Consider the following 57,671-nt stretch of genomic DNA (forward strand, 5'->3'; position numbering starts at 1 on the left):
CCATACTTATCTGTACCTAACAAAAATGTACGTGAGGAGATATTCGCTTTCGCGAAAGCGTTATAATCCTCAACACCATCTATCTCCAGCGTTTTAGGCATTCCCTCTACACCGTCGCCTACATACTGGATGTAAGAAATACTACTTTCTGAAATAGTATACGAAGCAACAGGAATCTCTGTACTCGCATTCTTACTGCCAGAAAACCATTTTGAAAAGAAACTTTGACTTGCATCAACCTGAGCGGGTATGGTGAGTATATCTACCGTAAACCCTGGGCCTTGAGAGTGAATAGAGAGGTGCATTTGATTTGCGTTCTCACTACTATCTGGTGCAATTACATAGGCAAACAATGCTGCAAGACCACACAATACAATATATAGTAAACTCAAAACGCCCCAAAAATTCTTTTTGAATTTTTGGAGCGCTAAGCCTGTTAAAGAATTTGCTCGTTGCGACATTAATTAATCTTTTATCGCAGCAAGTTTATCTTTTCTTATATTATTTATTTTGAGATCCTTAAGAACATTTAATGCCTCTTCTACATAAGCATCTTTGGCTAAATTCTTGTGCCAGCGATCACGCTTTTCCTTTAAAATAGTATCACTTTCAAAAAGCTTCTGCTCATAAGAAAGTGACTTGTATGATAGCTTCGTATCATAATCATCTATCGCATCAAATTTCTTTGCAAACTCCTCACTTTGCGCGAGACGCTCCTTGTATTTTGAATAATTAAGTGACCATTGTTGATCATCTCTACGATCTTTAATCCACTTAGCATAATCATCTACTAATTGCAAATGCTCGCTCTTAGACATACGTTGTACACTATTTTCTATAGTTTCATCAAAATCTACATAACCGTCCCACACATCATAACTTGCAGCTTTAATTTTATCCCAAGGAAGTGGATTTTCTTGATCACGCTCTCCTATGTCGATATATTTAAAACGATCCGGAACTACCACATCACTCTTCACTCCTTCTAGCTGAGTAGACCCACCATTTACACGGTAGAATTTCTGCGTAGTCAACTTAAGCGCTCCAAGATCTCCATAAGGGTTTTTACGTAAGTACTGGTTAAGGTCTGCAACATTCTGCACAGTTCCCTTACCGTATGTTTGTTTACCTCCTATGATGATTGCTCGTTTATAATCTTGCATTGCTGCTGCGAGAATCTCACTTGCAGAAGCAGATATTTCATTTACAAGAATCACAAGTGGTCCATCCCATAAAATAGAAGAATCTGCATCTTCAAGTACTTCTGGCTCATCGCCACTAGAAGCTACTTGCACAATAGGTCCATCTTTAATAAATAATCCAGCAATGTCTACTACTGTTTTTAGAGATCCTCCTCCGTTATTTCTAAGGTCGATAACTAGACCTTCCATTCCTTCTTCTTTAAGACGCTCTATTTCTTTCTTTACATCACTTGCAGCGTTCTTCTCTTTGTAATCATCCATCGTAAAGTAAAACTTAGGAAGATTTACAATACCATACTTTTTACCATCTTTTTCAACCTCGGCAGATTTTGCATAGGTTTCTTCAAGCTCAACAATGTCTCTTTCTATAGTAATATTCTGAGTGCTTCCGTCTAGTTTTGTTTTTACCGTAAGAATCACCTTAGTACCTTTTGGGCCCTTGATATATTCTATTGCATCTTGTAAACGCATCCCCACAATGCTAATGGCATCTTTCTCGTCTTCTTGGCGCACTTTCATAATAACATCACCTTCGCGCAGCTCATCACCTCTCCATGCTGGACCTCCAGAAATAACATCTGTAATTTTAATCTCTCCGTTTTTCTTTTGAAGTCTCGCACCTATTCCTTGAAACTGACCACTCATTTGAGTATCAAAACGATCTTTTGCTACAGGAGCAAAGTAGTATGTGTGAGGATCAAATTCCTCAACTACTGCGTTCAAGAATATTGCAAAATAATCTTGACGCTCTAGTTCATCTGTAAATTCAAAAAACTCCTTTGTATTATCCTTTACTTCATTTCTAGCTTTCTCTTCGAGCTCCTTGTCTGAAAGAACCTCCTTAGGTTCATCTGCAGCAACCTCTTCTTCACCTTCTTCTGGTGTTTTTTCTTGCTCTTCCTTTTTATCAAAATAAGAACTCAATGCGTTGAGTTTTAATTGCTGTCTCCAGCGATTTTTAAGCTCTTTCTTATTTTTTGCAAAGGGTTGCTTTTCATAATCTGTATCTAAGATTTCATCTTCGGTAAAGTCAAATGGCTTTTCTAGCAAGTCTGCTTGAATCTCATTTGCTTCCTTTGTACGCTCCATAAGACGTGAGTATGTAAGATCAAAGAACGTCAAGTCCTTATCTCTAATAGCATCATCTATCTTGTTCTTATACTTCTCAAATTCCTCAATATCTTTTTTGTAAAAGAAACGGCGATATGGATCTAATGCATCGATATAATCATCAAATACCGCTGCAGAGAATTCGTCATTAATATCTTTTGCATCATAATGACCTCTCTCAAGTAAATAAGAAATAAGATCAAGTAATGTCTTATCCTTATCTGGATCATCAAATGACTTTGTAGTAAAACTGCAACTCGCTACCGAGAAGAGGAGTACTACTGCGATTAATTTTAAATTCCTTTTCATAAAATCTTTTATTTGCATGTAACTAGCAATGTACATTAAAAATTGTGCCACGATAAGATTAACCTTCGTAATCTTTTGTTAAACCCGACTGTCGCTCGAATTGAAGTACAATTTACGTATTTTCGTGCTTAGTTTACAACTCCTCTTATGAACAATAAACCATTAATACTTGTTACCAACGATGACGGTATTACCGCTCCCGGAATACGCAACCTTATAGATGTAATGCTTACCATAGGTGATGTTATTGTTGTAGCGCCAGATAGCCCGCAGAGTGGCATGGGACACGCCATTACCATAAACGATACACTTTACTGCGACCCTGTAAAACTCGATCCTGCGGCGACACATAAAGAATATACATGCTCTGGAACTCCAGCAGATTGTGTAAAACTTGCAAACCAGCAGATTGTTCCTCGCAGGCCAGACATCTGTGTGAGCGGCATAAATCACGGCAGCAACTCTAGCATCAATGTAATTTATAGTGGTACGATGAGCGCAGCAGTAGAAGCTGGTGTAGAAGGCATCCCAGCAATAGGATTCTCGCTACTAGACTACAGTCACGATGCCGATTTTGAGCCTGCAAAAAAATATGTGGAGCGTATCACTCGCCAAGTATTAAAAAACGGACTTCCTAAGGGAATTGTTTTAAATGTAAATATCCCAAAACTACCAGCAGCCGAAATTAAAGGAACTAAGGTATGCCGTCAAGCAAAAGCGCAATGGGTAGAAGATTTTGACAAGCGCACAAACCCTATGGGCAGAGATTACTACTGGCTCACTGGCGAGTTTGTAAATCAAGACAAGGGAGAAGATACAGATGAGTGGGCACTATCTCAAGGATATGTATCTGTTGTGCCAGTGCAATTTGACCTCACGGCGCATCACTTTTTACAAGAATTAAATGAGTGGGAAGACTAGTCTAAAGTTTACAAAGCAATCGTAACTTTGACACACATCAATATCTTTCTATAGCTTAAGGTTGAGAATTCCGCTTTCGCGAAAATTTTAAAACGATAAGCATATTTGTAAAGAATTCAAATTTTGGCGAAAGCCGAAACATTACATATGAAAAAAGACATCATTATAGGAATCATAGTAGGACTCATTGCAAATGCAGTAGGTGTACTGCTGTTTTCTCTATACATAGGCAGCACACAAGACCGAACTATCACAAACGTACTTCAAACAGCAGTGTCTGAAGGTCGTCTAGGCAAAATTATGGCAATAGGTGCCGTCCTTAATCTGCTTGCGTTTTTTATGATGCTTAGACAAGGACAAGATGCGAGAGCGAGGGGCGTTCTTCTTGCCACGATTACTATTGCATTTGTAACTATGATATTAATGTTTACCTAATGAAATATTACATTCTTGCAGGCGAGGCCAGTGGTGATTTACATGGTGCAAACCTTATGAAATCATTGTATAAAGAGGATCCAGAGGCAGATATACGCTTTTGGGGCGGTGATCTCATGCAGGAAGTAGGCGGTACTCTTGTGACACATTACAAAGAACGTGCTTTTATGGGCTTTATGGAGGTTGTCACAAACTTGCGTAAGATCACAGGTCTTATTAAAGATTGTAAGAGAGATATTGCCCGTTTTGAACCAGATGCACTCATACTTATAGATAACTCTGGTTTTAACTTGCGCATTGCAGAGTGGGCAAAACCATTAGGTGTTACTACGCACTATTATATCAGTCCGCAGGTGTGGGCATCACGCGCTAGTCGTGTTAAAAAGATCAAAGCCTATGTAGACCACATGTATGTGATATTACCTTTTGTAAAGGATTTTTATGACGAGCATGACTACAAAGTATATTTTGTAGGTCATCCACTTCTGGATGCCGTTGCTGGTCGTGAGCAAGCAGATGCCGCTACGTTTACAAAAGAACACAAGCTCGATGAGCGACCTATGATTGCCCTACTTCCAGGAAGTCGTAAACAAGAAATAAGCGCTATGCTAGACGTCATGCTAAGTGTAGTAAATGATTATCCAGACTATCAATTTGTAATCGCTGGAGCGCCGAGCCAAGAGGTATCTTTTTACCAACCTTTCCTTAAAGATTACCCAGTAAAACTAGTGATGAATAAAACCTACGACATCTTAAGTTTTGCAAATGCAGCTTTAATTACTTCTGGTACGGCAACGCTAGAAGCGGCAATTTTTAAAGTACCACAGGTAGTTTGTTACAAAGCAAATGCCGTCTCATACAGTATTGCAAAACGCATTATCAAAACAAAATATATCTCCCTTGTAAACCTTATTATGGATCGTGAGGTGGTAAAAGAATTAATTCAAGGAGATCTCAATACTGCACAATTAAAAAAGGAACTTGATAAGATTACTAATGATGATTATCGTGCCACTCTTTTTGAAGACTATTTTGCGCTTGAGAAAAAATTAGGTGGAGCTGGAGCAAGTCAAAAAACTGCATCTCTCATTGTTGCAACTACCAAAGCACAGCTTAGCAATTAGAACACACTAGCCCGTTTATATGAAATACATAGTCACAGTAGTTTCTTTATTTTTTTTACTGACTTCTTGCGGAAGTTCAAAAACAACAACATCTAGAACAAAAACTAGAACTACTGCTAGGGTTAAAGATATAAGCTCATCAAAAACAGACCGCATTATCCAGCAAGCACAAGCCTTTAGTGGTACTCGTTATAAATTTGGCGGTACTACAAGAAAGGGAATGGACTGCTCTGGATTGATTTACATTGCCTTTCAAAAAGAAAATATAGTCCTACCTCGTATCTCTAGACAGATGGCAGAAAGAGGACAGCCTATAAAAGACAAAGAAATCTCTAAGGGTGATTTATTATTTTTTAGGACGAACAAAAGTAGCAAACGCATAAATCATGTGGGACTTGTCACTAAAGTTACGGGCGATGACATTTACTTTATACACGCCACAACCTCAAAAGGCGTTCTTACTTCTAACCTCAATGAGCGTTACTGGAATGACGCATATATCATGGCCAGACGCGTCTTGTAAATTATAATTTGCTATATTACTGACAGTTACACCTTGCAAAAGGTTAATTAGTAATATATTGAATAGGATTAACACGCCCATTTTAGTAATACTCCTCGCCCTCATTGCTGGGATTATTTGTTATGACGCCTACCGCGCCCCCATGCTTTGGATAGCTACTATTTTATTACTAGCTATTGCGTTACTTTTTCTACTCCACAGACTTGCTTTTAAAAGACCTTTGAACGCCATAGCGTTTACCGTAGGTATTTCCATTGTATTTATAACCATAGGCTACTTAACCTCTGAAAGAGCAAACGCGCTAAACAACGAGACGCATTTTACTCACACAAACACTAGCAACCCTAGCACCTTTTTATTCTCTATAGATGAAGTGCTAAAGCCCTCAATGTATCAAGACAAGTATGTTGTTGCATTAAAGAAAATAGATAAAGAAGCTACTTCAGGTAAGGTAATTCTCAATATCGATAGAGATAGCACATCGCATCGTCTTCAGATAGGAGATTGGTATTACACAAGAGCTTTACTCTTACCTGTCCCCAAACCCAAAAACCCATATCAATTTGATTACGGGAGCTATTTAATAAGAAAACAAATACACGGACAGCTGTCAATCAACAAAAACGAGTTACTCATATCTCAATACACCTCTAGCGGATTGAGGGTATGGTCATCACGCTTTCGCGATAGCGTACTAAAAGCAATTCACTCTCATTCATTTACCCGCAACCAACTTGCAGTTATAGATGCGCTCGTCCTTGGGCAGAAAAATGGTATAGATAAGCAAATGAGCACTAATTATGCATCTGCTGGAATGATGCATATACTCGCCGTATCGGGCCTACATGTAGGAATTATACTTTTATTGCTACGCTTTATCACCAAACCAATAGCAGACTATAAACTACGATGGCTTCGGTCTATAATTATTATCGCTATGATTTGGGCTTTTGCTTTTATCACTGGATTATCACCCTCAGTATTGAGAGCCGCTACTATGTTTAGCTTCCTTGAGGTAGGACAACAGCTAGGCGGAAAAAGAAAAACTACAGATGCCGTTATGGCCTCTGCTGTACTATTACTTTTATACAATCCATTTCTCATACATCAAGTAGGCTTTCAACTTAGTTATCTCGCTGTTATTGGAATTTTATGGATTCAACCATGGCTATCTTCTTTTTATACTCCGCGGTATTATATAGACAGGCTTCTCTGGGGTATTGCTACGGTTTCTGTTGCTGCCCAGTTAGGCGTACTACCCTTGAGTTTATTTTACTTCCACCAGTTTCCAGGATTATTTTTTCTGTCTAATGTTATCATTATTCCATTTCTAGGAATCATATTAGGCGGCGGTATTCTAGTTGCATTACTTGCTGTATTAGATGTCTTACCAGAGACTTTAGTAACGACGTATGGCTACGCCATAGACCTAATGAATGGATTTATTTTTTGGGTTGCCAGTAAAGAGGCCTTTATTACAAATCACATCACGATAAGTTTTGCATTTCTTATAGGCTTATACCTCTGCATTATTTTTAGTATTTCTTTATTCAAGAAATACAATAACCCCAGACTTGTAGCGGCATCTCTATCAATGGTATTGTTGACCTCTATTATTATTTATGAGAAAAGCAATCCTCCCCCTACGCATCTTACTATTTTTAATAAAAGTAAATCTACCATGATAGGTATTTTCCACAACTCCACGCTTAAAATACATAGCACTGACTCATTACACACTATAATTCAAGATAGCAGAGTACGCAACTATAAGGATGGCTTACGTATAGATGAAGTAGCCGTAGAATTCATGCAGAACTATTTTCGCTTTAAGCGAAAAGAAATACTCGTTGTAGATAGCCTTGGTATATACCAATTAGCTAATGCAAATCCAGATTACATACTTCTCACCCAATCCCCAAAGATTAATATAAATAGACTTACAGAGAGATTTCCCAAAGCTCAAATCATTGCAGATGCATCAAACTACAAAAGCTACATCACTAGATGGAAAACAACATGTTTAAATAAAAAAATCCCTTTTCATAGTACTTATGAAAAGGGAGCTTATATAATTGAGTGATTTTTTTCTAATTAGGCCATGAGTACTCAAACTCTTCTTGATAGGTAGCCCACTTCTCTTGAGTAGTAATCTCTTTATAATCATCATTACCCACCATCTTCACGTATATTTCTAAACGCTTAGGAGAGTGATAACCTACAATAGGCTGGATATAATTACCTTTTTCGTCAAAGAATACCATACTTGGATACCCCTGAAGCTTAAGAGCCTGTGCAAGTTCGTGCTGACTGTTACGCCCTCTTGATTTTTTAGGATCATGACGCGGATTAGTATATGTGTTACCTAAGTAATTAATTACTTCTGTACCCTCTGCGTTAAATTTTACCGCGTAGTAGTTTTCATTTATGAAAGCAGCTACATCAGGATTTGCAAAGGTGTTTTTGTCTAACATTTTACAAGGTCCACACCATACAGTGTACACATCCATAAAAATCTTTTTAGGCTCTTTTTGTTGGGCTGCTAGCGCCTCATCCATGGTCATCCAATTAATCTTCTGGGCACTCATAGTTCCCGTCGCAATAAATAGAAGAAGGTATAATACTCTTTTCATTGAATTCTTTCTTTTAGGTATAGTCCGTTTATGTTTCAAATTCTTACAGACAAAAAACGTTCCACAAAATAGGGAACGTTTTTAAATTATACTATTATCTGTGCTTAGCGTATACCATGCATCATTTTAATAAGCGTTCTGTTCAATAATAACATTACTACACCTGCTGCTGCTGGTATTACTGTAAATATCAAAAAGAAGATTGCCATTCCATGCTCTTCAACTATAGGATCTATATAACTCCCTGTTATACCTGCTGCAAAGTTTGCAATAAAGTTTGCAACAAACCAGATACCGAACATAAGACCAACAAGTTTTGCTGGAGCTAGCTTACTTACATATGAAAGTCCTACTGGAGATACACATAACTCTCCTAGTGTATGGAATAAATATGCAAGCACCAAAAATACCATGCTCACAGAAGCTGTTTTTGCTCCTAATGGAATTCCCATAGACCCAAAAGATAGAATACCAAATCCAAGACCTAATAAAATAAGACCAATAGCAAACTTTACTGGTCCGCTAGGATTGTATTTACTCTTCCATATTTTTGAAAATAATGGAGCAAATGCAATGATAAAGAATGAGTTTAATATTCCAAACCAAGAAGCAGGAACCTCCGGTGCATCATCTGCAAACTGGCGAGATAACATCCAGATTACAATTGCCCAAATAATAACGAAACCTAAACCTAAGATAATGTTTGCGAGTGCAAACTTAGCATAGGTTTGTTTAAATAACATTCCTAGAACCCATGTAATAATAAGCATAGGAACTACTGTGAGTAGTGTATTTACTATTTTAAAAGTCATACCACTACTTCCTTCTAAAACTCTATCTGTATAGTCTGCCGCAAAGATGGTCATAGACCCTCCTGCTTGCTCAAAAGCCCACCAGAAGAATATAGTAAAGAATGCTAGCACACTAATTACAATAAGTCTATCACGAGTGATTTTTGACTTTTCGGCCTCATCTATTACGTCCTCAATAGTATCTGCTGCATTTTCTACACCATCCTCAATCACGTCATCAAGATCACCAGCTTTTTTAGGAGCTAGACCAATCTTTCCGAAAATATCTTGTGCAAAATGAAATTGAAGCATACCTACTAGCATAAAAATACCAGCAAGTCCAAAACCGTAATGCCATCCTACAGATTCTCCAATATAACCACAAAGTAAAATACCTAAAAATGCTCCTGAGTTGATACCCATGTAGAATATGGTATAACCAGCATCCTTTTCTTTACCTTGATCTTTATACAACTGCCCTACCATTGAAGAAATATTCGGCTTAAACATACCGTTTCCTATAATAAGTAGTACAAGTCCAGCATAAAAGAAAAAGTCTGAGCTTATCTCAAATGCCATAGAAGCATGACCCAAAGTCATTAAAAATGCCCCTATAACAACAGCTTTTCTATAACCTGTAATCTTATCTGCTATTAATCCTCCAAGAATAGGAGTTACATAAACAAGTCCAGTATAAAAAGCATATAGCTGTAAAGCCTCTGCTCTTTCCCAGCCCCAGCCGCCATCAATGATAGCAGATACTAGAAATAAAACAAGTAATGCACGCATTCCATAATAAGAAAAACGCTCCCACATTTCTGTAAAAAAGAGAACAAAAAGACCTGAAGGATGCCCTAGCACAGTCTTTTGGTTGGTTTCAGAACCACCGAATCTATATTCCATATTGTATTATTTATTTACTGCTAATATAAGTTGTTTATCTCTAAAGTTTCTCTTTAATGAATTCTGTCATCATTGTATATAAATGAAAACGCGTATTCCCACCATAGATACCGTGGTTTCTATCTGGATAATTGAAGTAATCAAATTGCTTATTGGCTTGTACTAAAGCTTCTACAAGACGTGTAGAGTTTTGCACATGCACATTATCATCACCACCTCCATGCACAAGTAATAAATCACCTTCCATTTTATCTACATGACTCATAGGAGAATTGTTATCATACCCACTTGCATTTTCTTGGGGTGTTTGCATGTAACGTTCTGTGTAAATAGAATCATAAAATCTCCATGAAGTAACTGGCGCCACTGCAATTGCCATTTCAAAAGTATCTGCTCCTTGGAAAAGACAGTTAGATGCCATAAAACCTCCATAACTCCATCCCCAGATTCCTGTGCGATTTTCATCTATGTATGGACGCTCACTTAATTGTTTAGCTGCTGCTATTTGATCTTGCACTTCGTACTTTCCTAATTCTTTCTGAGTAACTTTCTTAAAATCACGTCCTTTTAATCCTGTACCTCTAGGGTCTACACAAACGACGATATAATCGTTTTGAGCAAGCATCTGGAACCAGTAATCATTACTTGTATCCCATTTATTTGCCACGCTCTGCGATCCAGGTCCAGAGTATTGAGTCATAAACAACGGATACTTTTTATTAGGATCAAAGTTTGTAGGCTTGATGATATAAGCATTAAGAGAAACTCCGTTTACGTCAATCTCAAAAAATTCTTTAGGAGAAATATCATAAGTAGCATAAAGCTCCTTGAGATCATTATTATCTTTTATAACACGTATTTGCTTTCCGTCCTTAGCATCGTTAAGTGTAAAACGATAAGGCGTTGTCGTATTTGAATATGTATGGATGAAGTTGCTAAAGTTTGCACTGAAATCGGCATCATTTGTTCCTTCCTTTATAGCGAGTGCTTGCTTCTTTTTACCGTTAAGTCCTATCGCGTAAACCCCTCGGTTGATTGAACCATTTTCTGAGCTTTGGTAAAATATCCTCTTTGTTTTTGCATCATAACCGTAATATCCGGTCACTTCCCAGTCGCCTGAGGTTACTTGGCTTTTAAGAGTACCATCTGCATTGTGGTGATACACGTGATTCCATCCATCTTTTTCACTCGTCCAGATAAAGCTGTTATCTTCTAGAAAAGTAAGATTATCTGTTACATCTACATATGCCTTATCCGTTTCAAGAACAGCGAGTTTTGTTTGATAGGTAGCCGCATTAAAAAGCGACAACTTCAATGTGTCTTGATGACGATTTAAAGTTTGTACAGAAAGTACGTTTGGATCTTTTGACCAAGATATACGTGGAATATAGTACCCAGCGTTATCTCCTAGGTTTATCTCAACATCCTTTGCTTTACGGCTATTTCCGTTATCTAAGTTGTGAAGGCGTAATGTTACTTTTGCATTTGCCTCTCCTGCCTTAGGGTATTTAAAAACTGACTGCGTCTGGTATAATTCTTTACCATAAATATCCATAGAGAATTCTGGCACATCTGTTTCGTCAAAACGTACATAAGCAATCTTCTTGCTATCTGCACTCCAATCAAAGGCACGCACAAAACCAAACTCTTCTTCGTAAACCCAATCTGTAATACCGTTTATGACGCTGTTTTTCTTCCCGTCTATAGTAAGTTGCTGCGTTGTACCTTCTGCGATGTTAAATACATATAAGTTGTTACCCTTTCCGTAAGCAATCATCGTCCCATCTGGAGAAAATGTAGGCTCTTGGATAAGATCATCTGAAACTTTTGTTAGCTTTCGCGAAAGCGTATTCCAAACATAAAACTCTCCCAGCGTAGATCTTCTAAAGATTGACTGTAGTTTGGTCGCTAGCAGGACTTGCTTCTCATCACCACTAAATTCATAGCTAATAAAATAGTCAAGGCCATCAATATCTGCACTACTCACCGCTGTACGCACTTTTTCTCCTGTCGCATAGCTATAAATATCTACGCTTCCTGTACGTGTTGCTCTATCGAAGTTTTGAACGGCATACTCTTGTCCGTTTGCCATGGAGTGAATAGACTGGAGTCTCTCTGCACTAAATGTGCCTTCTTTCCATATATCTTCAAGGGTGATTTGCTTTTTTTGCGCAGTTGCGCTCTGGATTGCCATGAGTAAAATGGCACTCAAAAAGAGTTGTATTTTCATATATGATTGCTAATTCTAGTAATGTATTTCAATTTTACTAAAAATAACGCAAAAAGCCCCGTAAAAGCTGTTAAATAGCGCCATATTGTTAAGAAATAAAATCACTAGATTACTTACACAAAGCTAGGTTTACCTCATTCTCAGTATCTTTGACACTTTTATAAATACAGCTTAATGACAAAGGCAATATCAGGATTTTCAAGACTTTCAAAAACGGAGAAAATAGCGTGGCTCACGTCTACCTATTTTGAAAATCCAACACAGGCAACTCAAGTACTATCATCTTACTGGAATGATGATAAAAAGCTACAACAGCTACACGATGAGTTTATAGAAAACACCGTTACTAATTACTACTTACCGCTAGGTGTTGCTCCTAACTTTGTTATAAATGACCGTATTTACACCATTCCCATGGCTATCGAGGAGAGCTCTGTGGTGGCTGCCGCAAGTAAAGCGGCAAAATTCTGGCAAGATAGAGGAGGTTTTAAAACTACCGTGCTAGGAACTACAAAAGTAGGACAGGTACACTTCACCTATGATGGCGATGCGTCGCTTTTGACTTCATTTTTTGAATCCATCAAGCCACAGTTACTTGCAGATACAGCTGCGATCACAAAAAACATGGAGAAACGAGGTGGCGGCATCAAAGACATCACGCTCGTTAATAAAACCCAAGCAGTAGCAGATTACTACCAACTTCATTGCACGTTTGAAACGCTAAATGCAATGGGAGCCAATTTTATAAATAGCTGTCTAGAACAATTTGCAACAACGCTTAAAGCAGGTTTTGAGGAAGAAGCACGCTTTCGCGAAAGCAGTTCAAACCTATCTATCATCATGTCTATTTTATCAAACTACGTCCCAGATTGTGTAGTGCGAGCAGAGGTAAGTTGCCCATTAGCTGATCTTTCTGAAAAAAATATAGATGGTGCACAATTTGCTAAAAAATTCATCCAAGCAATTTCCATTGCCGAAGAAGAGCCCTACCGCGCAGTGACTCACAACAAAGGGATTATGAACGGTATTGATGCCGTAATTCTTGCCACTGGAAACGATTTTAGAGCTGTAGAAGCTGGCGTACACGCATATGCTGCTAGGGACGGGCAATATAGAAGTCTTACACATGCTAGTGTAGATGATGGGATATTTAAATTTTGGATTGAGGTACCACTCGCACTAGGAACCGTAGGCGGACTTACAAAATTACATCCGCTGGTAAAATGGTCTATGGAATTGCTGGAAAATCCATCTGCACAAGAGCTTATGCAAATTGTGGCTGTCGCTGGACTTGCACAGAATTTTGCAGCCTTAAAATCACTTACTACAACAGGAATTCAAGAAGGCCACATGAAAATGCACCTCATGAATATCCTTAATCAGATGGAAGCCACAGACGCCGAAAAACAAGAAACAGTCACTCATTTTAAGACTAACACAGTTACTCATAGTGCTGTTGTTTCTTTCATAGAAGCACTACGCTCATAAGCAGTTAATAAAAACAATATACCAAGTGAACCCATCTTTTTATAGCCACGGTAAGTTACTATTAACCGCAGAATATCTGGTTCTTGATGGAGCAGAAGCACTTGCGCTTCCCACTACCAGAGGTCAAAAACTTACAGTCACAACAACGCAGAACCACGGCTTACTTTGGAAAAGCGAGCTAGACGATGGCTCCACATGGTTTGAAACCCATTTCACATTACCCATAAAAGATTGCGCAGTTCCTAATGGAGATATTCCGCAGCGCTTACTTACCATATTACAAGCAGCACAACAACTCAACCCTGATTTTTTAAACACTCAAAAAAGTTATAGTGCTACGAGTTCTTTGGAATTTCCTAGAGATTGGGGATTAGGTTCCTCTTCTACTCTTATTGCAAATATTGCTTTATGGGCGCAGATTAACCCATATAAGCTACTTGAAATGACTTTTGGAGGAAGTGGCTATGACATTGCCTGCGCCACCTCAGAGGGCGCCATTACTTACCAGAGAACTGAAAGCAATCCAATTATCAAAAGTGTAGCCTTTGACCCTGACTTTAAAGAAAATATCTTCTTTATACACCTTAATAAAAAACAAAACAGTAGAGAAAGCATTAAGCATTATAGAAGCTTAGACAGCAAGCTATTGCTTAGTGAGGTTTCTCATTTTTCTCAACTCACCACAGCAGTCAAAGAAAGCAAAACACTCCAAGCTTTTGAACAACTGCTTACTGAACACGAGGAAAGACTTTCTAAAATTATCAAAACTCCTACTATTAAAAGTCAGCTATTTTCTAACTATCCACACCCCATTAAGAGTTTAGGAGGTTGGGGAGGTGATTTTGTAATGGTTACCGGAGAAGCTCAAGAAATGGAGTATTTTAAAAACAAAGGCTTCCATACTATCATCCCGTACAACGAGATGATACTAAACTTCTAAGAACGATTTACCTGTAAGTTTTACGCTTTCGCGAAAGCAAACTAACATGATGATAAACTAAAAAGGCTCGAACATAACGTTCGAGCCTTTTTAATATTTATGTGATTCAACTACTAGTAAAAAGTAGCTCTGTTATCTTCAATCTCTGCAGCTTCCTTAAGTGCATTAAGTACTTTAGAACTTACTGCTACTCTTGCTTTTTGAGCTTCTTGAGTTGCGAAAGACGCGTAGTTTTCAAGTGCTGGTGCTTCCGTAATTTTTGTTACTTGAACCACATATACTCCTCTAGAACCTTCAATAGGATCAGAAATCTCTCCTTCGTTTAATCCAAATGCAGCTCCTACAACTTTAGGCTCATTACCTGCTCCAGCAATCGTTGGTGCATTCATAGATATTGCAGATGCAGTTTTTACAGTCTGGCTTTGTGACTGCGCCATCTCTGCAAGTGTAGCTCCAGAAAGCTTCCCTTTAATGATAGCTGCTTTCTTCATGTTACGAAGTATAGGAGTAACTTGAGTAGATACATCTTCTACACGCTCTGTTCCCTTAGGAGTGCGACGAGTAACTTGTGCTACAATGTATCCATTGTTTACTGGGAAACGCTTAATGTCCCCTACAGAAACCTCTTCTTCAAAAGCCCACTGTACGATTGAACGTTGAGCACCCTCACCAGGAAGATTCTCATCCATTGCACGTATACGTTGTACTGGTCTTACAGTGTAACCATTTTCTATAGCTACTTCTTGAAAATCTCCATCTGCAGCAGCTAGCTCAAATTTTTGTGTTGTATTGTAGATAGAAGAAATTGTTTTATCTGATGGTACAATCTCTTTTACTACCGTTGCAACCTTAATTACATCTTGAAGATTCTTTTGATCTGTAATCTCAATCACGTGGTAACCAAAGTTTGTTTCGGCAACGCCTACAGATCCAGTTCTGTTATCTACGATAAAGTCTCTGTAACCTTCAGCGAAAAGATTTGGATTTTGGTAATCAAGATCACCTCCTTTTTCACTGTTATTTTTATCTGAAGAAAATTCTTTTGCAAGTTCTTCAAACTTCCCTTTATTTCTTTTGATTACCGTAAGTAAGCTATCTGCAAGTTTCTTTGCATCTTCTTTAGAACGAGTAGCAGATGAAGGAACTGGTCCTCTCTGTGTATTTGTTACTGCTCCTTTAAAATCAACTAAGATGTGACGTGATTTTACTGAGTCTGGCATTTTTCTCACATCCATCACACGAGAAAGGTTCATGTAATTATTATCCTTATAAGGACCGTACACGCCACCTTTACCAATAGCAAATAATGTGTCTGCAATAGTTGCAGGTAAGTTATTTTTAAAGAACCAACGATTTACATAAGGGATATCAGAATTATCTAGTAAGAAATCTTCTACTCTATCTGTTTTATCAAATCCTGCAAGTGTTTCTGTTACTCCAGTTGCACCGTTACGAGATGTGTACTCATTTCTAAGTTTTGACAACTCAGCTTTAAGTGCATTTTCATCTTCTAAAGAAGCCTCTTCTGAAAACTTCACAAAACGTATGCTACGAGTTTCGTCTGTTTTGTATTCTTCTTTATGCTCATTTACATATTTCTGAATTTCTTCCTTACTTACTGTTGCCTCTTCATCTGGAATCGAAGTATAAGGAACTTGCACAAACTGTATATCTACATTGTTATTATCAAGTCTGTAAGCAATCTCACCGTCTTTAAGTGTAGATCCTACTCCTGCTTTAACAAGGTTATAGTAAATGCTTTGCTTTTCTTGATTTCTTAAGCTTTCTTCAAATGTTAACCAAGACTGGTAATCACCAGGATTCTGGCTGTCTTTAAGAGTTGCGATAAATTCTTGCATCTTACCCTCACTAAAGAAACCATCACCATCTTGAAAACGTGTATCGTTTTGCAATGCTTGCTTTAATAATTCTTGAGTGCGGTCCCTACCTACTTCAATACCTAATTCTTCATACTGCTCTTCAAGGACAACACGATTAATTTCTTGCTCCCACACTGTATTTACAGCACGTGTAGTCGAGGCATTTGCTCCTAATCTACGTGTTTGCTCCTCTACTTTTGAAGCAAAAGCTTCACGATCAATACTTACTCCATTAATAGAAGCTACTCGGTTTTGCTTATCAGCATTAAAACCTCCACTATCTAAAATTGAAGAAAAAATGAATGCAAATAGCGCAAGTGCAATAATGATTATCAAAAAGATGCTCTTGCTACGTATTTTATTTAAAATTGCCATTGTCTGTTGTTTATGCTATAATAGTGGGCGAAAATACCATTTTCTCCCATAATAAAAAATAAAAAAATAAGCCAATTTAGTCTTTAGAAATACGGACTTCCAAGAGTTCAATTTTTGTGTTTGAAGTCTCAAGGATATGAAAGATTATTCCGTCTATCTCTATGTTCTCTCCTTCTTGTGGTATTTCTTCTGCGTGACTCACTACTAAACCTCCTAAAGTCTCATAGTTTTCACTCTCTGGAAGGTTTAATTTATACATTTCATTGAGGTAATCTACCTCATGTCTAGCAGAAAGTTTGTAGTGATCTTCTCCTAGTTGCTCTTCTATAAGCTCTGCAGTATCATGCTCATCCTCTATCTCTCCAAAAAGCTCTTCTACAATATCCTCTACGGTCATCATACCACTAGTACCACCATACTCATCAATAACGACACAAATACTCTTGCGCTTCTTTGTGAGCATATTCAACACGTCTTTTACAAGCATTGTTTCTGGCACATACACCACAGGCATGAGAACACTACTTATCGTTTTAGGCTTTTTAAACAACTCAAAAGAGTGTACATACCCTATAATATCATCTATGGTGTCTTTATAGACTAATATCTTAGACAAACCGGTATCAATAAATATTTTATTAATCGCTGCTGGCGTAGTGCGTTCATCGACAGCGATAATTTCAGTACGTGGAAGCATCACTTCCCTAGACTTCACCTCAGAAAATTCTAGTGCATTTTGAAATATTTGAATTTCTGTATCTACATCATCTTGATCATTTACAGATTCCATTTGTTCAGAAATATAATTTCCTAATTCCACTTTCGTGAAAGCCAGCTGCACTTCATCTCCATCTGTTTTAAACAAATATTTAAGTACTAAATCTGAAACCCAGATTATAAAAGCACTTAAAAAATAAAACAGCAGGTAGAAAATATAGGCAGGTATTGCAAAAAACTTCAACAGCTTGTTTGCATAAATCTGAAAAAATACTTTGGGTAAAAATTCTGCAGTAATTAGAATGACAATGGTAGAAATAATAGTCTGACTTAATAGACTAAATTCTTGGATGAATGTAGCTAACCACGTCAAGTTTTCGCCGAAAGGCAAACTCTCAAGCCACCCTTGCAGGAGTGCTCCCATAAAATAACCATAAACCACCAAAGCAATATTATTGCCCAGCAACATGGTTGCGATAAACTTTGAAGGTCTCGCAGTAAGGCGAGTTAATACAATAGAAAGAAAATCATTCTGTTTTTTTTCTATTTCAATATGGATTTTATTTGCCGAGATGTATGCAATCTCCATTCCTGAGAAGAATGCAGATAATATTAATGAGCAACAAACGACAATAATCTGGACTTCAAAGCTGCCCATTAAGAGTTTTTCCTGTTTTCAAATTTCTTTCGGAAGTGACGTCTAAAGAAATACATACCAACACTTATAGCAAAGAAAAATAAAAATAAATAAGCTCTAGGCTGATCTTTTCCCCATAGTGACACTACTTTATATCCAGCTAGTACAGCTACTATGATATATACGTACTCCGTGTATTTTGCATATCGCATCATAAGTCTTCTTTATTTTCTTTAACGTATTGTTTACTTACGTTGTTTAAAGATACAAAATTTGTAAAGTCTTCATTAGAATCAAAAAGGTCTCCATCATTGCGGGAACCGTCTTTGGTAATAATGGTATATGGTTGATCTGTAAAAATCCAGTTATTAGTTTGATCCCAATACAACTGCTCTGCCTTAAGTGTAACAGAATCACTAGTTACAAGGGTTACGTTTTGTTGCAAATCTATGAGATTTGTGTATTTATAACGTATTGCATAATCTGAGGTAATCACATTCTCTTTATCGTCATCTATAAAAATAACCTCTACCCCTTCTGGAAACTCCTCGTATGGAAAAGGAGAGTTTGCATAATTCTTTATATATGGTGTTTTGAGATGAGCCGTTACCTTTCCAGAGTCTGTATACTTTAAATTGATACCTCTTCCTTCTGTCACAGGCCCGTCAGACTTGATACTCATTTTACGTATCTCCTCTCCTTTATCACCACAACCTAAAAACAAAGTCACGGCAAAAGCCGTGACTAAGAATTTTAATATATTTCTATGTAGTAGATACATTAGTTACTTGGAACTCTAACGCTTGATCCAATCCAACATCCTATCTTGATAGTTTGACCTGCTTTTCCAGACTGGAATATATCTGCTTTATTAGGAGCATATCCTCTGTAATTTGCAGCCGTCTTATTTGCAGTTCCCGCTAGTGATGGACTTACACGTCCAGCTCTTTCTGCAGTACTCGCAGCTAACCAGTATACCGCTCTCTTATCAAAAGCATTTTCTCCACAGTTATTTGCACTTGCTGCATACATTGCTGCAATTCTCAAGTAAGCGATTCCATAAGAAGCATCTTCACTAAGCGCCTTATTATAAAGACCTCTTGCTTTACCGTAGCTTCCAGATTTTCTTGCTTTTTCTGCAAGTCTGTAATAAGCATTTGCTCTTTCCGTAGGATCTGTTTCAAGATCAATTGCTTCTTGGTAATATCTAGACTCTGCTGCAGAATCTCCTCTGTTTCCTGCTAAGATACCTAAGTACTTTGCAGATTTTGCAGAAGGCTCAAGTCTGTGTAAACTTTCTACCATTTGCTTAAATAAATCTGTATCAGTACAATCTTTTCCTGCAAGACGTCCAGCTGCTTTCTTAATCCATTCCTTGTCATTTTTCATAGACTCGAAATCTTTTTGATAAAGTGGCACTAAGTTTTCACAGTTACCTAAAGCTCCCATTGCACCGTCAGTACTTCCTCCAAAGATTCCAAAAGCTCTTAGGTTAGTTTCATAACCTTTTACTCTTCTTTTCTCCTTAGCACTAAGTGCTGTACCAGCCTCTTCTTTATCTAAAAGAGCTTGTAGCTTAGAATCAAGAATAGTTGCTTCTTTTCCTAATTTACTTTGAGTATCATCATAAAGATCAAAAACGTCTTGTAATGGAATTTGCGCTCCTTCTTTATATAAATCTACAGCTAGTTTAAAACGAGTATAGATGCTTTTTGCGCTTGATATAGAAGCTGCGTCTAGTTGAAATGCTTTTTGAAATGCATCAAACTGAGACTTCTTAGTTCCTATTTTGCTATCAAACATTATCTGAGCCTGATCTGCAGCATTTTCACCTTTATCAGTTTTTCCTGGGAAATACTGCTCTCTTTGCTGTAGTAACAAGATTAAATCTTGAGCCACTGCTTTCTCTTGCTCACCGCTTGCTGCTTTAAGATCTGCTTTTAACAATTTCTCACCATACTGGTATAATGCAAGTGACCAGTTAGGACAATCTTTTCTAAGTTTTGCAAATGGTGCTCTCGCAGCATCCCAGTTCTTAACTTTTGCAGCTTCGTTGAATATAGAACCTGTGGTCATACATTCTTCACTTATTTGAGCTTGAGCAGTAAATCCTACTGTCATTACTATAGCTACAAAAAGTGTGGTTAATTTAGTTTTCATAGTGTTGGGTTTTTCAATTAATTAAATTTACTCTGGACGAACCATAAGTCGTTTACTGATAAGCTTATTCCTACATTAATAAAGTTCTCTTGAATAAGACCTGAACTTGTCGTTCCTCGCTGGCCCATCTCAAACATAAGATTAAAATTACTTATTCTACGTCCTGTGGGTAATCCTACTCCAAAAGATATGCCAAACTCGTTTATGTCCTCGTTAGACACTACAATACCGCTCTCTTCATATCTGAAACCAGCCCTATAAGTAATACGATCCCAGTAACTTGTAACAGAGTTATATTTAGGAATATAAAATCCTCCTATACGCATCTGGCTTGCATCTTCAAAAGCTACATCATCCAGTGTGAACGTTCTATTACTGAAATTACTTGATTTTTGAGATGTATATTCTGCACCTACAAACCACTTATTTACACCTCCTATTCCTAATCCTAACGTCAAAGTAGAAGGGAAATCAAAATCTGAATCAAGTACATCAATCTGATCAGAATCCACATCTGCACTTACTCCAGAAGTATTAAAAATCACAGAAGCCACTTGACGTGAATTTTCCGTACTTATGTTTGCAGAAGGTGAATACTTAATAGATGATGTAAGTTGTAGTTTATCTGATATCATACGCTCGTACTGAGCTGCAAGATCAAATGTAAATCCAGAAAAATCACTACGATTACTCTCTCGTGTAGCTAGCTCTACCCCTTCTTGAGATCTCAATGCCTCATTTTGAATATTACCAAAGTTATAATTTGCACTAGCACCTACAGTTAGACCTGGCGCTACTGTATATCCAGCAGATAAAAATGCTCTGTTAATACCACCACGACCACTAAAAGCGTTTACTACATCCTCGTCACTATCATCTAGATTGTATCCTACAGTAGTATATGGCATAAGTCCAAAACTCACCCCTACTTTTTTAGAAACCGGAAAACCTATCGCTAGGTAATCAAATGTAGATTTTGAAGAACCCTCTTCTGTAAATGCATCTTTTGCTGTAACCTCTTGGTGATTACCACCCACAGTAAAAGTTGTGTAACGCAGTTTACCTAATGAAGCTGGGTTTAATAAATTCAAGTGTAAACTATCACTATAAGACTGTATTCCTCCCATAGATTTATTTTCAACAGTACCTTTAAACTGTTGCAACCCTACTCCGTAAAAAGAATATGGAGATGTCGTAGCTCCCTCTTGTGCAAGACCCTTGAAGGCCACCATCAACACTGCTACTATAAAAAGTTTTTTAATCATTCTGATATGTTAAGATATAATTGAGGCCCTCTAACAAAAATTTTGAGTGCGCAAAGATGCTATTTTTTAATCGTTTTGCCAAGAATTCGGCATCACCCCCCGTTATTATTACGGTTTCTACATTATAATGCTCTTTATAATGATTTATTGCCCCATCAATTTCAAGTAAAACCCCTTGGACAACGCCAGAATGTATCGCTTCATGAGTACTCGTCCCCACAATGCTCTCTGGCATTTGCTTTTCAAGTAGTGGTAAATTTGCCGTGAGATTATTTAAAGTTTCATATCGCAATCGCAATCCCGGTGATATCGCCCCTCCTTTATAAGATCCTTCTGCAGTAATAAAATCATACGTTATACATGTACCCGCATCTATTATGAGACCATTTTTTTGAGGGTACGCTTTCGCGAAAGCGGCTACCAACGCAATCCTATCTACACCAAGTGTATGTGGAGTGCCGTAGTCGTTTTTAAATGGAAGCGGAGTTTTATGACTAAGGATAATAGTAGGAAAACGCAGCTGCACAGATCGCGCTTGCTCCTCAGATAACCTACCTACAGATGAGATTATAGCTTTCTTCACAGGATACAAACCTGCAAATTCCCCTACCTCTTCTATAAAATTCTCTAAAAGAAAATGATGTCGCGCCTGCAATACATCATCAAGGAAGATAGCCGCCTTGACCCTAGTATTTCCAACATCAATAATAAGTTGCATAAATTAAAGTAAGCACCAAAAATACAAAAGCAAAGCACCTAGGGTGTTAAGGGAATGATAAAACTAAGCCGAAACACCTGTCACAAAACAGAGCTCTAGCATTTTATAAAGTTCAGGATGCTTCCTTTTGAACAATTCTGGACGTTCAAAGAAATACTCAGAGGCTACCGCAAAGAATTCTATCTCACTAGTTCCTCCATATTTCCTTATGTCTGATTTGTCACTATTTATAGCATCCATCTCCTTATACATAAGGTCTAACCAAGGAGCTATATTTTCTTTTCCTAATAAAAACTCTGGTATCCCATCAGTCTCTCCGTCCATCTTATCCAGCAAGTGTACAAATTCATGAACGGCAGTATTACCCTTGTCTGTCTTGTTTGCAAATCCAAACACCAGTGCTTTGCGCGATAAAATCATATGATTTTCAAACTGCCCAGAGCCCACCATACCGCCTATGTTTCTATCCTCTCCTTCTGAGTGAAACTCCAAGTCTGCATTAAAATAATCTGGGTAGATTAAAACTGTGTCAAGGTTATTATAATGCCAATCTCCAAAATTGAAAATGGGAATGACAGCACTTGCAGCGACAAAAATCTTATCTCTATCTGTAATTTCAAATTGCACGGCCTCCACATTTACTTCCGCGAGGAAAGCCATCATGCGCTTTTTAAAAAATGCTTGTTTCTCTGCAGATAATTTCTGGTAAAATAGCACCTCATTACTTAAAATCTCCTCCCATGCCACAGGAAATTGCTGTGGGGTACGCTTTCGCGAAAGCGTAAAAAGGCCGTAGCCCATAAATATAAAAAGAGCTGCACCAGCTATAAATAAAATCATTTGCTAAAAATACGTCATCCTAATCTTGCTCGCTCATAAATTGTATAATCTCATCATACCTATTATTTGAACCAAGAATATATTGAGTAATCATAGGCACGTGCTTTTTGTCTAGCGTGATCCTGCGTGCATCTGGCTGAAATTTAATTAGCTCTTCTTTAAAGCGATTATTTGCCACCGTAATAGAAGGATACGTTTTACTGCCTAAATAACTGAGTATAGGTGGCGTTTTATCATTAATGAAATATATAGGAGAGGCATCTTTCCACAACTTAGGATTAGTAGTCCACGTGGTTTTGTAATTGTCACTTGTACCTGGAGCATTCTCACTCAAGTAATGATACATATCAAGTCCAGCTGCATCATTAAGGATAACCCCAGAAATATCATCTGGATTGATATTGTACTTAGGATTCATTACCGCCAGCGCCACGAGGTGCCCTCCAGCCGAATGTCCCGTAACAAAAATCCTTTCAGGATCTCCGCCATATTGAGCAGCGTTTTCCTTTGTCCACGCTATTGCTTTTGCAATTTGCGCAGCTTGATCATCATAAGTAGCGTTAGGACTAAGCGTGTATCCTGGCAGTACAGCAAGAATATCTTTTTGCGCAAAGTTGCGTCCCAACCACCAGTATATTTCTTTTTTGCCTTGATTCCAATTACCACCGTGCACATAAATAAGTACGGGTGTTTTTTCTTGATCGCCAGAAGGCTCGTAGATGTTAAGGGTAGGTGCCTCAAGATTTTCTGCTTGACTAGTGCTTATAATTTCTTCACCTAGATAAGAGATGTTTTTATGCTTAGTACTTGAACAGCTCAACATAGTCACACCTAAAATTGCAATTGCTATATAGATATATGGACGCATATTTTTTTTATGCGAAGCTACTTTAGAATATCACGACTGTGTGTTAAGCATATGGTAAGCAAATATTATAATTATCACAATAAGTGAGAATAATGTGATATACAGATATCTTTCATGTGAGCGAACAAGCACACCTTTCGATTCTAAAAATTAATCCAATTTCTCATACATTGGAAAAACACTATCATAAGGATCAACAAAGTGCTGCGAATTTCTCTCATAAAATTTTCTTGGAGATTCAAAACCTTCAATTATGTATGCTTTACGCTCTAGAATACTTAAACTCTTATTTTTAAAAACCGTCCTTATAAGATCTTCGTAATAATTAGGATCCACAAAGCTATCTGGGTTTTCTATTAACCCCTCCCTATATGGCTGTAAAATATCCCCAAGATCCATAAACTCCATCAATTGACCATCCACCAGACTCATCATTAGAAATTTTCGATGAAGCCAGCCTATTCTATATGAAGAACCGTATATCCTACCCTCCTTATATCTGTCATCATAATCTTCAATTATTTTGAAGTCTTCTGTAGTTGACATCTTAAAGTAAAAATGTCGCTTAATTTTTACTAATTCTATATCTGTTAAGTCATCTACTTTTAATGGAGCTTCGATAGGATCTAGATAAAAATTGAATTCTTTAACTTTCCTAGATATATTGAGATAGAGCTGGTTATCTATAATTTTAAAACTAGAAGGGACATCCAAATAATTTGGAGTCCAAAATAAATCTCTCAAAGATTGAGGCAAAGCGAAACCACCGCAAGAATACCAACTCTTTAAATATTTCACTCTTTTATAGATATTCCCTCCTCTGATTTGGGACCAACAGTTAATGAATTTTGTGTTTGAGTACACGGTCCCATGAGAAAAGCCCTCTACAACAAAGTATTCATACTTCATACCCTCTTTACTATAACTCTTCCTATTCAATTTTAATAAGTTTATTAATTAGACGTTTTTTTGCATTCAAAAACTTTTTCGAGGCAAAAGCTATTTATCCTATGATCGCTGAAATATTATAAACAAATTCACATAGCGCATAAAAAAATACGCAATATCTCTCAAATACCAATTAAATCTCAAACTTATCCAAAACAAAAAACCCGATCAAAAGATCGGGTTTTTAGTGGTGCCTCCAGGAATCGAACCAGGGACACATGGATTTTCAGTCCATTGCTCTACCAACTGAGCTAAGGCACCTAAAAATTTTTAGGTTGCTTATGTTTGTTACTCGAGTTTTCTAATTATTATTAGGATAACCTCTAGTAGCTTTCGTAAGCGGTTGCAAATATAAAACCTTTCTGAACTCTGGCAAGTATTTTTTCAAATAAAATTCATTTTTTTTGAAATTAATTTCTTGTTTACAATCACAAGAACATTACCCAAAATCGTAAACTATCTGTTCCTCATACACTTCCGATGGAAAAAGGATTGTTGAAGGAAAATGTGAATTTGAAGGAGAATTTGGAAAATATTGTGGTTCTAAGCACAATCCTGGACTTCCTACGAGCTCATAGTCCTCTTTACCACTTACAAGCAAAATAGATTTTGCGCAAAAAAACTGTAATCCCAGCGAAATACAACGAGTTTTTATAATGACAGTGTGATCTAAACCTCACTTTGAGAAGCTTGACTCACAATTCCTGCTAACTCACTACTATAAATTTAAAAATTTCTTCACCGCAAGCTGTAAAGCAAAAAGTCGTTTTAGTTATAGTCATATCAATGGTTCCTATGCTAATGTACAGCGAGAATTTCAAGACATCAAAACTTGAATCTAATTTTCTACGTAAGTAATTGGGAGTGGTTACGATTAAAGGTATATTCGTGTGTTTACACAACAATTTTATTATGGCAGATCAATATTACGACCCAAAAGATTTAAGAAAATTCGGAAAAATCACAGAGTGGAGTGAAGAGTTAGGAACTAAGTTTTTTGACTACTACGGTAAAGTTTTTGAAGAAGGAGCACTCACTGCGCGTGAGAAATCGCTCATCGCGCTTGCCGTTGCTCACACAGAGCAGTGCCCATATTGTATAGACGCATATACTAAAGACGGCCTACAGAAAGGAATCACTAAGGAAGAGATGATGGAGGCTGTACACGTAGGTGCCGCTATAAAAAGTGGTGCGACGCTGGTACACGGCGTGATGATGATGAATAAAGTAAATAAACTAGACGGGTAGTTTTACGCTTTCGCGAAAGCGTACTCATACAGATTTCCAACCAAAAGAAATCAACACTACAAACGACAAACATTTTTAAATGTCAGCAACAAAATCACTGAAGAAAGAAGGTAGCGAACTCGCACAAGCAAACAAGCAGATAGAAATTTTATCTAATGGTATTTTCAAAGATGAACTACCTACGTTTGCTAAGAAAATAAAGGAGACTAATCAGCTACCGTTACGCCCTAACAAGCTAGAAATACTCCAAATTAACGTGGGGTACATGTGCAACCAAGTGTGTGATCACTGTCACGTAGATGCTGGTCCAGATCGCAAGGAGATTATGACTTGGGAGACTATGGAGCAATGTCTAGATGTAATACGCAACACAGGAGCTCACACGCTAGATCTTACTGGTGGTGCACCAGAGATGAATCCGCATTTTAGACGTTTTGTAGAAGAAGCGAGTAAGGCTGGAATTAAAGACTTTATTGTGCGTTCTAACCTTACCATTATACGTGCAAATAAAAAGTACTACGACCTCCCTGATTTCTTTAAAAAACACAACGTACACGTCATCTCATCTATGCCGCACTGGACTCGCGGAAAGACAGACAAGCAACGTGGTGATGGTGTTTTTGATAAATCTATAAAGGCACTTCAAGAACTTAATGAGCGTGGGTATGGTATGCCAGGCAGTGACTTAAGACTTGACCTAGTTTACAATCCATCTGGAGCTTTCTTACCGGGAGATCAAGCAAGCATGGAGAAAGACTTTAAAAAAGGATTGATGGAAGATTTTAATATCCAGTTCCACAACCTTTTTGCAATCACAAACTTGCCTATAGCACGATTTTTAGATTACCTCATCGCATCAGAAAACTATGAGGATTATATGTATCAACTCGTAGAGGCATATAACCCTGCCGCAGTAGAAAATGTGATGTGTAAAAACACAATTTCAATAAGCTGGGATGGTTATTTATTTGATTGTGATTTTAATCAAATGCTAGAATTACCAGTGGCGAGTAGTGTAAAACACATTAAAGACTATAATGAAGATTTACTTAATGATCGTAACATAATGATCTCTCAGCACTGTTATGGTTGTACTGCAGGCGCAGGAAGTAGTTGTCAAGGAACCGTTGCTTAATACGTAGAGAATCACGACACCAAAAACCGCCATACTCATATTTGCTCAAACAGCAACTACCGAAGCTTCTTGCAAGAAGCTCGGGCGGTCTGTGGCTTTATTTAAAGAGCTCAATAGGCAAACTATTGCTACGGCACGCAAGACGGGAATTCCCTACGTTATTTTTTCTGAAAATGAGCAGGTAGGAAACACCTTTGGCGAGCGTTTTACAAATGCGCTTACAGCAGTTTTTGACAGTGGTTATGACCAAGTTATAACCATAGGTAATGACACTCCGCACCTTTCGGCGGGGCACATTCTTTTAGCACAAGAAAAGCTCAAACAGTCTGCGCTTGTTATTGGACCAAGTACAGATGGCGGTTGCTATTTAATGGGGATTAAAAAGAACCATTTTAAGCCTGAGCAATTTAAAAACCTACCGTGGCAGTCTAGTAAACTGGGTGCTATTATTTCTGATACGCTTTCGCGAAAGCGTACAAACCTTTACCTCCTTGAGACGCTCTCAGATCTTGACACATTTGCAGATTTACAGCAGATGCTCAAAGAGACTACCACATTATCAAAAAGACTATTACAACTTATACAAAACATAGTAAACCAAGGTCTTTCTCTTGGTTATCATACTACCAACCGATTCTTTGAGTCGCTCACTAAAAGCCACTTTAACAAAGGATCACCGTCATTAGTTAGTATTTAAATCTTGTAAGCCACAACAGCTTACAGTTATTCTTAGATTTTCTTAATTACCAACTAATACACTCAGATGAAATCATTTTATCTTAGTATGCTCTTGCTTTTTACAGCAAGTTTGTATGCTCAAACTACCGTTACCGGAACCGTTACAAGCGCAGAAGATAACACCACCATACCTTTTGTAAATGTCCTTGTAGAAGGCACAAATCAAGGAACCATTACAGACGAAAATGGTGTTTATACCATTACCATACCTACGGATGTATCCGTTTTAAAATTCTCTTCGCTCGGTTATAGCTCACAATTAATTACTGTAGCTGGAAGAACTCAAATAGATGTTACACTAAGCATCTCGCAGGAGGGACTTGACGAAGTCGTTGTAACCGCTCTAGGCGTAAAACGCAATACAAGAGAACTAGGGTATACAGTGCAAACCATAAACTCAGAAGCTATAGACGAGGTAAAGTCTGTAAACTTTCTGGACAACCTTTCTGGAAAGCTCGCAGGAGTTACCATCACACCAGGAGCTACGGGTGTAGGATCTTCATCACGCATAAGCATACGTGGAGAATCATCTTTTTCTAATAACAATCCGCTGTTTGTGGTAGATGGAGTACCTATAAATAACAACACCGTCTTCAACTTTACAAATGAAGCAGCCGCAGGTTTCCAAGAAGTAGATTTTGGGAACGGCGCGATGGAAGTAAATCCAGATGACATTGCTTCTGTTTCTGTACTTAAAGGTCCAAGTGCTGCTGCATTATACGGTACGCGTGCATCAAACGGAGTCATTGTTATTGAGACTAAAGATGGTAGCAAGAAAAAAGGACTTGGTATAAGCATTAACTCTTCTATCTTTTTTGACAGTGCTTTCCAACTTCCAGATTTTCAAAACGAGTACGGACAAGGACAAGGTGGAGTTTTTGAATATGTAGATGGTCTTGGAGCAGGAATCTCAGATAACATCACCTACTCTTGGGGACCTAGACTAGATGCTGGAAATCTAATTTCGCAATTTGATAGTCCGGTGACGCTTGCAGATGGGACGATTGTACGTGGTGGAGATACAGCTTTATACAATGGACTTGCCATCACTCCTACCGAATTTAGGTCAAACCCAGATAACCTAAAAGACTTTTATGAAACTGGTGTAACCACCATAAATAATGTATCTGTCTCTAGCGGATTTGATAAAGGTGATTTCCGTATATCGTTTACAGATCTACGTAGTGAGTCTATCATCCCTGGTGTAAACTTAGATAGACAAACCATCGCAACAAAACTTAACTTTAAGCCAACAGACAAAACTAAAATTAAGGCGAGCATTAGTTATGTAAATTCTGGTAGTGATAACCGCCCATCAAACGGATACGGAAGTGAGAATGTAAATTACTCACTCGTAGCCTGGGGACCTCGCTCTCTTAATATAGACAGCCTACGTGATTACTGGCAGCCAGGATTAGAAGGTGTGCAGCAATATTCTTTCAACTACACCTTCTTTGATAATCCATTTTTTATTTTAGAAGAAAACAGAAACTCTTTTAACCGTGATCGCGTTTTTGGTAACATAGCCCTTACACAAACGCTCGCCAAAAATCTTGACCTTACCATACGCACAGGGATGGACTACAGTAGTGAGAAACGACAGTTTTTAAGAAACTTTAGTTCTAACCGTTTCCAGAACGGTGGTTATGCTGAGCACGATGTTTTTTATCGTGAGATCAATACAGACTTCTTACTTAACTACGATAACAAGTTTGGCGATTTCTCGCTAGATGTAAGCCTTGGTGGTAATCGTTTATCTCAAGTGGCTTCTACAAAACAGGTGCAAACTACAAACCTTGCACAACCAGGCATCTTTAACCTTAATAATGCCGCATCACCTATAGAAGCATTCCAATTTGAATCTGAAAAGCGTATCAACTCTTTTTACGGAGTGGCAAAACTGGGTTACAAAAATTTCTTATACCTAGACGTTACAGGACGTAATGACTGGTCAAGTGCACTGGCAACACCTTTTAGCGCAGATAATACTTCGTTTTTCTATCCTTCGGCTAGTTTGAGTTTCATAGGATCTAACGTTTGGGAACTTCCAGAAGCGATAAGCTACTTGCAACTAAGAGCAAGTGTTGCTCAAGTGGGTAATGACACTAATCCTTTCCAAACTTCTGGAGCGTTTATCGCACAAACTCCTTTTGAAGGGCAGCCCACTTTTAGCGCACAAAATTTTATCCCTAATGCAAACCTAAAACCAGAGCAAACTACATCGTACGAGATAGGTACAGACATACGTTTCTTTAAAGACAGATTTAATGTAGACTTCACGTACTACAACGCACTTACTAAAGATCAGATTATCTCCTTGCCTATTGCTATTTCTTCAGGCTTTAATCAGCAGGTGGTAAATGGTGGTGAGGTGCGCACTTCGGGTATCGAGGTGATTGCAGGCATCACTCCTATCGTAAATGAAAACTTTAGATGGAACACGACCTTTAACTTCAGCACCAACAAATCTGTAGTTGAGAGTTTACCGCAATCTGATGGTCGTCTTACGCTTGCCTTTAGCCGTATTTATGACAGCGCAAACCAGACCGTATTTTTCCAAGTAGAAGAAGGCGGGGAAGTTGGCGATATTTATGGAACAGGCTACCTACGTAATGACGATGGTGATTTTATCATTGATGATAATGGTCGCTTTATCGCAGATAACAACCTCAAGAAAATAGGAAACTACACCGCAGATTTTAACCTAGGGTGGAACAATGATTTCCGCTACAAGCAATGGAGTGCATCTTTCTTATTTGACTGGCGTCAAGGTGGAGATATTGTCTCAAGAACACGAGCGCTAGGTAATGTAGGAGGCCAACTAGCAGAAACAGCTTTCCGCCCAGAAGAGGGAATTATAGCACAAGGAGTTGTAAACACAGGTCCTGCGGCAAATCCAAATTTTGTTCCAAACACCACGGCAGTTTCGGCAGAGAGTTACTACCGTCAGTTTTATGACCGTAACCACGAAGAAAATAACATTTATGACGCCTCATTCTTAAAACTTCGTCAGTTTTCGATAGGATATTCTTTCAAGATTAAAGACGGATTTATCGGTCTTAAAGAAGGTGTAGACGTAAACCTTTCACTTATAGGACGCAATCTTTTTGCTATCACAGAAAACCCACATTTTGACCCTGAGCAACTTGCAGTGCAGGGACAAGGGTTTGTGAGCGGTGTAGAAGATTTGAGCTATGCTACAACAAGAAGCTTCGGATTTAAGGCAGGATTTAACTTTTAACGCTTTCGCGAAAGCGTAACATAAAACATTACAAATGAAACATTTTTTATACATCACTTCCCTCCTGCTTTTACTCGGAATGAGCAGTTGCACAGAAGATTTTGAAGAAATAAACACTAACCCAAATGATCCCGTAAGCGTGCAACCTAGCTTGTTGTTGCGACAAGTTATTTATGACTACGGAGAGCAAATGAGCTACGAAGGTTTTGTGGCTGGAGATTTACTATCACAGCACAGAACGGCTCTTGATTTTAACCTTTTTGATCGTCACGCTTTGAAATCACCGCAGCTAGGCGGAAATCCTTGGCCTATATTTTACACGAATTTAAGAGACAACGAGATTATCTTAGAGCAGGCGCAAACTAATGTGACTTTTGCCGTTTATGAAGGTCCTGCGCTTATCCTTAAGGCATATATGTCGGCTGGGCTTACAGATCTTTTTGGCGATGTTCCTTACACTGAAGCATTTAATGGAATAGATGGAACCGTAACACCAGCTTATGATACGCAGGAGGCTATATATACTGGAGCAGATGGTATTCTAGCAAATCTAGATGCAGGAATTGCTGCTATAGAAGCTTATGAAGATGTGATCCCGCTAGAAGGAGATATTCTTTATGGTGGTGACTTACAAGCTTGGGTACGCTTTGCAAACAGTCTTAAAATCAAACATCTTTTACGTATCTCAGATCGTGTAGATGTAAGTGCAGATTTACAAGCGCTGGTTAATGAGGATAACTTTATATTGAGTAATAGTGATAATGCTGTTTTTAACTTTAGCAACACAGAGCCTAATAGTTTTAGACTTGCACAGTTACGTGTAGGTGACTTTAACAACTTTGTGCTCTCAGAAACGATGGAAACCATTCTTGTAGACCTTGAAGACACGAGGCTTAATACGTTCTTTAGACCAGCATCAAATACTGACGATTTTAACGGACTTATAAATGGAATAGATGCAACCTCAACGGCTGCCGTGCTAGGAGATTTATCACTTGCAGGTACTGCTTTTAGAGAAGATACCTCTGTACTAGATGCCAACTTTATGACCGCTTGGGAAACTTCGCTAGCACTCGCCGAAGCTGCCCAGCGCGGACTTATCACCGCAGATGCGCAGGCACTTTATGAAAACGGTGTTACTCTCGCTTTTGAATACTGGCAAACACCTTTACCAGTAGATTATCTCACTGGGAATGCTGCTTTCAATAACGCTGATAGTTCGCCGCTAGAGCAAATACTTACTCAAAAATGGATTGCAAACATCATAAACGGCTATGAAGGTTGGATAGAATATAGACGTACCGGTTTTCCTGAGTTTATGGATGTGCAAGCAAGTCTTAATGACGGTTTAATTCCCGTACGTATGCCTTACCCATCTGAAGAAGAAGCGCTCAATGCAGATAATTACCAGACGGCATTTGATGCGACAGATGGCAATAGTCTTAACGTGCGCGTGTGGTGGGATGTAGATTAAGGAATTGTGGGAGGATACTGCGGACATCTCCCCTAGCCCCTCTTCAAAGAGGGGAACACAAGAAGCAAGCTTTTGCAAAGCAAAAGCGATTACAACTAGTTAAGTAATTACTATATGAATGTAGAAATCTGGCAATGGGGATTAATTATAGCATCGAGTGTGTTGATGTTTGTGCTGTCTCCGCTTGCCAAAAGTCCTGATGAGTTTTTTAAGGCTACGCATCGCAAGAAGTCTCCTAATGTGTGGATGCTTACGGGTAGTCTCATTATCTCGTGGATTTTTGCAAAGAGTATTACAAATGCTGCCAACTTAGGTCTGAGTTTTGGGATTGTGGGTGGTGTGGCTTATGCGGGTTACTACCTCTCCTTTGCTGTGGCTGGTGTGATTATCTACCAGATGCGTTTGCAAGGTGGGTTTACAAGCATTCATCAGTTTCTGACTTCTCGATTTGGAAAAGGAGCGATGCGCTTATTTTCTGTGCTCATTGCTATTAGGCTTTTTAATGAAGTGTGGAGTAACACGATGGTGATAGGTTCTTATTTTGGAGAGATGGGAAGCACTCCTTACTATTGGGCGATTCTGGTCTTTACGATACTCACTCTAGCTTATGCGCTTAAGGGCGGATTGAGCAGTTCTATATTTACAGATGTGATACAGATGGGATTATTCTCCATACTGCTATGTGTGATTTTATGGAGTATATTTTCGGTAGATGATTTTAGTGTGAAGGAAGTTGCGACTTCTGGAACGTGGAGTTTTGATCTCGGTCTTAATTTACTATTTGCAGCCTTGTTACAGTCATTCTCATATCCCTTTCACGATCCAGTATTGACAGACAGAGCTTTTTTAAGTTCGCCGAAAGTTACCCTACGTAGCTTTCTAATCGCCTCGGTATTGGGAGCAGCTTGCATTATCTTATTTAGTGTAATAGGTGTGTATGCCCAGTCACAAGGAATGGCAGGTCAAGCCGCTGTAGAAGTGGGCAAAGCTTTTGGCGTAGTCATATTGTTAGTCATCAACTTTATTATGATTACCTCGGCAGCATCTACGCTGGATAGTACATTCTCCTCATTTTCAAAGCTACTTTCAGTCGATTTAAATTTGGGTAAAAATCTTTCGTTTGGGAGATTATCTATGGCTGTTATTGCCATATTGGGAACCATTCCCGTATTTCTTAATGCAGAGATTTTAAGTGCCACGACCATATCTGGAACGATGGTAATTGGACTAACGCCAGTATTTTTATTTTGGCGAAAGCCAGCCCCAAAAATTAGTTATTACTTGAGTGTAGTGACTGGTATCGTTTTTGGTTTCATATTAGTTTTTGATGCCTTACCACTATCATTACAATTTACAACAGGATCTTATGCTACGTTACTTTGGACCAACGTCTGGGGCATCACGGCTTGTACCATATTATACCTCATACCACGATGGATAAAAAGATAATTCTCTTAGCAACATTAATACTCTTTAGTATAAGTTTTGGTTATTGTCAAGATCGGATAATTAAGGGTAAGGTATTATTTCAAGGATTAGACCCTTACCCTGGAGTGCTAATCACATCGAACGATTCTACCATTCTAGACACCACAGACTTCAATGGGAATTTCAGCTTTGAAAAGACTAACTACATTAGCTCTATAAAGTTTCAATCAGTAATGGCTCAAGAAGAAAATATTAAGATAATAGATAGCTGTGATGTCTACAATATAATTCTGTTGAACGAATGGACATATGACTATATAAGTATGCGCAGAGCGAAAAGAAAATTGACAAGAGAGAGAAAGAAATTACTTCCAAACCTTTATGTAAAAGCTTACGAGGATAAAAAATTTGATAGTTCTAATTGTAATTACCAAGAATACAAAAGCTTTAAACGTGGATAAAAAGATAAAAAACATAGGCAATCTTACCGGCAAAGTACTCCTTTATGGCGGTGTGTATAGCAATCTACAAGCGCTAGAGAAACTAAAAGCTATTGCAGAGCAGCAAGGAATTGCTCCAGAAAATTGCATCTGCACAGGAGATATCGTGGGATATTGTGCGCAGCCCGAAGAAACCGTACAACTCTATAAAATATGGGGAACACACGGTATCGCTGGTAATGTAGAAAAGCAATTGAGTGAGGGCGCAGAAGATTGCGGGTGTGACTTTAGAGAAGGATCGCGTTGTGATGGTTTTAGCCAGCTGTGGTATCCTTACGCACAAAGCAAACTCTCTAAGAATTCGCTAGAGACCTTAGAGGCGCTTCCAGACCATATTACATTTACCTACGCTGGTAAAAAGGTTACGGTTGTACACGGCTCATATAATCATATTTCTGAATTTATATTTAAATCTACACCTTGGGAAATAAAAGGTTCAAATTTTGATACAACACAAAGTGATGTGATTATTGCGGGACATTGTGGCCTGCCTTTTCATACGGAGCAAGAAGATAAATTATGGCTCAACCCTGGCGTGATAGGGATGCCAGCAAATGATGGCTCTACCGAAGTCTGGTATGCCATTCTAGATGATACTTCTGACAATCTTAGCTATGAACATCATACATTTGCATATAATTACAAGCTCACGAGCCAGTTAATGCAAAACGGCTTACTGCCAGAAGAATATGCGCGTACCATCGTAACTGGCATCTGGGACAACACAGAAATACTGCCACCTGTAGAGAGTGGCTTACAAGGATTTGGCATCAAATTATAAAGACTTATTATCAAAAAAATCACATACATACTCATCTTTCTCATAAGCGCTATAAGTGTTGGGCAATCAGATATGGACTTGTTATTAAAACAGTATAACACACGCTCTGTTCCTTATATTTCTGTGCAAGAACTCAAGATGGAAATGAGTGACTACTTAATTTTAGACACTCGTAAAAAGGAAGAATTTGATGTGAGTCATATCCCTGGAGCGGTGTGGGTTTCTGAAAAGGTGAATGATAGTATGTACGCTTTCGCGAAAGCAAAAAAAGATCAACCCATCGTCGTTTATTGCTCCGTAGGGATACGCTCTGAAGATTTTGGCGAGCGACTAAAGAAGAAAGGGTTTACAAATGTCAAAAATCTATACGGAAGCATATTTGCTTGGAAAGATGAAGGCTACGAAATCCAAAACAAGAACAAACAACCAACCGACTCTGTTCATGTATTTTCCAAAGTTTGGGGGAAATATTTAAAAACAGGACATAAAGTTTACTAGATGAATAAATATATACCACTCATTTTTATAGGCCTCACCATAGGAGGATTTGCTTTACTGGCTTATCATCTTACTAACGAGACATCCACTTGGAAAGACTATCTCTCTAGTAGTCTCATTATTATTGCAAATATTGGGATGTTTATAGCTATTAAAAAAAGTGACCAGTGGACAAAAAAAGATGACGAGTAATGACTAGAAAGAAAATCATACTCATATTTATCATACTCCTTATCCTATTACTCGTACTTACTGTAAGCAAGCTAAATTTTGAGAACCTAAGTTGGTCTATTAATGCGAGTATATACCAGCAGCTCATCACGATGGCGCTTATGTTTTTGTACCTCGTATATAATTATAGAAAGCAATAATGAAAAAAAACATAGTACTCATATTCACCAGAAATCCAGAACTAGGCAAAGTAAAAAGCAGACTAGCCAAAGGTGTAGGTCAAGAAAATGCTCTTGAAATTTACAAGAAGCTCTTGTCACATACTAAGGACGTAGTAAGCACTTTAACTTGCACTAAACGCGTAGGCTACTCTGTGAAGGTGCGCGATAATGATATGTGGGATAATGCTATTTTTGAAAAATTCCAGCAAGAAGGTGAAGATCTAGGGGTGCGTATGTATAAGGCATTTGAAAAAGCCTTTGCAGATGGGTATGACAATGTACTCATTGTAGGCAGTGACCTTTATGACTTGCGTGCTTCTCACATAAATGAAGCTTTTGACGCGCTACACTCTAACGATGCAGTAATAGGTCCAGCGCAAGACGGAGGTTATTATTTATTAGGTATGAGTAAGCTTATAAAAGAAGTGTTTTACAACAAAGAATGGGGCGGAGATACCGTATTTAAAAGCACTATGGATAATCTAGCAACGGTAAAAACACACCAACTAGAAACGCTTAACGATATTGACTTTGCCGAAGATTTAAAACCATATGCTGAGTTTGCTCAGTATTTACAATAACAAGAAAATTTAATACGTTTAAAAAAACATATTATGGAAAAATATATCATAGAAACAGCAGATTACTTAAAAAGCAAAGGCTTTGAAAATCCTGAAGTAGGTATCATTTTAGGTACTGGTCTTGGGCAACTCATTGATCGTGTTGAGATAGAACACACCGCGAGCTATAATCATATCCCTAACTTCCCAACGGCAACGGTAGAGTTCCACACAGGTAAATTAATTTACGGTACGCTAGAAGGTAAAAAGGTTATTATTATGCAAGGTCGTTTTCACGTGTATGAAGGCTACTCACTTACAGATGTAACGTACCCAGTACGTGTGATGCACGCTTTAGGTATCAAGCACCTATTAGTATCTAATGCTTCTGGAGCGATTAACCTTGATTTCAAAAAAGGAGAATTAATGCTCATAGATGATCACATTAATCTACAAGGAGGATCACCGCTAGCTTTTAAAGGAGTAGAAAAAATGGGAGAGCGCTTTGTAGATATGAGCGCACCTTATGATGCTGCTATGAACAATACGCTACGCACTATTGCAAAAGACAATGGCATAAACTTACATGAGGGAGTATATGCTTCTGTAGTAGGCCCACAGCTAGAAACTAGAGCAGAATATCGTTACTTAAAAATCATAGGAGCAGATGCTGTAGGAATGAGTACTGTGCCAGAAATTATCGTAGCAAATCATTTGAATCTACCTGTTGTGGCAGTTTCTGTACTTACAGATGAGTGTGACCCAGATAATCTTAAGCCGGTAAATATTCCAGAAATAATTGCAATGGCTGGTAAGGCAGAGCCCGAGATGATTACGCTCTTTACAGGATTGATTAAATCTTTATAAAGTACGCTTTCGCGAAAGCGGAATCTAAACCAAAAGATATCATCATTACATACGAACTACTATCTATTCAAACAACAAGTTATGAGTTACCTTAATGCTACAAATGATCTTTATAAAGAAGCAGCACTTACACCAGATGTAGGACTGTGCTGTACTACAAATCCTATCTGGGAATTACCAGGATTAAAGATCCCAAAGATTATGCAAGAGATGAATTACGGTTGCGGAAGCACTGTAAATGCTCGTGATCTTACTAATGAGCCTAAGATGCTATATGTAGGTGTAGGTGGTGGTATGGAGCTTTTACAGTTTGCATATTTTAATCGTAATAAAGGTGGCGTAGTAGGTGTAGATGTAGTGGATGAAATGCTAGAAGCGTCTCGTAAAAACTTTATAGAAGCAGAGAAGTTAAACCCTTGGTTTAGGAGCGAATTTGTAGATCTTCAAAAAGGAGATGCCCTTAACCTCAATGTTGCAGATAACTCTATAGACGTAGCTGCACAAAACTGCCTCTTCAACATCTTTAAAGCCGAAGATTTAAAACGCGCCATTGCAGAGATGTATCGCGTGCTTAAACCTCACGGCAAGCTTGTAATGAGCGACCCTACTTGTGAGCAGGAAATGAATGAAGAATTACGTAATGATGATCGTTTACGTGCGCTTTGTCTTTCTGGAAGTTTACCCATAGCCGAGTATGTAAAAGCACTTACAGATGCTGGTTTTGGAACTATTGAGATAAGAGCTCGTAAGCCATATAGAATACTTAATCCTGGAGCCTACCCTACAGATGAGCTCATTTACATTGAGTCTATTGAAGTAGCAGCAATTAAAGATCCTATGCCAGCAGACGGACCTTGTATTTTTACAGGTAAAGCTGCCATTTATTATGGAGAAGAAGACTTTTTTGATGATAAGCTAGGACACATCCTTCTTAAAAATCAGCCGCTGGCTATTTGTGATAAAACAGCAGGAGCACTTGCTGCTTTAGGACGTGATGACATCTTTATAAGCGAGTCTACGTATCACTATGATGGTGGTGGATGTTGCTAAGCGTATCCTTATAAATAAGCACCCTTGTAAGTATTCAAACTTATTGAAACCTTGTAAGGATAATACAAAAGGCACAACTAAGGTTGTGCCTTTTGATTTTTGTAAATTTGTTATTATCACCAATATAATATGCGCAAATACTTAGATACTTTCTTAAAATCTTACTCCGACTATTGGAGTTATTTTAAGCGCGAGATTTTCTTTGAGAATAACTGGGATAATTATTTCTGGGGATTAATCATTGTGTCTCTCGTAGTCTGGGGATTAGAAATTGCATTTCCGTGGCGTAAGAATCAGAAGATTTTTCGTGAAGACTTCTGGATGGACTTATTTTACATGTTCTTTAATTTCTTCTTTCTCAATCTCATTGTATTTATCGCACTCACAAATACCGCAGCACTGTTTTTTGATGATATTCTAGGCGTGGTAGGATTAGCATTAATTGACTTCCAACTTTTTGATGTAGACACACTACCCTTTGGTGTAGGGTTGCTCATCTTTTTTATCATATCTGACTTTGTACAATGGAACACGCACAGAATACTACACAGAGTACCATTTTTATGGAATTTTCATAAAGTGCATCACTCTACAAAGGAGATGGCTTTTGCAGCACAGATGCGCTATCACTGGGTAGAGCCTATTATGTATAAGTCCTTTTTATACATTCCTATTGCGATTATAGGAGGTTTTGACCTTGCATATGTGGCTATCATACATTTTACCGCACTTACTGTAGGTCACCTCAACCATGCAAACATAGGCTGGGATTATGGCCCGCTTAAGTATATTCTCAATAACCCTAAGATGCACATCTGGCATCACGCAAAAGAATTACCTGAGCGTGTAAAGTATGGCGTAAACTTTGGACTAACGTTGAGTGTATGGGATTACCTTTTTGGAACAAGTCATGTTCCGCATGATGGTCGTGATATCGAATTAGGGTTTGATGGAGATGAAACATTTCCAACGGACTTTGTTGGTCAAATCACCTATCCTCTTTCTGAAAAAGAAAAGTAGGTTATTGCATACGCTTTCGCGAAAGCGAACTAATCTTAGAAAAAATCTGATGCAAAAATTAGCTTACTTCACACTTACAATTGCACTGCTCACTGGCTGTAGCAGTTCTAAAAATGTTACAACTACTCCCGAACCTGAGACTCCAATGGTTATTACCGAAACCCGCGTTGAAATCCCGCAAACGGTAATTACCGAATCAGAAAAAGTAGAAACTACAATCTCCGAACCAGAGGAAGTCGTTGAAGTTGCCGTTTCAAATAATGAACCCGAAGATGTTGTTGAAGTTGAAGTTATAGAAGAAGTTTCCAATTTTAATCATGACGCTTTTGATGCACTTTTAAAGAAATACGTTTCTAAAGAAGGTAATGTAAATTACAATGGTATTAAATCTAATTGGGGTAGTTTACGTGCATATATCGCTTCCCTAGGGCAATCGCTACCTACAGCGACTTGGTCGCAAGAAGAGAAGCTATCCTACTGGATGAATGCTTACAATGCGATGACGATAGACCTTATACTACGCAACTATCCACTTGAAAGCATAAAAGATATTAAAGATCCATGGGATCAACGGTTTTGGAAATTAGGAGACAAGTGGTATAATCTCAATGAGATTGAGCATGAGATTTTACGTAAAATGGGAGATGCTCGCATACACTTCGGGATAAATTGCGCTTCTTTTTCTTGCCCGCCGCTACTTAATGAGGCATTTACACCTAGCAAGGTAGATGCACAACTAGATATGCTTTCTCGAAAATTTATTAATGATCCTACCCGCAATACTATCACAAATGATCGCGTCGAAGTTTCAAAGATTTTCACTTGGTTTGCAAAAGACTTTAAAACAGACGGCTCTCTCATAGATTTCTTAAATCGTTATTCCACGACCTCAATTTCAGAGAATGCAAGGGTGCGTTATCGTGATTATGACTGGACATTGAATAAGTAGTAATGTTTTCACAAAACTCACTTAACTACACGTTAATGGGTGTTGGTTTTGCTTTCGCGAAAGCGATATTGTACTCTCAATAAGATATATTATGAAAAACTTCTTACGATTACTTACCATAGGTGCCTTTGCAATCACGTTGCAAAGTTGCGCTACACTAGCTGCAGGTGGAATTACAAGTCAAGGACAGCCTACTAAGCAAGTAGAAGGAACACTAACCTCAACGACTGCAAACTCTACTGTAAATGTAGATCACTCTGCGTGGGACGAGCTTCTTAAAAAGCATGTAGATTCAAAAGGAATGGTAGATTATAAAGGATTTGCTAAAGATCAAGAAGCCCTTAATGCATACTTAGATAAACTTGCGAGCCTAGACCCTAATAATGACTGGAGCGTTCAAGAATTGCTGGCTTATTACATCAATATTTACAATGCGTATACCGTAGATCAAATCCTTAAAAATCCCAATGTTACGAGCATAAAAGAAATAGACGGTGTATGGACTAAAGGAATTGTAACTGTGCAAAACCGTAAACTTTCTCTAGGAGGAATTGAGAATGGCGTACTACGTAAGATGAACGAACCTAGAATACACTTTGCTATAAATTGCGCTTCTATTTCATGCCCACCGCTATTGAGAGAAGCATATACTGCTGGAAAAATTAATGAGCAATTAGAGAGAGCAACAAAGGAGTTCATAAACAGCGATAAGAATACTGTCGCAGCAAATAAAGCTGAGCTATCTTCTATTTTTAAATTTTATACAAAGGACTTTTATAGAGGATCTAGTGAAAGCTTAATCCCTTACATAAATAAATACAGCACGGTAGAAGTTGCAGGAGATGCGACTGTTACGTTTAAAGAATATAACTGGGAATTAAATAAACAATAATTTAAAACCACCTCTACTCTTTTTGCGTAGATTTGATGACCATAAATTATTTAATGAAGCCTTCTATTTCGATTGTCATACCGGTACTTAATGAATCTGAAACGATTATTAAATTACTAGCACATTTGAAAGAGAGGGCTTTTTCTTGTGATTATGTGACACAAATAATTGTAGTAGATGGAGGAAGCAAGGATGATACATACAAGCTCGTAAGCAGCTATAGCGATCATAATCCTCAGGTCACAGTGATAAAATCTGCAAAGGGCAGAGCTAAACAAATGAACACAGGAGCAGCCATCGCAACAAGCTCAATCCTCTACTTTCTACATGCAGATTCTTACCCTCCTCAAGATTATGATAAGCATATCGTGGAGCAAGTGGTTGCTGGTAATCCTGCTGGGTGTTTTAAAATGAAATTTGACTCTAATCACTGGTGGTTAAGACTCGCTGGATGGCTTACACAATTCAAGTGGAGAGCCTGTAGAGGAGGAGATCAAAGTCAGTTTATCACAGCACAGTTATTTAAGGAGCTAGGCACTTTTGACGAGCGTTATATTATTTATGAAGATAATGACCTTATCAATAAGTTATATGCTAAGCGTAAGTTTGTAGTAATTCAAGAGTGGCTTACCACCTCTGCAAGACGCTATGATGAAAACGGCGTATGGAAATTACAATTTCACTTTTGGAGTATTTATGTGCGTAAATGGTTTGGTGCAAGTGCAGAAGATTTACATAAGTACTATCTCAAGAAAATTTCATAACCTAAAAGTATAGTATACTACTTCATTTTATACTTTTTACTATTGGAATTTAATTCAAAACTCCAGTTATCGTACTAAACGCATAAAGTTCTCTTAAAATAGCTCTATCCTTTTAAACCGTTATTGCAATAAGTTACTGCTATACTTAATTTTGCTACTATAAATTATATGATTAAAAAAAATTGATATGAGCTTTATAAATGCAATGCAAGAACGTTATACTACAAAGAAGTATAACGCATCAAAAAAAATAGATAGTAAACATATAGAAGAGCTTAAGGAAATACTTCGCTTAAGTCCGTCTTCCATCAATAGCCAGCCATGGAAATTCACTTTTGTTTCTGACGAGGCTACCAAAGAAAAACTTTCTAAAGTATCGTGGATTAATACCGAGAAGGTAACAGATAGTGATACTGTAGTTGTTTTTAGCCGGATTAATGATCTTGCAGCTTTTGAAAAACAAATAGAAGAAGAACTACCTCAAGGTGCAGTAGATTACTATAAAGAATACCTAAAACCGTTACCAGAGCAAGAAATCAAGGCATGGTTTGACAAGCAAGTGTATTTATCACTAGGAGTATTATTAAGCGCCTGTGCTGCAATGAATATTGATGCAACCCCAATGGAAGGGATAGAGCCAGAAAATTACGATAAGATTATAGATAACAAAGGCTACGCAACGCTAGTAGCTGTGGCAATAGGATATCGCGATGAGGATGATTTTAATCAACCTAGTAAAAAGCCAAAGTCAAGAATAGCTTTAGAAAAAGTAGTAGAAAGCATCTAAGTCCCTTAGGTTGTTAAATGAGCATCATTAAAAAAGGAGTCACTTATTTAAAGTGACTCCTTTTTTAAAACCTAAACCTGAAGTATAGAACTAGTCAAAAATAACCTCCCCAGTAAAAAATGTTTGCACATCAACAACGGGAGGTGTATTACTTAATATTAAATTTCCTGTACTTCTTAGTTCGCCCGTAATTGATAATTGGGGAGCTATCAACACGTCATTTGTACCTCTATGGAAAATGGTAACATTTTGCACAGCTAGATCCTGTAGTGGTAATCTACTATCACCCTCCAGCAAGTTAATATCTAAATTGGTTACGCTTCCTCGTATAAAAAAGTTAGACAAGCCATTACATTGAAGGAATACATTTTCTGAGTCTAGCTCCATATCAAAATCTCCATCTTTGTGATAAAAATCTTCTTCAATTAGATCATCAGAAACTAGTCTCAAGGTGTTCCAACTTATCAAGCCATCTCCTAAAACTGTACTGCCACTACTATTTCTAATCTGCCTAAGGTTAGGATGTGACACCCGTAATATAGAAGTATCATAATCCCTCACTAGATTACATGAGGCATTATTTTTTACGATGAGCGTATTATCCTCTACATACACTTCAAAATCTTCTAGCAGGTTTTCTCCAGTCTCAAGTACAACTGAGATCTCAGGAGCATCTTTTACAACTAACTGTACACGTTCAAAGACTATGATACTATCAAAGCTTGCTAGGTCATATTCCTCAGTAATTATAGAACCACTGGTTTTAAGGCATGACAATGTATCCTCAGTATCGCATGATGCAAACCACATCATCACTGGCAACAACACTACTATTAAATATTTATTTTTCATCTTTAAAATCTATATCCTAGTCCAAATTCTACTGCCTCTGCTTTTGCGCCGTGAGCTTTTACAACCATACTTCCAGAAAAGTGATCTCCAAAAGTTCTTTTGAGTCCTAACCTATTATAAAACCTTCCTTCAAAATCGTATGGATAGTACACATAGTAGCCTAACTGAGAGACAAACGAGAGCTCGTTAAAATGCAACTCATGCCCTATAAAAACTCCAAAGCGTTTCCAGTCTTCATCACCAGTAACCTCGCCCTCAGGAAAAGCTACAGACTCATAACGAATAAGCTCTTTTAAGAAATTTGCAAAAAAAGCATCTACTCCAGCTGTAAAACTAGACTTATGATTTATACGCTTATCTGCAAATGCCGTAAGCGTTAAGAAGCCATATCGCGGCGAGTTATTAATATCACTTTGATTTGCACCACCACTCACTACTAGATTATAATGTATAGGCTCTGAGTATGCTGTTTTTTCTCCTAGTGGGATGTAATCCGGAAACTCATTTGCTTTTGGAAAATAATTAATCCCCGCAGTAAATGCCCATGTATTTGTGGAGTTATTAGGCGCTTTGAGGTTTGCGTTACTGTAGTGTATGATGGTAACCCCTGCGTGTACTCCTATATTTTTGAAGATATTATTCTGCTTGAAACCAAATTTAAGCATGGTACTACTCAACACAGTGGTACCGTAAGCGTTATTTATAAAGTTAGTCTCTCTATCATATGGATTTGTGGCAATTGCAACTCCTTGCCCTATTCTAAACTGCAATCTACGCTTCCAGTAGTAAAAGTTATAATGCGCATAAGCACTATACAATTCCCCTAGATTTTCATTTTTCATGTCTTGATACACAAAAGTGTAACCCACATCTGGAAAATTATAACGTCGCTCCCATGCTTCATACCCGTAAGTCTTTCGGTTATAGGCAAGCATTATTCCCTGCGGATGCTCTGTTATAAGATGAGATATATCTGGATTATGCTCTAAGAGCATACCATAAAAAAAATCTGCCTCGAGATCAAAAGGACGCACTTTTTCCTCTTGTGCATGTATTGTGATGGTTAGTATACAAAAAAACGCAATTCCTAGCTGGCGCAAGTAATTCATAAGAGTCACTGGTTAGTGTTTGTGAACTTACGAAAATTTGAACGTGTAGGTTTGCTTTTTATACTAATTATCTAATAAGGAAAAACCCAAGTGATATGGATAGTTACGCTTTCGCGAAAGCGTAGTATAAATAAATACTTTATTAATCAATTTATAGATAGGAACTGCTATAAAAAAAGGGATGCACTTTCATGCATCCCTACTATATATTGATATTCAATTATTTACTATTAACATAAAAGGCATGGATTATACCTGGAATTATACCTAGAATTGTAAGGATAATATTTATGATTAAATCCTTACCTACGCCTTTGTTTAAAGCAACGGCAAGTGGTGGAAATATAATACTTAAGATGATGGTTAGAATTGACATTGTTTTTGGTTTTAGTTAGTCACAAATATATCGAGCATCAGTGCTTGAGAACGTTAAGTCATTATTAATTGAGATAGTCTTAACTAATCAAATCTAATTTGTAGGATTTTTCTTAACATTTATATCGAATCAAACGATTAAATACCGTTTTTATTAATGTTTTGTATATTGTCATAGATTAAGCCACTGAAATGAAGAGAATTACTTTTTTTTTAATACTAATTATGTTTAGTTCTATAGGAACTGCACAGGTTGATAGCTTGAAAATAAAAGAAAGGTTAAAGCGTCTCTTGGACTCTTCTGCCATCTATTACGAAGCTAACAACTACAGTAAATCGCTTGAGCTTAATGTTAGAATTATTGAAGAAGCAAAAAAAATAAATGATACTGGATATTTACAAAGTGGCTTTAGATATCTAGGCTATGACTATTTAATTCTACAAGACACCCTACAAGCTCGAGAAAGCTTTGAACGCTCTCAAGAGTATGCTAGCCTTGCACAAGATAGTGTAGGCTTAGGGCTCACCTATATGGATCTTGCAAATCTTTATGGTTACTCAGAGTCCTCAATTGATAAAGCCCTTCAATACCATGACAAGTCTATAATAGTATTTAGAAAATTAAAAGATTCTCTAAACTTAAGTAATGCTCATCTTAACGCAGTACTTACGCTTCAAGAACATGAGCGATTTGATAAATCATTAAAGTACTTAACGACGGCAGATCAATTAAGAAAGCACCTATCAAATGGGCTGAAAGCAAACCTTGAAAATCAATGGGCCATTTACTATTTACATGAGAAAAATTATAAGAAAGTAGATTATCATTTATCAAGGATTTTTAAAGACACCTTGTTACAGTCTTCTAGCTTTGAACTTGCAGATAGCTACCTCAGTTATAGTTTGAGCCTTTATGGTCAAAAAAGGTACAAGGAAGCTTATGAGTATGGGGTGAAATATCAAAATTTATATGAGGAAACTACAGATGAATATCAGAATGAAGAATCTCAAAAAATAGCAGCAAACTTTCAAGTAGCCGAGTACAAAAAGAATATTGAGAGAAATGAATTAAAAAACAGGCTTCAGGCAGAAATCGTAAGAAGCCAGATAAACTGGAATAAATTTCTAATTGTTGTTACCGCATCAAGTATTCTGCTCTTAATCCTACTCTATAGAATGTATAGAAGTAAGAAAGATTATGTAAAAAGCCTGACTGAAAAGAACATAGAATATCTTACGGCAAAGAATGAATCTGAGCAGTCTACAAAGGCTAAGACGGCCTTTTTCTCAACGGTGAGCCATGAGTTAAGAACTCCTCTCTATGGTGTTATAGGGCTTAGTACTATCCTGATGGATGATCCAAAATTAAAATCTCATCAACAAGATCTTAAGTCTCTCAAATTCTCGGCAGACTACCTGCTTGCGCTCATAAATGATGTACTACAAATCAATAAAATTGATTCCAATACAGTTATAGAAAATAATGAAGTTTTTAATACAAGAGATTTTATTAAGAACATCGTTTCTTCTTTTGAATACATGCGCCAGCAAAACAAGAACAACATTCACATTAACATTGATGACAACGTTCCAGAATTTGTAAAGGGTGATGCTACTAGGCTTTCTCAAATACTAATGAACTTAGTGGGAAATGCATGTAAGTTTACAGAAAATGGAGACATCTATATATTACTTGAAGCGTCTGGTCTTAATGATCAAAAGGCCAGTATTCACTTTACAATCCAAGATACGGGTATAGGGATTCCAGAAGAAAAACAACAAAGTATATTTGATGAATTTTCTCAAGTAAGCTCAAGACACTACACATATCAAGGTACTGGATTAGGACTGCCTATTGTACAAAAGCTACTAGCACTTTCTGGAGCTGAAATACACTTATCAAGTAAGGTGGGAAAAGGCTCTACATTTTTCTTTACGCTAGACTTTGAGATGTCAAATGAATCATTAATTGTAGACCCCATAGTTATTATAGATGACAAACAACTCAAAAATAAACGCATCCTTATTGTAGATGATAACCGTATCAATCAAATAGTGACAAAGAAGATACTACAGAAACTAGAAGTTACTTGCAGCATTGCAAATAATGGTCAGGAAGCTGTAGAATGCGCTAGAGATAATAAATATGATCTTATCCTTATGGATATTAATATGCCTGTAAAAGACGGATTAGAAGCTACTAAAGAGATTAGACTCTTTGATAAAAAAATCCCTATTATAGCGCTTACAGCTGTAGAGGTAAAGGAAATGCGTTATAAAATCTACAATGCTGGACTTACAGACATTATCGTAAAACCTTATGATATCACCATTTTTAAGCGTACTATCTTGCGCAATTTGCAGCATTTAAATACTGGACAACCTACTGCTAATAGTCAGCTACAGGTTTAATAGTTATTCACTCTTGATTAAAAGTATTGCCCTACTCCAAATACGAATCCGCTAGTGGAGTTTGGGGTTATTCCATATCCATAATCAATCCTAAAAGTTGCATTAAAAATCTTTTTGTGAGTAAAACGCAATCCTAGTCCGGGATACACTCTAAGGTTTTGATCATCTCCAAAATCATCAAAATCTCCACCTGGATTTCTCCAAGATCCAGCATCTACAAACGCATTACCTTGTAATACAAATGATTTTTTATCAAGCAGTGTATGTCTATACTCCGTGTTTATTACAATTACTCCTGTACCACGATCTATCGTATTCCCTACTCCTCTAATATTTAAATTATTATCTACAGAAAATGGTGCAAATGGTGAGTCTGCATTAGATGCTAGACCTACTCGTAATCTGTTTGCCCAGTTACCCTTATCCCCTACTCTAGTAAAATATTGAAAGTCATTCCACCAGATCGTAAAATCGGGTAATCTGCGATCATTTGCCATCACATGCTGCACATTAAATGTGCTCTTAAAACCAGATATATACTGGTAATAGTAATCTAGTGCGTTATATTCATAGATACCTTTTATAAGAATCTTGTCTACATTAAATTCTTGAGGAACCCCTGCAGAAGTCGCACCAGCTAGGTATTCATACTTTTCATTAAATAAATTTACACCTGCCTCTACCCGATGCTTAAAGTTTATGGCATATAATCCTAATACTTCAAAAGAGGTGTTACTGTACTTATAATCTGCGGTACCTTCGTCTAGAAAAACAGGTTCTTGTGTAGTTAATCGCTGCGCATTTATCGCAACTCCTAGCTTATTATTAAATAAAAATGGAGCTCTAAGGTTCACCCCATAAGAATTAAAAATATCTCGTTGATAAAATCCTCCAAAGGCTATATTTCTCCCTAAGGTATTGAACTCGTATACACCTATTCTAAAGGCAAATTCATCATCATTTGTAGTATAGACATTGAGCTGAGGGTTTATCGTTATATTCTCTTCAATATAATAGCGAACTTCATAATTATCATAAGAAGGAATCACTTGATAATATGCGTGCCGTACTGCTGGTAGTCTTTTGAGTCTTATAATATCTACCTCTAGTAATGTAGAATCTAAAGGACTATCTACACGCAAATCACTAATTAATTCAATAAAAGAGGTCTTAAGTTTTTTATTGCCATGAATGGTAAAATCCTCCACAATGCCTTCTTGCGCATTACTCATAGAGCAATACAGCATGAGTAGAATGTATAACCAAAAGTATTTCATGTACTGTAGGATTTACTATGCTTTGTAATTAGATTATCTCATAATCTACAAATTCTCTTACATTAAAAATACTGCCCTATCCCGAATACAAGTCCGCGATTTTGAGTTGCTCCAAGTCCTACTCCATAGTCTAACCTAATGACAGCGTTGAAGATACGTTTATGTATAAAGCGCACTCCAAGACCAGAGTACAGCTCCACATTATTGATACTCGCTAGATCATCAAATCCTTCTCTAGGACTTCGTATTGATCCAGCATCTACAAAAGCATTTCCTTGAAGGACAAACCAGTCCTTTTCTATAAGCGTGTGTCTATATTCTGTATTTACAAAAACAAAGGATGTACCTCTATCAATATCATTTCCTGCACCTCTAAGATTAAACTGATTATCAACCGTAAAAGGGGCAAACTCAGATTCATTATAAGAAGCATACCCTAGCTGTAGTCTACTTGCCCAGTTACCCTTTGTTCCTATTTTTTTAAAATACTCTGTTGCATTTTGTGCTACAAGCCCTTCTTCTAGGAGACCATCACCTCCTAAAACATAACGCACATCGAGGAGATTGCGTACTCCCTCTACATATTGATACGTGATGTTTAAAAAATTAGTCTCATACTCTCCGCGTAGGGATACTTTATTTGCATCAAGTCCCGCTGGCAGTACACTTTGCACCTCCGTATCATCAATGTCGTAAGATTCATGGTACACTCTAACTCCTAACTCTGCCTTATTATGAAAATCTATTTCATACAAACCATAAATCTCTGCACCTACATCATCTTTCTTGTAGTTTATAGGAGTTTCATCGAGGTAAATAGGTTCAAAAGTCACATTTTTAATATAGTTGACACCTAACCCTAATTTGTTAGTGATTAAGAAAGGTGCTTCCCAGTAAGCTCCATAAGAGTCAAAAACATCCCGCTGATAAAAGCCACCAAGTATCTGACTTTGACCAAGAAAATTAAATTCGAATGCGCTTACGCGAAAAGCAAAACTACCATCGTTTGCCTCAGAGATGCGCAAACCTGGAATAATGGTGAAGTTTTCGACAATCTTATAGGTGAGTTTGTACGTGCTATCTGTAAGTTTAGTTTGAACAACGGTTGCATTTGCAATGGCTGGTAGTCTATTTAAACGCTCAATATCTGTTGCGACTTTAAGAGAGTCATATGCCGTTTTCGATTTTACTTTAATAAGCCTTCTCAATAAAGATTCATCTACACGTTTTAATCCTTCAAAAGTGATTTCTTCTATAATAGGTTCTTGTGAAAAAAGAAATGAAGTCATCAACAGCGCGCAGACGAGGGAGAAATATTTCATAAAGGCTATAGCTATATTAAAAACGTTGGTCGAAAGTAATGCACAATCATTGCGTAACACGCCATTATTTACTTAAATAAATGATGAGCATCTTATTTAATACTTACCATAATGCTGTCTTATTACAGCTTCGGCTGGTTTATTTTGGGGTGTAAACTGGTTGTTTTCTGGACCTCCTACCTCTTCATGTTTTATGAACCACTTCCATATAAATCCTCCTGCCATCCACTCTTCATCCCATACTGTATCAAAGAGAGCTTGCGTCGCTTGTGCCTGTCCTTCAAGATTTACGGTGGTCATAGATCTATCTGCCTTCCAAGGTTCTTTGCCTGTATAATCTACAGAGCGGTACCCAAATTCTGTGAAAATTACTTTGCGGTTTTCCGCTTTCGCGAAAGCGGACATCTCCTCCTTCCATCGTTGCCATCCCGCGGTAACACACTCCACAGATGGGGTTTGATCATCACAAACAGGAAAATAAGCATCAATCCCTATGTAGTCTAGCTGACTCCAAAATGGGGTTTTCTTATACTCATCCCAGTTTGCAGCATACGTAAGTTTACCATTGTACACCTTTCTTATATCAATAATAAGTTGCGTCCAAAAATCTGGTCTGTTTGTTACAAATTGTTCTAACTCTGTACCTATGCAAAAGATGGTTGCTCCTTCTTCTTGAGCAAGTGTGGCATAATCAATTATAAAGTTGCGGTATGAATCTTCAAGCGCTGTCCACTCTGACTCTGTTTCCATTTTAAGGTACCCAGTAAACTCGCCATTGCGTATCCATATTTGTGGTTTTACCATCACCTCAATACCTGCTTTGTGCAATTCTGACACATAGTTGCGACCTCCTTCTCTGGTCTCACCATACCACTGCCTGTCTGTGTTGTATATAATTTGTGGTTTATCTTTTTGTGGTACAAACCCAAACGGCATTACCGCAGCATAGTTTGCATTTACAAGTTGTACAGGGCTTACATGAGTGCTATCTACCGGATTACGATTTGCAACAAAACTCACCCCATTGATTTTCTTTTCTTCTGTTTTTTGAGCGGTACATGCTTGTAGACAAATCAATAAAAAGAAACATCCTATAATATTTTTCATCTACTTATTTTTTTGATTTAAAGATATGTGTTTATGATTAAAATTTGAAAAGCATATGAGTTATAACGAAAGATCTTAAAAGCAATAAGACCCTAAGAACTGGGTAGCTCTCAAGGTCTATCATAGTGTGCTGTATACTCATTGTAGTTAACGTATATGAATATACATTGCACTCGTAAAGAGCTTAGATTAGGGGAACCTAAGCGCTCTAGCTATATGTTAAAAAACAGCTCTCAACCCTAGGTTAAAAGTCTGCCCTAATCCAGTATCGTTTCCTCTTACAAAGTTTGTATATAATGCCTCAAGGTTAAGAGCGTCTGTAAGTTGATATTTTGCCCCACCACCTACAGCTGTAAAGTCTTGTGAGAATTCGTTTCCTAAATCTATAAGTTGTGAGTGCTGCACAAGGCCTAATACTGTAAATTTCGAACTTGGGAAATAACTTAAAAACAATCCAGGAGTAAGACGCAAACTATCATTTGCAAAACTATCCTCATCATCTCCAAAGTTGAGCTCAGAATTCAAATCTGCAAATAGTTGCCAGTCTCCTCCTGCAAAAGTATGATCAAAGAAAAATCTGTTTTGCCATGTAAATCCTTTTTGATCAAGAAAAACACCTTCTTCTGTCTCATTATCTACTAGAGGAATAAAAAACGAACTCTGGATAGAGAAATTATTTACTTTACTAAACGGAACAAACTTTACAGATGGTGCTATAGAAGTAAGACCGCTACGAGCAGTGCCTCGCTCACCATCAAATTTAAATACATCAAAGGCATCACGACCGCCTATAGTGCTAGATCTTGCCTCTAGTATTAATCCTACGTTTACTCTATTATTATTTGAAACACCAGTATAAACTTCAAGTGTTGATGTGAAGAAATTATTCCTTGGGATATCACGATCCTCACCATTTTCTCCAAAGGTATCTTTAGTCTCTGTGTACAGATTATTAAACCATTTGATGTCAAATTGCCCTTTTGAGATAAGTTTAGACGGTGTGAGTGTTTGTATCACAGAGCCTCCGTCTTCAAGGTTTTCTGTATCATCTTGTGCAAAAGAGGTTGCAGCAACAAGTATTAAAGCCACTAGTAGGATTGTTTTTTTCATTGTAGTTGTTTTTGATTATTTGTTTGTGCGTCACACACCAGACGGCTAGGGTTTAATACTATCTGGTGAGAACGGCTTTTTAAGTCAATAGTTATCTACCTCGACAGGTATCGAGTAGTTGTAGTAGGTAAATTTTAATGGAGTTATATAGCAAGTAATCTACACCAACTCTAATGTACTAGAAACTATTATTTAGTATCATTAAGTGTCCAGTCATAAGGATAATATGACAGCTTTGCATCACTAGAAATAGGCTCTTTGCGGTATTTGTTTAGAAAATCTATCTCTGTACCCTTGCGTACGAAGTCTTCTTTATACCACTCAAATATTTGTGAAATCTGCACCTTGTCACCTTTCACTTTAATGAAGTTAGGATTATTTACAGCAAGTGTGGTCTGGCGTTGTAGCTGTGATTTTAATCGGGCTGGTGTGTATGCCTCATTGATGATAGGAGGACACCCTAAACCTGCACATACTAACACAAAGTGAAAACGAGGTTCATTTGGAAATTTTGCTCTCAGCTTATTATTTTCAATATTATTTAAGGTGATATTTATCCCGCCTAACTTGTAGGTGTTTGTATCAAAAAAACCTTTTATAGATAGTGGTTGCTTTACTGGATACTTCTCTGTGATACCTTTAATAACTGCTAGGTTATAAGCGTTAATCCAGAAAGATTGATACGTTGCCGCATCAGATGTGCTTACAGATATAGATGCTGCATTTTCTAATAGCTTATCTAGCGCTTGTGGGTTTGCCTTTACAGCGGCATAATTCACTAGCCCATTTTTCACGTTTGCTTTAAAGAAAGTATCTGCATCAGCAAAAAATGCTGCCGTGTCTTGTGCTTGGATGTTCACACTTGACAAAATGATTACGAGAAGTAGTGCGAGGTTGGTAATTGATTTCATAAGTAAACTTTTTTCTGCACAATGGGTCGAGCTCAAATAGAGAGACTTACAGCCAGACCATTAAAAATTTAAAATAACCAGTTCAGTACGCTCCATAATTAAGACTATAATTTCCTTACGAATATCTTAACATTTAGATAAATTCTAAATAGAGAGCTTCGCGTTAAGTTTGTTATCTTTAAAACGACCCAAGGATATGTTATCTCATAGAAACAAGTTTTAAAATGCTTGTTTAGACTACTATATATTTTGCTTTCGCGAAAGGGTAACAAAAAGATTTTTTCGCGAAAGCGGGACAACAACAACCATTCATTTCTTAATTTTTACTTAGGTGAAAATTATATAAAACCAACCTCTATGGAAGAACACATCGTCATTATAGGTAACGGTATTTCTGGCGTAACCACCGCGAGACACATCCGCAAAGCTTCTGACAAAAAGATCACCATCATTTCTGCCGAAACGGATCACTTCTTTTCTCGTACGGCACTCATGTATATCTATATGGGACACATGAAATATGAACATACAAAACCGTATGAAGATTATTTCTGGAAGAAAAACCGCATTGATCTTAAACGCGCTTTCGTAGAGACTGTAGATCATGAAAACAAACAATTACTACTTTCTGGAGGTGAAAAAATGAGTTATGATAAGCTGGTGCTTGCCGTGGGATCTACTCCTAATAAATTTGGCTGGCCAGGTCAAGATCTCGAGGGTGTACAAGGGTTGTATTCAAAACAAGATTTAGATAAACTAGAAGCAAATGCTCCAGATAACAAAACGTGTAAACGTGCTGTGGTTGTAGGTGGAGGTCTTATAGGTATTGAGATGGTAGAGATGTTACTCACTCGTGACATCCCTGTGACTTTTTTAGTTCGTGAGAATAACTTCTGGAACGGAGTGCTCCCTATAGGTGAAAGCCAGATGCTCAATCGTCACATAAAAAGCCATCACGTAGATTTACGATTAGGTTTTAATCTAGACAGTATTCTAGCAGATGATCATGGTAAAGTACGCGCTGTAACTATAAAAGAGACTGGCGAAGAGATTGCTTGTAACGTTGTAGGACTTACCGCTGGTGTATCTCCTAATGTGGCTTTCTTAAAAGATAGCGGTATTGAGATAGGACGAGGTATCAAGGTCAATCCTATGCTAGAGACTAATATAAAAGATATTTATGCCATAGGTGATTGTGCAGAGCAGCACGAGGGTATAAACGGCCGTCGTCCTATAGAGGCTGTGTGGTATACTGGTAGAATGATGGGCGAGGCACTTGCTCAGACACTTACTGGAAAACCTACAGCATATAACCCGGGACACTGGTTTAATAGTGCTAAGTTTATGGATATAGAGTACCAGACCTACGGATGGGTGTTCTCAAAACCTAAAGAAGGTAATATCCACTTCCACTGGATGCATAAGGATGATAATAAATGTATCACTATCGAGATGCAAGAAGGTACTCGCAAGTTTATAGGGATAAATAATTTTGGGATACGCCTACGTCACGAACTATTTGACCGCTGGCTTACCGAGGGTCAAACTACAGACTATATACTAGAGCATCTTAAGGATGCAAACTTTGACCCAGAGCTCTACACGCATTACGAAAAAGAAATCCTAGCTGAGTACAACAAACAATACGGAACCTCTCTCGCTCCTAAGAAAAAGAGCTGGAAAAGAATCTTTGCATAACCTACCTTACGACTTACACTTATGAAAATTATTAAAAACTTAGGCCTGGTTATCTTTCTTACTGGACTAGCAATATGGACTGCTTCTGTGTTTATGGGAGGCTTTACATTACAACAAGATCAACTAGACGCTTTTGTTTCTGAAAAAGGAATTAAAAGCGAACTCATTACTAAAAGAATAACAGAAGACGTAGTGGGCAAAACCCTAGGCACCTTTGCCTTTACAGGTGCCATTCGTAATGCCCTTGCCGAAAACAACACCTATTATGATGCTCAAATAGCCAAATATGACGCTGCAAAGGAGTGGGATAAAAAAGGAGAACAATACCAGTATCGCATTAATGATAAAGACTTTCAAGCCTTTAGCTTCTCCCTAGCCAAAAAAGCAGGAACAGGCTTCATCGTTGAAAATAAAGGGCTCATGTGGTTCTTAACTTTTGGACTAAGCATCTTAGGAGCACTTATGTTTATTTTTCCTAACCTTGTTTTATTAGGTAAACCAGGAATTAAAAACGACCACATCTACCACGACGCAGCTACAAACCGCGGCTGGATTGCCTGGTTAGTACTCATATACCTCGTGCTATTTTACCTAGTGCTTTATTTTAATGCAGACTATGTAGTAAACTGGACATTTATACTCGACCCTATCAGTAATGCGCTTAATGGTGGAGATGCCAGCCAGTGGTTTGTGTACGGTTTCTTATACTGTACCATTATGCTCACGATGGCTATGCGTATGTACATAAAGTACCGTCATAATAAATACCAGATTGTACGTACTACCTCTGTATTATTTTTCCAGATTGTATTTGCCTTCCTTATTCCAGAGATCATGTCTAGCTTAGGAAAGCCGGGATATGATTTTAAAAATGCATTCCCACTTGATTATGATTTCTTTTTTGAGTGGAATCTAGAAACACTTACAGAAAGTGGTGGCCTAGGTATTTTCATCCTCGTATGGGGTGTTGTACTTACACTCGTGATAGTACCAGTAATGGTATACTTCTTTGGAAAAAGATGGTATTGTAGTTGGGTTTGTGGTTGTGGAGGTCTTGCCGAAACACTTGGAGATCCTTACCGTCAGCATTCTAATAAAACGATGAAAGCTTGGAAGCTGGAGCGCTGGCTCATTCATTCTGTACTTGCTTTCTCACTTGTAATGACCGTGGTTACTTTATATTGCTACTTTACAGGAGCAGAGTCGCTACTAGGTATTAACACGCAGTGGATTAAGGATACGTATAGTTTCTTGATAGGTGCTTGGTTTGCAGGAGTAATTGGGACTGGATTCTACCCTATTTTTGGTAACCGTGTATGGTGTCGTTTTGGATGCCCGCTAGCAGCCTACTTAGGATTTGTACAACGTTTTAAATCTCGTTTTAGAATCACTACAAACGGAGGACAATGTATCTCTTGTGGTAACTGTTCTACCTATTGTGAGCAAGGAATTGATGTACGTGCATATGCTCAGAAAGGAGAGAACATCGTACGTTCTAGCTGTGTAGGTTGTGGTGTATGTAGCGCAGTATGTCCTCGTGGCGTACTTAAATTAGAAAACGGACCAGAAGCAGGTCGTATCAACCCTACTCAAGTATTATTAGGTAATGACGTAGACCTTATGGACTATGTAAATAATGATCAAGATGTAGCGTAACTATTTTATTACGCTTTCGCGAAAATGTGATATTTCAAAAACCACCTCAGGAAACTGTGGTGGTTTTTGGGTTTTAAACTGTGTATTAAAGCTTGCTTCTGATAAGGTGATATGAACTTTATTTCAAAAAAAGCATGATTATATGGGAATCCGTAAAAACAAAGCACTAAGGTTTTGTATTTTAGGTGGCTACATACCAAATACAAATATATAACCTTAAAAAAACGGCTAATCCATTGGAAAATTCAAACCTAGAAAACACTAACAATAACCCAATTAAAACAGGGATAACTTATAATGTCAATGCCATAAAGCCAAATCTGAAAAGAGCAAAAATTGCTCAGATATTAGTCTGGCTAGTTATGGTTCTTGATATCTTCTCAATTGTATCATCATATTTACAGTATAACATCTTACAGTCAATACAAAACGATGAGTTTGTTACTGAGCAAGCACTAAATGCAAACGACACTAGAGAACAAATTGTAGCCATTCTTTACA

The 57,671-nt window shown here is 37.7% G+C and carries 53 protein-coding genes and 1 tRNA gene (2 of these 54 running past the window's edge); 30 read left to right on the forward strand and 24 right to left on the reverse strand.

Translation table 11 applies throughout. The features are described from left to right. Both ACJJVU_RS14670 and ACJJVU_RS14675 read right to left on the reverse strand, forming a co-directional pair. Positions 1-461, reverse strand: the 5' portion of a protein-coding gene (locus ACJJVU_RS14670; protein ID WP_405226929.1) for an ABC transporter permease. The gene continues 640 nt to the left of window position 1, outside the view; the window shows 461 of its 1,101 coding nt (coding positions 1-461); it begins with the start codon at positions 459-461; its stop codon lies off the left edge, out of view. Positions 462-464: 3 nt separating this feature from the next. Beyond that, on the reverse strand, positions 465-2,621 hold the full coding sequence (locus ACJJVU_RS14675) for a carboxy terminal-processing peptidase (protein WP_405226932.1): 2,157 nt from the start codon (positions 2,619-2,621) through the stop codon (positions 465-467). A 147-nt stretch (positions 2,622-2,768) separates the two neighbouring features. Here ACJJVU_RS14675 and surE point away from each other — a divergent pair, with 147 nt between their 5' ends. From surE to ACJJVU_RS14700, 5 genes are all read left to right on the forward strand, one after another. Continuing rightward, a complete protein-coding gene (gene surE, locus ACJJVU_RS14680; RefSeq protein WP_035334511.1) occupies positions 2,769-3,542 on the forward strand; it encodes a 5'/3'-nucleotidase SurE in 774 nt (257 codons plus the stop codon). Positions 3,543-3,689: 147 nt separating this feature from the next. Further along, a complete protein-coding gene (locus tag ACJJVU_RS14685; protein ID WP_405226935.1) occupies positions 3,690-3,977 on the forward strand; it encodes a hypothetical protein in 288 nt (95 codons plus the stop codon). Further along, positions 3,977-5,101 carry a lipid-A-disaccharide synthase gene (gene lpxB, locus ACJJVU_RS14690; RefSeq protein WP_405226938.1) on the forward strand — a complete coding sequence of 375 codons (1,125 nt, stop codon included), beginning with the start codon at positions 3,977-3,979 and terminating at the stop codon, positions 5,099-5,101. Before ACJJVU_RS14685 ends, lpxB begins: the two co-directional genes overlap by 1 nt. 19 nt (positions 5,102-5,120) lie before the next feature. Beyond that, complete coding sequence (locus ACJJVU_RS14695; RefSeq protein ID WP_405226941.1) at positions 5,121-5,624, forward strand: C40 family peptidase; 504 nt, start codon at positions 5,121-5,123, stop codon at positions 5,622-5,624. Between the two features lie 142 nt (positions 5,625-5,766). After that, positions 5,767-7,707, forward strand: coding sequence for a ComEC/Rec2 family competence protein (locus ACJJVU_RS14700; protein WP_405226944.1), 1,941 nt, complete (start codon positions 5,767-5,769; stop codon positions 7,705-7,707). A 7-nt stretch (positions 7,708-7,714) separates the two neighbouring features. Here the strand turns inward: ACJJVU_RS14700 and ACJJVU_RS14705 are convergent, their stop codons facing one another. The 3 genes from ACJJVU_RS14705 to ACJJVU_RS14715 form a co-directional block, all read right to left on the reverse strand. Beyond that, the gene (locus ACJJVU_RS14705) at positions 7,715-8,257 is read right to left on the reverse strand and encodes a thioredoxin family protein (protein ID WP_405226947.1); all 543 of its coding nucleotides are present in this window, start codon (positions 8,255-8,257) and stop codon (positions 7,715-7,717) included. A gap of 104 nt (positions 8,258-8,361) precedes the next feature. Next, a complete protein-coding gene (locus ACJJVU_RS14710) occupies positions 8,362-9,951 on the reverse strand; it encodes a peptide MFS transporter (protein ID WP_298329867.1) in 1,590 nt (529 codons plus the stop codon). A gap of 40 nt (positions 9,952-9,991) precedes the next feature. Further along, positions 9,992-12,181 (reverse strand): S9 family peptidase, encoded by a 2,190-nt coding sequence (locus ACJJVU_RS14715; protein WP_405226950.1) that lies wholly within the window; start codon positions 12,179-12,181, stop codon positions 9,992-9,994. 174 nt (positions 12,182-12,355) lie between these two features. Between ACJJVU_RS14715 and ACJJVU_RS14720 the strand changes: the two genes are divergently transcribed. Both ACJJVU_RS14720 and ACJJVU_RS14725 read left to right on the forward strand, forming a co-directional pair. Beyond that, positions 12,356-13,669, forward strand: coding sequence for a hydroxymethylglutaryl-CoA reductase, degradative (locus ACJJVU_RS14720; protein ID WP_405226953.1), 1,314 nt, complete (start codon positions 12,356-12,358; stop codon positions 13,667-13,669). A 25-nt stretch (positions 13,670-13,694) separates the two neighbouring features. Further along, positions 13,695-14,609 carry a GYDIA family GHMP kinase gene (locus tag ACJJVU_RS14725; protein ID WP_405226956.1) on the forward strand — a complete coding sequence of 305 codons (915 nt, stop codon included), beginning with the start codon at positions 13,695-13,697 and terminating at the stop codon, positions 14,607-14,609. Between the two features lie 113 nt (positions 14,610-14,722). On the opposite strand, the gene ACJJVU_RS14730 is transcribed toward ACJJVU_RS14725, so the two are convergent. The 11 genes from ACJJVU_RS14730 to ACJJVU_RS14780 all read right to left on the reverse strand — a co-directional run bounded on the left by ACJJVU_RS14730 (position 14,723) and on the right by ACJJVU_RS14780 (position 25,278). Then, positions 14,723-16,864, reverse strand: coding sequence for a peptidylprolyl isomerase (locus tag ACJJVU_RS14730; protein WP_405226959.1), 2,142 nt, complete (start codon positions 16,862-16,864; stop codon positions 14,723-14,725). Positions 16,865-16,940: 76 nt separating this feature from the next. Continuing rightward, positions 16,941-18,239 (reverse strand): hemolysin family protein, encoded by a 1,299-nt coding sequence (locus ACJJVU_RS14735; protein WP_405226962.1) that lies wholly within the window; start codon positions 18,237-18,239, stop codon positions 16,941-16,943. Further along, positions 18,239-18,433, reverse strand: coding sequence for a hypothetical protein (locus tag ACJJVU_RS14740; protein WP_405226965.1), 195 nt, complete (start codon positions 18,431-18,433; stop codon positions 18,239-18,241). The genes ACJJVU_RS14735 and ACJJVU_RS14740 overlap by 1 nt, the downstream gene beginning before the upstream one ends. Then, positions 18,430-18,999 (reverse strand): LPS export ABC transporter periplasmic protein LptC, encoded by a 570-nt coding sequence (gene lptC / locus ACJJVU_RS14745; RefSeq protein WP_298329885.1) that lies wholly within the window; start codon positions 18,997-18,999, stop codon positions 18,430-18,432. Before lptC ends, ACJJVU_RS14740 begins: the two co-directional genes overlap by 4 nt. Continuing rightward, complete coding sequence (locus tag ACJJVU_RS14750) at positions 18,999-20,378, reverse strand: hypothetical protein (RefSeq protein ID WP_405226968.1); 1,380 nt, start codon at positions 20,376-20,378, stop codon at positions 18,999-19,001. Before ACJJVU_RS14750 ends, lptC begins: the two co-directional genes overlap by 1 nt. Before the next feature lie 17 nt (positions 20,379-20,395). Beyond that, positions 20,396-21,643, reverse strand: a complete 1,248-nt coding sequence (locus ACJJVU_RS14755; protein ID WP_339848935.1) for a hypothetical protein — start codon at positions 21,641-21,643, stop codon at positions 20,396-20,398. Then, the gene (locus tag ACJJVU_RS14760; RefSeq protein ID WP_405226971.1) at positions 21,636-22,361 is read right to left on the reverse strand and encodes a type III pantothenate kinase; all 726 of its coding nucleotides are present in this window, start codon (positions 22,359-22,361) and stop codon (positions 21,636-21,638) included. The genes ACJJVU_RS14755 and ACJJVU_RS14760 overlap by 8 nt, the downstream gene beginning before the upstream one ends. A 63-nt stretch (positions 22,362-22,424) precedes the next feature. Then, the gene (locus ACJJVU_RS14765) at positions 22,425-23,201 is read right to left on the reverse strand and encodes a zinc-dependent peptidase (protein WP_405226974.1); all 777 of its coding nucleotides are present in this window, start codon (positions 23,199-23,201) and stop codon (positions 22,425-22,427) included. 19 nt (positions 23,202-23,220) lie between these two features. Continuing rightward, positions 23,221-24,069 (reverse strand): alpha/beta fold hydrolase, encoded by an 849-nt coding sequence (locus ACJJVU_RS14770; RefSeq protein ID WP_405226977.1) that lies wholly within the window; start codon positions 24,067-24,069, stop codon positions 23,221-23,223. 150 nt (positions 24,070-24,219) lie between these two features. Beyond that, positions 24,220-24,867: a hypothetical protein gene (locus ACJJVU_RS14775; protein ID WP_405226980.1), complete on the reverse strand. Its 648-nt coding sequence runs from the start codon at positions 24,865-24,867 to the stop codon at positions 24,220-24,222. A 338-nt stretch (positions 24,868-25,205) separates the two neighbouring features. Beyond that, a tRNA-Phe gene (locus tag ACJJVU_RS14780) sits at positions 25,206-25,278 on the reverse strand. 651 nt (positions 25,279-25,929) lie between these two features. Between ACJJVU_RS14780 and ACJJVU_RS14785 the strand changes: the two genes are divergently transcribed. The 19 genes from ACJJVU_RS14785 to ACJJVU_RS14875 all read left to right on the forward strand — a co-directional run bounded on the left by ACJJVU_RS14785 (position 25,930) and on the right by ACJJVU_RS14875 (position 43,341). Further along, complete coding sequence (locus tag ACJJVU_RS14785; protein WP_013750118.1) at positions 25,930-26,265, forward strand: arsenosugar biosynthesis-associated peroxidase-like protein; 336 nt, start codon at positions 25,930-25,932, stop codon at positions 26,263-26,265. 79 nt (positions 26,266-26,344) lie between these two features. Further along, positions 26,345-27,400, forward strand: coding sequence for an arsenosugar biosynthesis radical SAM (seleno)protein ArsS (arsS, locus tag ACJJVU_RS14790; protein WP_405226982.1), 1,056 nt, complete (start codon positions 26,345-26,347; stop codon positions 27,398-27,400). Positions 27,401-27,491: 91 nt separating this feature from the next. After that, positions 27,492-28,097, forward strand: coding sequence for a DUF2064 domain-containing protein (locus ACJJVU_RS14795; RefSeq protein ID WP_405226985.1), 606 nt, complete (start codon positions 27,492-27,494; stop codon positions 28,095-28,097). Positions 28,098-28,163: 66 nt separating this feature from the next. Then, positions 28,164-31,379: a SusC/RagA family TonB-linked outer membrane protein gene (locus ACJJVU_RS14800; protein ID WP_405226988.1), complete on the forward strand. Its 3,216-nt coding sequence runs from the start codon at positions 28,164-28,166 to the stop codon at positions 31,377-31,379. A gap of 34 nt (positions 31,380-31,413) precedes the next feature. Continuing rightward, positions 31,414-32,853 (forward strand): SusD/RagB family nutrient-binding outer membrane lipoprotein, encoded by a 1,440-nt coding sequence (locus tag ACJJVU_RS14805; protein WP_405226991.1) that lies wholly within the window; start codon positions 31,414-31,416, stop codon positions 32,851-32,853. A 114-nt stretch (positions 32,854-32,967) separates the two neighbouring features. After that, on the forward strand, positions 32,968-34,302 hold the full coding sequence (locus ACJJVU_RS14810) for a sodium:solute symporter (RefSeq protein ID WP_405226994.1): 1,335 nt from the start codon (positions 32,968-32,970) through the stop codon (positions 34,300-34,302). Next, on the forward strand, positions 34,287-34,742 hold the full coding sequence (locus tag ACJJVU_RS14815; protein WP_405226997.1) for a hypothetical protein: 456 nt from the start codon (positions 34,287-34,289) through the stop codon (positions 34,740-34,742). Before ACJJVU_RS14810 ends, ACJJVU_RS14815 begins: the two co-directional genes overlap by 16 nt. Then, positions 34,735-35,562: a metallophosphoesterase family protein gene (locus ACJJVU_RS14820; protein ID WP_405227000.1), complete on the forward strand. Its 828-nt coding sequence runs from the start codon at positions 34,735-34,737 to the stop codon at positions 35,560-35,562. The genes ACJJVU_RS14815 and ACJJVU_RS14820 overlap by 8 nt, the downstream gene beginning before the upstream one ends. Positions 35,563-35,634: 72 nt before the next feature. Further along, a complete protein-coding gene (locus ACJJVU_RS14825) occupies positions 35,635-36,060 on the forward strand; it encodes a rhodanese-like domain-containing protein (protein WP_405227003.1) in 426 nt (141 codons plus the stop codon). After that, positions 36,061-36,252, forward strand: coding sequence for a hypothetical protein (locus ACJJVU_RS14830; RefSeq protein ID WP_021778162.1), 192 nt, complete (start codon positions 36,061-36,063; stop codon positions 36,250-36,252). Beyond that, positions 36,252-36,431 carry a hypothetical protein gene (locus ACJJVU_RS14835; RefSeq protein ID WP_035325526.1) on the forward strand — a complete coding sequence of 60 codons (180 nt, stop codon included), beginning with the start codon at positions 36,252-36,254 and terminating at the stop codon, positions 36,429-36,431. Before ACJJVU_RS14830 ends, ACJJVU_RS14835 begins: the two co-directional genes overlap by 1 nt. Next, complete coding sequence (locus ACJJVU_RS14840) at positions 36,431-37,033, forward strand: TIGR04282 family arsenosugar biosynthesis glycosyltransferase (protein WP_405227007.1); 603 nt, start codon at positions 36,431-36,433, stop codon at positions 37,031-37,033. The genes ACJJVU_RS14835 and ACJJVU_RS14840 overlap by 1 nt, the downstream gene beginning before the upstream one ends. 33 nt (positions 37,034-37,066) lie before the next feature. Further along, a complete protein-coding gene (locus ACJJVU_RS14845; RefSeq protein ID WP_405227010.1) occupies positions 37,067-37,879 on the forward strand; it encodes a purine-nucleoside phosphorylase in 813 nt (270 codons plus the stop codon). 81 nt (positions 37,880-37,960) lie between these two features. Further along, positions 37,961-38,929, forward strand: a complete 969-nt coding sequence (gene arsM, locus ACJJVU_RS14850) for an arsenosugar biosynthesis arsenite methyltransferase ArsM (protein WP_405227013.1) — start codon at positions 37,961-37,963, stop codon at positions 38,927-38,929. A 129-nt stretch (positions 38,930-39,058) separates the two neighbouring features. Next, positions 39,059-39,949 carry a sterol desaturase family protein gene (locus tag ACJJVU_RS14855; RefSeq protein WP_405227016.1) on the forward strand — a complete coding sequence of 297 codons (891 nt, stop codon included), beginning with the start codon at positions 39,059-39,061 and terminating at the stop codon, positions 39,947-39,949. 49 nt (positions 39,950-39,998) lie between these two features. After that, entirely contained in the window at positions 39,999-40,898 is a 900-nt protein-coding gene (locus ACJJVU_RS14860; RefSeq protein WP_405227019.1) for a DUF547 domain-containing protein, read from the forward strand. Between the two features lie 91 nt (positions 40,899-40,989). Continuing rightward, positions 40,990-41,790: a DUF547 domain-containing protein gene (locus ACJJVU_RS14865; protein WP_405227022.1), complete on the forward strand. Its 801-nt coding sequence runs from the start codon at positions 40,990-40,992 to the stop codon at positions 41,788-41,790. A 53-nt stretch (positions 41,791-41,843) separates the two neighbouring features. Further along, positions 41,844-42,554, forward strand: a complete 711-nt coding sequence (locus ACJJVU_RS14870; RefSeq protein WP_405227025.1) for a TIGR04283 family arsenosugar biosynthesis glycosyltransferase — start codon at positions 41,844-41,846, stop codon at positions 42,552-42,554. Positions 42,555-42,741: 187 nt separating this feature from the next. Beyond that, complete coding sequence (locus ACJJVU_RS14875; RefSeq protein ID WP_405227028.1) at positions 42,742-43,341, forward strand: nitroreductase family protein; 600 nt, start codon at positions 42,742-42,744, stop codon at positions 43,339-43,341. Between the two features lie 90 nt (positions 43,342-43,431). Here ACJJVU_RS14875 and ACJJVU_RS14880 read toward each other — a convergent pair whose 3' ends face one another. The 3 genes from ACJJVU_RS14880 to ACJJVU_RS14890 all read right to left on the reverse strand — a co-directional run bounded on the left by ACJJVU_RS14880 (position 43,432) and on the right by ACJJVU_RS14890 (position 45,678). Further along, positions 43,432-44,193, reverse strand: a complete 762-nt coding sequence (locus ACJJVU_RS14880; RefSeq protein ID WP_405227031.1) for a head GIN domain-containing protein — start codon at positions 44,191-44,193, stop codon at positions 43,432-43,434. A 2-nt stretch (positions 44,194-44,195) separates the two neighbouring features. Beyond that, positions 44,196-45,302: an acyloxyacyl hydrolase gene (locus tag ACJJVU_RS14885; protein ID WP_405227034.1), complete on the reverse strand. Its 1,107-nt coding sequence runs from the start codon at positions 45,300-45,302 to the stop codon at positions 44,196-44,198. A gap of 220 nt (positions 45,303-45,522) precedes the next feature. Beyond that, on the reverse strand, positions 45,523-45,678 hold the full coding sequence (locus ACJJVU_RS14890) for a YqaE/Pmp3 family membrane protein (protein WP_405227037.1): 156 nt from the start codon (positions 45,676-45,678) through the stop codon (positions 45,523-45,525). Positions 45,679-45,902: 224 nt separating this feature from the next. Here ACJJVU_RS14890 and ACJJVU_RS14895 point away from each other — a divergent pair, with 224 nt between their 5' ends. After that, positions 45,903-48,089, forward strand: a complete 2,187-nt coding sequence (locus ACJJVU_RS14895) for an ATP-binding protein (protein ID WP_405227040.1) — start codon at positions 45,903-45,905, stop codon at positions 48,087-48,089. A gap of 17 nt (positions 48,090-48,106) precedes the next feature. Here ACJJVU_RS14895 and ACJJVU_RS14900 read toward each other — a convergent pair whose 3' ends face one another. The 5 genes from ACJJVU_RS14900 to ACJJVU_RS14920 all read right to left on the reverse strand — a co-directional run bounded on the left by ACJJVU_RS14900 (position 48,107) and on the right by ACJJVU_RS14920 (position 53,816). Then, complete coding sequence (locus ACJJVU_RS14900) at positions 48,107-49,366, reverse strand: outer membrane protein assembly factor (protein WP_405227043.1); 1,260 nt, start codon at positions 49,364-49,366, stop codon at positions 48,107-48,109. Positions 49,367-49,428: 62 nt separating this feature from the next. Then, positions 49,429-50,688 (reverse strand): POTRA domain-containing protein, encoded by a 1,260-nt coding sequence (locus ACJJVU_RS14905; protein WP_405227046.1) that lies wholly within the window; start codon positions 50,686-50,688, stop codon positions 49,429-49,431. A gap of 96 nt (positions 50,689-50,784) precedes the next feature. Continuing rightward, positions 50,785-51,795: a glycoside hydrolase family 113 gene (locus tag ACJJVU_RS14910; RefSeq protein WP_405227048.1), complete on the reverse strand. Its 1,011-nt coding sequence runs from the start codon at positions 51,793-51,795 to the stop codon at positions 50,785-50,787. 219 nt (positions 51,796-52,014) lie between these two features. Continuing rightward, positions 52,015-52,905, reverse strand: a complete 891-nt coding sequence (locus tag ACJJVU_RS14915; protein WP_405227051.1) for a hypothetical protein — start codon at positions 52,903-52,905, stop codon at positions 52,015-52,017. 188 nt (positions 52,906-53,093) lie between these two features. After that, complete coding sequence (locus ACJJVU_RS14920; protein WP_405227054.1) at positions 53,094-53,816, reverse strand: DUF547 domain-containing protein; 723 nt, start codon at positions 53,814-53,816, stop codon at positions 53,094-53,096. A gap of 357 nt (positions 53,817-54,173) precedes the next feature. Here ACJJVU_RS14920 and ACJJVU_RS14925 point away from each other — a divergent pair, with 357 nt between their 5' ends. The 3 genes from ACJJVU_RS14925 to ACJJVU_RS14935 form a co-directional block, all read left to right on the forward strand. Continuing rightward, positions 54,174-55,514: an NAD(P)/FAD-dependent oxidoreductase gene (locus ACJJVU_RS14925; protein WP_405227057.1), complete on the forward strand. Its 1,341-nt coding sequence runs from the start codon at positions 54,174-54,176 to the stop codon at positions 55,512-55,514. 21 nt (positions 55,515-55,535) lie between these two features. Beyond that, entirely contained in the window at positions 55,536-57,170 is a 1,635-nt protein-coding gene (locus ACJJVU_RS14930) for a 4Fe-4S binding protein (protein ID WP_405227060.1), read from the forward strand. 362 nt (positions 57,171-57,532) lie between these two features. Further along, positions 57,533-57,671 carry the start of a DUF4328 domain-containing protein gene (locus tag ACJJVU_RS14935; RefSeq protein ID WP_405227062.1) on the forward strand. Its footprint extends 464 nt past the window's final position, so 139 of the gene's 603 nt are visible here — the first part of the coding sequence; its start codon is at positions 57,533-57,535; its stop codon lies beyond the right edge, outside the window.

This window comes from Dokdonia sp. Asnod1-B02 (assembly GCF_045063955.1).
Taxonomy (GTDB): Bacteria; Bacteroidota; Bacteroidia; order Flavobacteriales; family Flavobacteriaceae; genus Dokdonia.

Coding starts and splice junctions, on each gene's coding strand:
- ACJJVU_RS14905 (WP_405227046.1), bottom strand. CDS start 50,688: ATGAAATATTTCTCCCTCGTCTGCGCGCTGTTGATGACTTCATTTCTT.
- ACJJVU_RS14815 (WP_405226997.1), top strand. CDS start 34,287: ATGGATAAAAAGATAATTCTCTTAGCAACATTAATACTCTTTAGTATA.
- ACJJVU_RS14825 (WP_405227003.1), top strand. CDS start 35,635: ATGGACTTGTTATTAAAACAGTATAACACACGCTCTGTTCCTTATATT.
- ACJJVU_RS14875 (WP_405227028.1), top strand. CDS start 42,742: ATGAGCTTTATAAATGCAATGCAAGAACGTTATACTACAAAGAAGTAT.
- lpxB (WP_405226938.1), top strand. CDS start 3,977: ATGAAATATTACATTCTTGCAGGCGAGGCCAGTGGTGATTTACATGGT.
- ACJJVU_RS14805 (WP_405226991.1), top strand. CDS start 31,414: ATGAAACATTTTTTATACATCACTTCCCTCCTGCTTTTACTCGGAATG.
- ACJJVU_RS14715 (WP_405226950.1), bottom strand. CDS start 12,181: ATGAAAATACAACTCTTTTTGAGTGCCATTTTACTCATGGCAATCCAG.
- ACJJVU_RS14685 (WP_405226935.1), top strand. CDS start 3,690: ATGAAAAAAGACATCATTATAGGAATCATAGTAGGACTCATTGCAAAT.
- ACJJVU_RS14835 (WP_035325526.1), top strand. CDS start 36,252: ATGACTAGAAAGAAAATCATACTCATATTTATCATACTCCTTATCCTA.
- ACJJVU_RS14865 (WP_405227022.1), top strand. CDS start 40,990: ATGAAAAACTTCTTACGATTACTTACCATAGGTGCCTTTGCAATCACG.
- ACJJVU_RS14765 (WP_405226974.1), bottom strand. CDS start 23,201: ATGATTTTATTTATAGCTGGTGCAGCTCTTTTTATATTTATGGGCTAC.
- ACJJVU_RS14930 (WP_405227060.1), top strand. CDS start 55,536: ATGAAAATTATTAAAAACTTAGGCCTGGTTATCTTTCTTACTGGACTA.
- ACJJVU_RS14840 (WP_405227007.1), top strand. CDS start 36,431: ATGAAAAAAAACATAGTACTCATATTCACCAGAAATCCAGAACTAGGC.
- ACJJVU_RS14885 (WP_405227034.1), bottom strand. CDS start 45,302: ATGAATTACTTGCGCCAGCTAGGAATTGCGTTTTTTTGTATACTAACC.
- ACJJVU_RS14720 (WP_405226953.1), top strand. CDS start 12,356: ATGACAAAGGCAATATCAGGATTTTCAAGACTTTCAAAAACGGAGAAA.
- ACJJVU_RS14735 (WP_405226962.1), bottom strand. CDS start 18,239: ATGGGCAGCTTTGAAGTCCAGATTATTGTCGTTTGTTGCTCATTAATA.
- ACJJVU_RS14675 (WP_405226932.1), bottom strand. CDS start 2,621: ATGAAAAGGAATTTAAAATTAATCGCAGTAGTACTCCTCTTCTCGGTA.
- ACJJVU_RS14770 (WP_405226977.1), bottom strand. CDS start 24,069: ATGCGTCCATATATCTATATAGCAATTGCAATTTTAGGTGTGACTATG.
- ACJJVU_RS14785 (WP_013750118.1), top strand. CDS start 25,930: ATGGCAGATCAATATTACGACCCAAAAGATTTAAGAAAATTCGGAAAA.
- ACJJVU_RS14710 (WP_298329867.1), bottom strand. CDS start 9,951: ATGGAATATAGATTCGGTGGTTCTGAAACCAACCAAAAGACTGTGCTA.
- ACJJVU_RS14800 (WP_405226988.1), top strand. CDS start 28,164: ATGAAATCATTTTATCTTAGTATGCTCTTGCTTTTTACAGCAAGTTTG.
- ACJJVU_RS14695 (WP_405226941.1), top strand. CDS start 5,121: ATGAAATACATAGTCACAGTAGTTTCTTTATTTTTTTTACTGACTTCT.
- ACJJVU_RS14860 (WP_405227019.1), top strand. CDS start 39,999: ATGCAAAAATTAGCTTACTTCACACTTACAATTGCACTGCTCACTGGC.
- ACJJVU_RS14830 (WP_021778162.1), top strand. CDS start 36,061: ATGAATAAATATATACCACTCATTTTTATAGGCCTCACCATAGGAGGA.
- ACJJVU_RS14750 (WP_405226968.1), bottom strand. CDS start 20,378: ATGAAAACTAAATTAACCACACTTTTTGTAGCTATAGTAATGACAGTA.
- ACJJVU_RS14755 (WP_339848935.1), bottom strand. CDS start 21,643: ATGATTAAAAAACTTTTTATAGTAGCAGTGTTGATGGTGGCCTTCAAG.
- ACJJVU_RS14890 (WP_405227037.1), bottom strand. CDS start 45,678: ATGTCAATTCTAACCATCATCTTAAGTATTATATTTCCACCACTTGCC.
- arsS (WP_405226982.1), top strand. CDS start 26,345: ATGTCAGCAACAAAATCACTGAAGAAAGAAGGTAGCGAACTCGCACAA.
- ACJJVU_RS14855 (WP_405227016.1), top strand. CDS start 39,059: ATGCGCAAATACTTAGATACTTTCTTAAAATCTTACTCCGACTATTGG.
- ACJJVU_RS14880 (WP_405227031.1), bottom strand. CDS start 44,193: ATGAAAAATAAATATTTAATAGTAGTGTTGTTGCCAGTGATGATGTGG.
- arsM (WP_405227013.1), top strand. CDS start 37,961: ATGAGTTACCTTAATGCTACAAATGATCTTTATAAAGAAGCAGCACTT.
- ACJJVU_RS14925 (WP_405227057.1), top strand. CDS start 54,174: ATGGAAGAACACATCGTCATTATAGGTAACGGTATTTCTGGCGTAACC.
- ACJJVU_RS14740 (WP_405226965.1), bottom strand. CDS start 18,433: ATGATGCGATATGCAAAATACACGGAGTACGTATATATCATAGTAGCT.
- ACJJVU_RS14920 (WP_405227054.1), bottom strand. CDS start 53,816: ATGAAATCAATTACCAACCTCGCACTACTTCTCGTAATCATTTTGTCA.
- ACJJVU_RS14700 (WP_405226944.1), top strand. CDS start 5,767: ATGCTTTGGATAGCTACTATTTTATTACTAGCTATTGCGTTACTTTTT.
- ACJJVU_RS14895 (WP_405227040.1), top strand. CDS start 45,903: ATGTTTAGTTCTATAGGAACTGCACAGGTTGATAGCTTGAAAATAAAA.
- lptC (WP_298329885.1), bottom strand. CDS start 18,999: ATGTATCTACTACATAGAAATATATTAAAATTCTTAGTCACGGCTTTT.
- ACJJVU_RS14845 (WP_405227010.1), top strand. CDS start 37,067: ATGGAAAAATATATCATAGAAACAGCAGATTACTTAAAAAGCAAAGGC.
- ACJJVU_RS14900 (WP_405227043.1), bottom strand. CDS start 49,366: ATGAAATACTTTTGGTTATACATTCTACTCATGCTGTATTGCTCTATG.
- ACJJVU_RS14730 (WP_405226959.1), bottom strand. CDS start 16,864: ATGGCAATTTTAAATAAAATACGTAGCAAGAGCATCTTTTTGATAATC.
- surE (WP_035334511.1), top strand. CDS start 2,769: ATGAACAATAAACCATTAATACTTGTTACCAACGATGACGGTATTACC.
- ACJJVU_RS14915 (WP_405227051.1), bottom strand. CDS start 52,905: ATGAAAAAAACAATCCTACTAGTGGCTTTAATACTTGTTGCTGCAACC.
- ACJJVU_RS14810 (WP_405226994.1), top strand. CDS start 32,968: ATGAATGTAGAAATCTGGCAATGGGGATTAATTATAGCATCGAGTGTG.
- ACJJVU_RS14760 (WP_405226971.1), bottom strand. CDS start 22,361: ATGCAACTTATTATTGATGTTGGAAATACTAGGGTCAAGGCGGCTATC.
- ACJJVU_RS14870 (WP_405227025.1), top strand. CDS start 41,844: ATGAAGCCTTCTATTTCGATTGTCATACCGGTACTTAATGAATCTGAA.
- ACJJVU_RS14910 (WP_405227048.1), bottom strand. CDS start 51,795: ATGAAAAATATTATAGGATGTTTCTTTTTATTGATTTGTCTACAAGCA.
- ACJJVU_RS14705 (WP_405226947.1), bottom strand. CDS start 8,257: ATGAAAAGAGTATTATACCTTCTTCTATTTATTGCGACGGGAACTATG.